The organism is Sphingobacterium sp. BIGb0165, from assembly GCF_024810095.1.
GTDB classification, from domain to species: Bacteria; Bacteroidota; Bacteroidia; order Sphingobacteriales; family Sphingobacteriaceae; genus Sphingobacterium; species Sphingobacterium detergens.
In genome coordinates this window covers 692,058-749,728 of record NZ_JANUEB010000001.1, presented here as the reverse complement: position 1 = coordinate 749,728, position 57,671 = coordinate 692,058, and the positions used below count along the sequence as shown (strand labels likewise).

General features: G+C 37.0%; 51 protein-coding genes (2 of these 51 cut by a window edge). 14 read left to right on the top strand and 37 right to left on the bottom strand.

Going from position 1 to position 57,671, the window contains the following annotated elements; all coding sequences use genetic code 11:
• The 14 genes from M2408_RS03225 to M2408_RS03160 form a co-directional block, all read right to left on the bottom strand.
• A protein-coding gene (locus M2408_RS03225) for a hypothetical protein (protein ID WP_259179200.1) crosses the window boundary here: on the bottom strand, positions 1 to 1,169 show its 5' portion. Its footprint begins 28 nt before the window's first position; the window shows 1,169 of its 1,197 coding nt (coding positions 1-1,169); it begins with the start codon at positions 1,167 to 1,169; its stop codon lies off the left edge, out of view.
• Positions 1,166 to 1,717 carry an RNA polymerase sigma-70 factor gene (locus tag M2408_RS03220; protein WP_259179198.1) on the bottom strand — a complete coding sequence of 184 codons (552 nt, stop codon included), beginning with the start codon at positions 1,715 to 1,717 and terminating at the stop codon, positions 1,166 to 1,168. The genes M2408_RS03225 and M2408_RS03220 overlap by 4 nt, the downstream gene beginning before the upstream one ends.
• Positions 1,718 to 3,052: 1,335 nt before the next feature.
• Positions 3,053 to 3,688, bottom strand: a complete 636-nt coding sequence (locus tag M2408_RS03215) for a peroxiredoxin-like family protein (RefSeq protein ID WP_259179197.1) — start codon at positions 3,686 to 3,688, stop codon at positions 3,053 to 3,055.
• A 26-nt stretch (positions 3,689 to 3,714) separates the two neighbouring features.
• Positions 3,715 to 4,548, bottom strand: coding sequence for a helix-turn-helix domain-containing protein (locus tag M2408_RS03210; protein ID WP_259179195.1), 834 nt, complete (start codon positions 4,546 to 4,548; stop codon positions 3,715 to 3,717).
• Positions 4,549 to 4,660: 112 nt separating this feature from the next.
• A complete protein-coding gene (locus tag M2408_RS03205; protein ID WP_259179194.1) occupies positions 4,661 to 5,965 on the bottom strand; it encodes a spondin domain-containing protein in 1,305 nt (434 codons plus the stop codon).
• Between the two features lie 141 nt (positions 5,966 to 6,106).
• Positions 6,107 to 7,132: a hypothetical protein gene (locus tag M2408_RS03200; protein WP_259179193.1), complete on the bottom strand. Its 1,026-nt coding sequence runs from the start codon at positions 7,130 to 7,132 to the stop codon at positions 6,107 to 6,109.
• A 19-nt stretch (positions 7,133 to 7,151) separates the two neighbouring features.
• Positions 7,152 to 9,302 (bottom strand): c-type cytochrome domain-containing protein, encoded by a 2,151-nt coding sequence (locus tag M2408_RS03195; protein ID WP_259179190.1) that lies wholly within the window; start codon positions 9,300 to 9,302, stop codon positions 7,152 to 7,154.
• A gap of 13 nt (positions 9,303 to 9,315) precedes the next feature.
• Positions 9,316 to 10,794: a DUF1501 domain-containing protein gene (locus M2408_RS03190; RefSeq protein ID WP_259179189.1), complete on the bottom strand. Its 1,479-nt coding sequence runs from the start codon at positions 10,792 to 10,794 to the stop codon at positions 9,316 to 9,318.
• A 35-nt stretch (positions 10,795 to 10,829) separates the two neighbouring features.
• Positions 10,830 to 13,202 carry a PSD1 and planctomycete cytochrome C domain-containing protein gene (locus M2408_RS03185; protein ID WP_259179188.1) on the bottom strand — a complete coding sequence of 791 codons (2,373 nt, stop codon included), beginning with the start codon at positions 13,200 to 13,202 and terminating at the stop codon, positions 10,830 to 10,832.
• 428 nt (positions 13,203 to 13,630) lie between these two features.
• Positions 13,631 to 13,861, bottom strand: coding sequence for a hypothetical protein (locus M2408_RS03180; RefSeq protein ID WP_259179186.1), 231 nt, complete (start codon positions 13,859 to 13,861; stop codon positions 13,631 to 13,633).
• A gap of 234 nt (positions 13,862 to 14,095) precedes the next feature.
• Positions 14,096 to 14,962 (bottom strand): hypothetical protein, encoded by an 867-nt coding sequence (locus tag M2408_RS03175; protein ID WP_259179183.1) that lies wholly within the window; start codon positions 14,960 to 14,962, stop codon positions 14,096 to 14,098.
• 49 nt (positions 14,963 to 15,011) lie between these two features.
• Positions 15,012 to 15,791, bottom strand: a complete 780-nt coding sequence (locus M2408_RS03170) for a toxin-antitoxin system YwqK family antitoxin (protein ID WP_259179182.1) — start codon at positions 15,789 to 15,791, stop codon at positions 15,012 to 15,014.
• 347 nt (positions 15,792 to 16,138) lie between these two features.
• Positions 16,139 to 17,536 carry a L,D-transpeptidase family protein gene (locus M2408_RS03165; protein WP_259179180.1) on the bottom strand — a complete coding sequence of 466 codons (1,398 nt, stop codon included), beginning with the start codon at positions 17,534 to 17,536 and terminating at the stop codon, positions 16,139 to 16,141.
• A 227-nt stretch (positions 17,537 to 17,763) separates the two neighbouring features.
• Positions 17,764 to 18,981: an enolase C-terminal domain-like protein gene (locus M2408_RS03160; protein WP_259179179.1), complete on the bottom strand. Its 1,218-nt coding sequence runs from the start codon at positions 18,979 to 18,981 to the stop codon at positions 17,764 to 17,766.
• 652 nt (positions 18,982 to 19,633) lie between these two features.
• On the opposite strand from M2408_RS03160, the gene M2408_RS03155 reads away from it, so the two are divergent.
• Together M2408_RS03155 and M2408_RS03150 are read left to right on the top strand one after the other, a co-directional pair.
• A complete protein-coding gene (locus tag M2408_RS03155; protein ID WP_259179176.1) occupies positions 19,634 to 20,815 on the top strand; it encodes a glycosyltransferase in 1,182 nt (393 codons plus the stop codon).
• A 158-nt stretch (positions 20,816 to 20,973) separates the two neighbouring features.
• Positions 20,974 to 21,126 (top strand): lmo0937 family membrane protein, encoded by a 153-nt coding sequence (locus M2408_RS03150; RefSeq protein WP_104381542.1) that lies wholly within the window; start codon positions 20,974 to 20,976, stop codon positions 21,124 to 21,126.
• 375 nt (positions 21,127 to 21,501) lie between these two features.
• Here the strand turns inward: M2408_RS03150 and M2408_RS03145 are convergent, their stop codons facing one another.
• Together M2408_RS03145 and M2408_RS03140 are read right to left on the bottom strand one after the other, a co-directional pair.
• The gene (locus M2408_RS03145; protein WP_259179172.1) at positions 21,502 to 22,209 is read right to left on the bottom strand and encodes a DUF6891 domain-containing protein; all 708 of its coding nucleotides are present in this window, start codon (positions 22,207 to 22,209) and stop codon (positions 21,502 to 21,504) included.
• Between the two features lie 618 nt (positions 22,210 to 22,827).
• On the bottom strand, positions 22,828 to 23,463 hold the full coding sequence (locus M2408_RS03140) for a hypothetical protein (RefSeq protein WP_259179170.1): 636 nt from the start codon (positions 23,461 to 23,463) through the stop codon (positions 22,828 to 22,830).
• A 709-nt stretch (positions 23,464 to 24,172) separates the two neighbouring features.
• Between M2408_RS03140 and M2408_RS03135 the strand changes: the two genes are divergently transcribed.
• A complete protein-coding gene (locus tag M2408_RS03135; RefSeq protein ID WP_259179169.1) occupies positions 24,173 to 24,886 on the top strand; it encodes a hypothetical protein in 714 nt (237 codons plus the stop codon).
• Positions 24,883 to 25,755 carry a hypothetical protein gene (locus M2408_RS03130; RefSeq protein ID WP_259179167.1) on the top strand — a complete coding sequence of 291 codons (873 nt, stop codon included), beginning with the start codon at positions 24,883 to 24,885 and terminating at the stop codon, positions 25,753 to 25,755. The genes M2408_RS03135 and M2408_RS03130 overlap by 4 nt, the downstream gene beginning before the upstream one ends.
• A gap of 489 nt (positions 25,756 to 26,244) precedes the next feature.
• Here M2408_RS03130 and ligD read toward each other — a convergent pair whose 3' ends face one another.
• Together ligD and M2408_RS03120 are read right to left on the bottom strand one after the other, a co-directional pair.
• On the bottom strand, positions 26,245 to 28,770 hold the full coding sequence (gene ligD / locus M2408_RS03125) for a DNA ligase D (protein WP_259179166.1): 2,526 nt from the start codon (positions 28,768 to 28,770) through the stop codon (positions 26,245 to 26,247).
• Positions 28,771 to 28,818: 48 nt separating this feature from the next.
• Positions 28,819 to 29,598, bottom strand: coding sequence for a Ku protein (locus tag M2408_RS03120; protein WP_259179164.1), 780 nt, complete (start codon positions 29,596 to 29,598; stop codon positions 28,819 to 28,821).
• Positions 29,599 to 30,116: 518 nt separating this feature from the next.
• Between M2408_RS03120 and M2408_RS03115 the strand changes: the two genes are divergently transcribed.
• Positions 30,117 to 30,653: a hypothetical protein gene (locus M2408_RS03115; RefSeq protein ID WP_259179163.1), complete on the top strand. Its 537-nt coding sequence runs from the start codon at positions 30,117 to 30,119 to the stop codon at positions 30,651 to 30,653.
• 308 nt (positions 30,654 to 30,961) lie between these two features.
• The gene (locus tag M2408_RS03110) at positions 30,962 to 31,309 is read left to right on the top strand and encodes a hypothetical protein (RefSeq protein ID WP_259179162.1); all 348 of its coding nucleotides are present in this window, start codon (positions 30,962 to 30,964) and stop codon (positions 31,307 to 31,309) included.
• 221 nt (positions 31,310 to 31,530) lie between these two features.
• Here the strand turns inward: M2408_RS03110 and M2408_RS03105 are convergent, their stop codons facing one another.
• Together M2408_RS03105 and M2408_RS03100 are read right to left on the bottom strand one after the other, a co-directional pair.
• Positions 31,531 to 32,469: an SPFH domain-containing protein gene (locus M2408_RS03105; RefSeq protein ID WP_223585317.1), complete on the bottom strand. Its 939-nt coding sequence runs from the start codon at positions 32,467 to 32,469 to the stop codon at positions 31,531 to 31,533.
• A 154-nt stretch (positions 32,470 to 32,623) separates the two neighbouring features.
• Positions 32,624 to 33,265: a hypothetical protein gene (locus M2408_RS03100; RefSeq protein ID WP_259179159.1), complete on the bottom strand. Its 642-nt coding sequence runs from the start codon at positions 33,263 to 33,265 to the stop codon at positions 32,624 to 32,626.
• A 486-nt stretch (positions 33,266 to 33,751) separates the two neighbouring features.
• Here M2408_RS03100 and M2408_RS03095 point away from each other — a divergent pair, with 486 nt between their 5' ends.
• On the top strand, positions 33,752 to 34,300 hold the full coding sequence (locus tag M2408_RS03095) for a GNAT family N-acetyltransferase (RefSeq protein ID WP_259179158.1): 549 nt from the start codon (positions 33,752 to 33,754) through the stop codon (positions 34,298 to 34,300).
• Between the two features lie 390 nt (positions 34,301 to 34,690).
• Here the strand turns inward: M2408_RS03095 and M2408_RS03090 are convergent, their stop codons facing one another.
• A complete protein-coding gene (locus M2408_RS03090) occupies positions 34,691 to 36,070 on the bottom strand; it encodes a beta-lactamase family protein (RefSeq protein ID WP_259179155.1) in 1,380 nt (459 codons plus the stop codon).
• Positions 36,071 to 36,270: 200 nt separating this feature from the next.
• Complete coding sequence (locus M2408_RS03085) at positions 36,271 to 36,909, bottom strand: lipopolysaccharide assembly protein LapB (protein WP_259179154.1); 639 nt, start codon at positions 36,907 to 36,909, stop codon at positions 36,271 to 36,273.
• Between the two features lie 334 nt (positions 36,910 to 37,243).
• Here M2408_RS03085 and M2408_RS03080 point away from each other — a divergent pair, with 334 nt between their 5' ends.
• Complete coding sequence (locus tag M2408_RS03080) at positions 37,244 to 37,909, top strand: hypothetical protein (RefSeq protein WP_259179152.1); 666 nt, start codon at positions 37,244 to 37,246, stop codon at positions 37,907 to 37,909.
• Positions 37,910 to 38,227: 318 nt separating this feature from the next.
• Here the strand turns inward: M2408_RS03080 and M2408_RS03075 are convergent, their stop codons facing one another.
• The 5 genes from M2408_RS03075 to M2408_RS03055 all read right to left on the bottom strand — a co-directional run bounded on the left by M2408_RS03075 (position 38,228) and on the right by M2408_RS03055 (position 40,726).
• Complete coding sequence (locus M2408_RS03075; protein WP_259179149.1) at positions 38,228 to 38,374, bottom strand: hypothetical protein; 147 nt, start codon at positions 38,372 to 38,374, stop codon at positions 38,228 to 38,230.
• Positions 38,375 to 38,445: 71 nt separating this feature from the next.
• A complete protein-coding gene (locus M2408_RS03070; protein ID WP_259179148.1) occupies positions 38,446 to 39,069 on the bottom strand; it encodes a hypothetical protein in 624 nt (207 codons plus the stop codon).
• Positions 39,062 to 39,307 carry a hypothetical protein gene (locus M2408_RS03065; RefSeq protein ID WP_259179147.1) on the bottom strand — a complete coding sequence of 82 codons (246 nt, stop codon included), beginning with the start codon at positions 39,305 to 39,307 and terminating at the stop codon, positions 39,062 to 39,064. The genes M2408_RS03070 and M2408_RS03065 overlap by 8 nt, the downstream gene beginning before the upstream one ends.
• A 308-nt stretch (positions 39,308 to 39,615) precedes the next feature.
• Positions 39,616 to 40,071 carry a hypothetical protein gene (locus tag M2408_RS03060; protein WP_259179146.1) on the bottom strand — a complete coding sequence of 152 codons (456 nt, stop codon included), beginning with the start codon at positions 40,069 to 40,071 and terminating at the stop codon, positions 39,616 to 39,618.
• A 19-nt stretch (positions 40,072 to 40,090) separates the two neighbouring features.
• Complete coding sequence (locus tag M2408_RS03055; RefSeq protein WP_259179142.1) at positions 40,091 to 40,726, bottom strand: DUF3267 domain-containing protein; 636 nt, start codon at positions 40,724 to 40,726, stop codon at positions 40,091 to 40,093.
• A gap of 114 nt (positions 40,727 to 40,840) precedes the next feature.
• Between M2408_RS03055 and M2408_RS03050 the strand changes: the two genes are divergently transcribed.
• The 4 genes from M2408_RS03050 (at position 40,841) to M2408_RS03035 (ending at position 43,470) form a co-directional block, all read left to right on the top strand.
• Positions 40,841 to 41,164 carry a hypothetical protein gene (locus tag M2408_RS03050; RefSeq protein ID WP_259179140.1) on the top strand — a complete coding sequence of 108 codons (324 nt, stop codon included), beginning with the start codon at positions 40,841 to 40,843 and terminating at the stop codon, positions 41,162 to 41,164.
• Positions 41,165 to 41,182: 18 nt separating this feature from the next.
• A complete protein-coding gene (locus tag M2408_RS03045) occupies positions 41,183 to 41,665 on the top strand; it encodes a helix-turn-helix domain-containing protein (protein WP_259179137.1) in 483 nt (160 codons plus the stop codon).
• A 76-nt stretch (positions 41,666 to 41,741) separates the two neighbouring features.
• Entirely contained in the window at positions 41,742 to 42,341 is a 600-nt protein-coding gene (locus M2408_RS03040; protein WP_259179135.1) for an NAD(P)H-dependent oxidoreductase, read from the top strand.
• Between the two features lie 409 nt (positions 42,342 to 42,750).
• On the top strand, positions 42,751 to 43,470 hold the full coding sequence (locus M2408_RS03035) for a phosphodiester glycosidase family protein (protein ID WP_259179133.1): 720 nt from the start codon (positions 42,751 to 42,753) through the stop codon (positions 43,468 to 43,470).
• A gap of 19 nt (positions 43,471 to 43,489) precedes the next feature.
• Here the strand turns inward: M2408_RS03035 and M2408_RS03030 are convergent, their stop codons facing one another.
• The 4 genes from M2408_RS03030 to M2408_RS03015 all read right to left on the bottom strand — a co-directional run bounded on the left by M2408_RS03030 (position 43,490) and on the right by M2408_RS03015 (position 47,085).
• Positions 43,490 to 44,563, bottom strand: a complete 1,074-nt coding sequence (locus M2408_RS03030; protein ID WP_259179132.1) for a nitronate monooxygenase family protein — start codon at positions 44,561 to 44,563, stop codon at positions 43,490 to 43,492.
• 96 nt (positions 44,564 to 44,659) lie between these two features.
• A complete protein-coding gene (locus tag M2408_RS03025; RefSeq protein ID WP_259179126.1) occupies positions 44,660 to 45,031 on the bottom strand; it encodes a Crp/Fnr family transcriptional regulator in 372 nt (123 codons plus the stop codon).
• 494 nt (positions 45,032 to 45,525) lie between these two features.
• Positions 45,526 to 46,017, bottom strand: coding sequence for a GNAT family N-acetyltransferase (locus M2408_RS03020; protein WP_259179125.1), 492 nt, complete (start codon positions 46,015 to 46,017; stop codon positions 45,526 to 45,528).
• 147 nt (positions 46,018 to 46,164) lie between these two features.
• Positions 46,165 to 47,085 carry an AraC family transcriptional regulator gene (locus tag M2408_RS03015; protein WP_259179123.1) on the bottom strand — a complete coding sequence of 307 codons (921 nt, stop codon included), beginning with the start codon at positions 47,083 to 47,085 and terminating at the stop codon, positions 46,165 to 46,167.
• Here M2408_RS03015 and M2408_RS03010 point away from each other — a divergent pair, their 5' ends adjacent.
• Positions 47,086 to 48,033 carry an NADP-dependent oxidoreductase gene (locus tag M2408_RS03010; RefSeq protein ID WP_259179122.1) on the top strand — a complete coding sequence of 316 codons (948 nt, stop codon included), beginning with the start codon at positions 47,086 to 47,088 and terminating at the stop codon, positions 48,031 to 48,033. It begins immediately after the preceding gene.
• Positions 48,034 to 48,081: 48 nt separating this feature from the next.
• Positions 48,082 to 48,663 carry an NAD(P)H-dependent oxidoreductase gene (locus M2408_RS03005; RefSeq protein WP_259179121.1) on the top strand — a complete coding sequence of 194 codons (582 nt, stop codon included), beginning with the start codon at positions 48,082 to 48,084 and terminating at the stop codon, positions 48,661 to 48,663.
• A gap of 49 nt (positions 48,664 to 48,712) precedes the next feature.
• Here M2408_RS03005 and M2408_RS03000 read toward each other — a convergent pair whose 3' ends face one another.
• The 6 genes from M2408_RS03000 to M2408_RS02975 form a co-directional block, all read right to left on the bottom strand.
• Positions 48,713 to 49,702 carry a hypothetical protein gene (locus tag M2408_RS03000; RefSeq protein ID WP_259179120.1) on the bottom strand — a complete coding sequence of 330 codons (990 nt, stop codon included), beginning with the start codon at positions 49,700 to 49,702 and terminating at the stop codon, positions 48,713 to 48,715.
• Positions 49,703 to 50,034: 332 nt separating this feature from the next.
• A complete protein-coding gene (locus tag M2408_RS02995; protein WP_259179118.1) occupies positions 50,035 to 51,273 on the bottom strand; it encodes a ComEC/Rec2 family competence protein in 1,239 nt (412 codons plus the stop codon).
• 2 nt (positions 51,274 to 51,275) lie between these two features.
• Positions 51,276 to 52,193 (bottom strand): glycerophosphodiester phosphodiesterase family protein, encoded by a 918-nt coding sequence (locus M2408_RS02990; protein WP_259179117.1) that lies wholly within the window; start codon positions 52,191 to 52,193, stop codon positions 51,276 to 51,278.
• A 25-nt stretch (positions 52,194 to 52,218) separates the two neighbouring features.
• Positions 52,219 to 53,616 carry a RagB/SusD family nutrient uptake outer membrane protein gene (locus tag M2408_RS02985; RefSeq protein WP_259179113.1) on the bottom strand — a complete coding sequence of 466 codons (1,398 nt, stop codon included), beginning with the start codon at positions 53,614 to 53,616 and terminating at the stop codon, positions 52,219 to 52,221.
• Between the two features lie 72 nt (positions 53,617 to 53,688).
• On the bottom strand, positions 53,689 to 57,159 hold the full coding sequence (locus M2408_RS02980) for a TonB-dependent receptor (RefSeq protein WP_259179111.1): 3,471 nt from the start codon (positions 57,157 to 57,159) through the stop codon (positions 53,689 to 53,691).
• Between the two features lie 79 nt (positions 57,160 to 57,238).
• Positions 57,239 to 57,671 carry the 3' portion of a FecR family protein gene (locus M2408_RS02975; RefSeq protein ID WP_259179109.1) on the bottom strand. It continues 383 nt past the right edge of the window, so only the last 433 of its 816 coding nucleotides appear in the window; its start codon lies off the right edge, out of view; its stop codon occupies positions 57,239 to 57,241.

Genomic DNA, 57,671 nt, shown 5'->3' with positions numbered 1-57,671 from the left:
GATTTCGGGGATATTTTCCCCTGAATCAATGCCCCCTTTTTCAGCTTATCGCTGTGCACATCATATAGGTATAGCTGCGCGGAGCCTTCATTGTTGTTTACTATAAAATAGGCCTGCCCCGCAAGATTTCCACCACTTGTTCCCCATACAAAGCTGGGCTGGTACTGATCTTTCAATAGAAGCCGAAGTGTCTGCTGTTTGACATCTGCGAGGTAGTAATCACTCTTCCCTGTACTGGGATAGGCTATAGTAGCAAGCACAACTTTGCCTGGGGCAGCCTGTGCAATACCAAGCAGGTGCATGCCCTTTAATTTTTCAGAAAGGTTGAAAAGATAATCTTTATCAAAATCAGTCTTCCCTTTTCCAATACGATAAAAAGCAGTTGGAGCTATAGGATGGTTGCCATGGTAGAATACAGGTGAGGTCAGTACATAGAGATCATGATCAGGGCCTTTAAAAAAACTGAACATACCGTTCACCCCCGCCCCCGGAAAAGCGGAACGGGTATCCCGAGATACCGATAATGGTTTCATCCCTTCAGGATCGAGTACAGCTAAATAAGCGGTATCGCTACATTGGTCGTAGTCGGCGCCGAAAGAACTGTAGCCTATATACAACTTTTTGTCTCCTAATACCCCAAAATTATCACTCAATGATTGCCCTTTGGCGACTGGCAGTTTAAAGATACCAGTTTTGAGCAATCTCATTGACTGCATATCAATGACGGCATAACGGGAAATATTTTGGTTATTGCGTCCGCTGATGAGCATTCTTCCACTATCCAGATCGGCTGCGTAGGATATATATTCAAAGCCTGCTAATTGAAGTGATGTTGTAGCAGTTAGCCCTTCTATTGTATAAATAAATTTCTGAAGAACACCCATTTTTTTATCCAAACTTAGCGCAAAGCTATCACGTAAGATTACTGCTGAGCCTAGTTTCCCACTGATATCAGCCCCATCACCAACATTGATTACTGCGCCAGAATCCAGGCTATCAAACCATACTGCTTGGTCTTTGTCTCTACTGCCTTTTTCACCGTTGATGATCAAGAGATATTTTCCCCGCTGTTGGTCTTTCGATTTCTCAGATCTGCAAGCAAAGGCAATAAGCGCGATAAAGGATAAAACACAATATTTTGTGTAGCTGTTAAAGCGTTTCAATTTCATTCATTTCTATATTTGTCAAGACCCAGTCGCAGGAATGAGAGTGCCTTTGTAATCTGGTTTTCTACCGTCTTTTCCGAAACTAACAAAGCCGATGCAATCTCCCGGTTATTGAGCCCGTTCTCCCTGCTGAGCTTATAAACTTCTCGGCAACGCTCGGGGAGCTTTTCAACGAGCAGATTTAGTTCGGTAGAAAGTAGGTTATAGGCAACCTGCTTTTCAGTTACCGATTCTGATTCAGTGACATAAAGCAGTGAGGCCTCCATATTTCGTTCCTGCTGGATCCGTTCACGAAAATAACCAGATATTTTGTATTTAATAGCCCTGACCAGGTATTTTTCGATGGAGTCGGAAATGACAAGCTCCTCACGTCGCTCCCATATAGATCGGAAAACGTCATGTACCATATCCTGAGCCAAATCGCTGTCAGCCACTTTTTGATAAGCTAAGTAATAGAGTTTTTTCCAGAATTGCTTGTACACCAATTCGAAACTGTCTTTGTCAATGCAAAGGCCGCCCGATTTGCCAATATCTTGTATCCTGGATAACATGAATGAATAAAGTAGAGGCAGCAAAGTTATAATTATTTATTCTAATTCCAAATAAGGGTCTGTATACGCAATTATCGAATCTATTTAATTTTTCTTTTTGATATTTCCGTGTAGAAAAGGCCTATGATGTGTGATCAAATAAAAAGCGACATACTTTTTTAAAAGCCATTGAACATCGAAATTCATGCCGAATGAAGGGATATCTAGATGTTATTAATTCCTTTTTGTTGGTGAAATATCAGATGCATCAGATTTTAATGTGTTTTCTAAATATTTTAATATATCAAGTTTAAAATTTTCAGACACATATATTTTTAGAATTTCGTAGTCGAAATAGTTATCTATCCCTTTTGAAAAATTGGAAATAAAATCTGGCTTATGAACTACATATGATATTGAAATTCGTTTTTTTATTCTTTGACTTTTTGCATATTAGCCATCGGAAAAGTAAACTATTTAAGCGAGCACAACCTGTTAAATACCAACGAACTATGGGAATGCCTTCTAGCGGCATCGCAACCCTTTACGAAAACCCAAGTGGTTATCATATCACCATCCCGGCAAAAAAACATTTACCTATTGTTATTATCTTTAGTTTGTGGCTGGTCGGTTGAATACTATCCATTATTTCTATTAGCTCGTTGCTCAAAGATTTTTACGATGCCATACATGGAAGTTTGAGCGTCGAGGGTATGTTTATTATGGTTTGGTTTGTCTTTTGGTTAGTAGGTTGCTTATTTGTGATGAAAACGTTAATGTGGTACTTAATTGGACAGGAGATCATAATAATAGATCACGAACAAATAAGTATTGCTAGAAAAATGATATACTTTTCAGACAGAAGATATACGATCTACGGGAAGCAAAGAGATTTCATGTCGAGGAAGAGATTTTGAGTTTGTTTTTTGGGGTTAAAGCAATAGTTTGGGCGTGTTTAGGGACAGGGGCACTATCCGATTTGAATATGGTTTGAAAACCATAAAATTTGCGAATGATATGGATGAAGCGGAAGCAAAACATATCCTGGAAAAACTAAGATCATCCGGATATCTAACGGTCGCTAATTTTGATTAAATAGATATTCGAACAAAATCAATTTAAAAATCTCATCATTAAATTATATGGACTTAAGGGCGCTCCGTCCAGAAGAGTATGGTAAATTAAATTTTCCAACAGGATAGTTATATCGCTATATTCCACATTCATTTTATAAAAAAATAAACCTTGTGGAAAGTATAAATCAATCCCCCAATTTTCGTATTTGTCTATCATAATTCTCCTTAAAGATGTAAAATAGATTTAAATGCCAACTAATCTGTAATTGTTGTGGATATTTCACAGCGAATCGTAAAGTGCGCCTGCTGCTGCTTGAAGTAAATTGGGACTGATCCTTCCCTTAAAGTCAGGCTCAATATATTCAAATCGTATCTCCCCTTTTTTGTTCAAGATAAATACTGACGGAACGGGAAGTAACATATCTGTATTTTTCCCACCACTTGTCTCGGGCAAAAATTTATGGTAGGCTATCGGCGCCTTAAATACTATGCCCATTTTTTTCGCCAAAGACAAATCAGCATCTGATAGCAAAGTATATGTCAAATGCCCTTTGTCAATACTCGATTGAAGATTCTCCGGTTTATCCGTACTGACTGCAATAACCTGATATCCAAATCCAATCAATTCCTTTTCGATCTCCTGTAGGCCTGAAAGCTGCAGGTTGCAATACGGACACCATCCACCTCGATAAAATACTAATATGGTCGGTTTTTGAGAAATTATTTTTCCTATGTCAATAGAGCCTCCCCTGACATCTTTTAATTCCTGCATGGGTATAATCTCTCCGATCAACAACGGACTGATATCTTCTGCTTTTGAAGGATAATACTGTAGACTTTGTCTACTTGGCTGCGCCTGTACGGAATTAATCATAAAAAAAGCTGTCCCAAGCAGGGTAATTATTATTTTTCGCATTGTTTGTTTATATTTTAATGTTGTTACTATCTATCCCTGAAGGCAGAAATCGTATCTCCAGCATGCTGTTTGAAAAAGCGGCTGAAATGCGCCGGACTGATAAACCCCAATTGATAGGCTATTTCCTTGGCTGACCTATCCGTATAATTCAGGTAACGTTTGGCTTCTAACATGATCCTCTTTTGTATAAGGCTTGAAGGAGAAGGGAATTTCAATAAAGAAAAGACATTAGCAAGTGTCTTGGGCGATTTATTGAGCTCCCCCGCGTAAAAACGAACTTCATGTTCGATTTTAAAATTACATTCCAAAAGAAGATTGAATTTTCGTATCAGATCCAATTTTTCATCGGTAAGCAGTGCATTACCAGCGGTCTGTTTTCTGGCTAGACGGGTGACACTGATAATAACCCGCTTGAGCAGCGTACGCAACATCTCGTTTTGCATCCGATCCCTCACCTGCATATCCGTTTCGCAAAACTGTCCTGTCAGCTGTATATCATCAATGTCCTGTTGCGAGAGCCCTATAAACATAGGATTGCTGATACTGTAAAACAGAAAGCCCACACAACCTACCTCCGCATCATGGTCAACAATACAGTAGAATTCCCGATTAAACTGCCAGGCTACCAGTTGTTCAGGATGTTCGAATCTAAAATTTTGGTTGGCCATCAATGGGAGTACAGTGTTCTTTGGAAAGGTATATTGTACCTCATCTATAAATGCCAGCTGATCTTCCTGAAAATTAAATACAATCGAATTTATCGTGCTGTCACGTAAAATTCCTGCATGGGTAAGTATTGACTTATCATTGCCAACCACAAAAGTTCCATTGGTCTTTTCGTTTACATATTCTAATTTCATCCTTTTCCTTTTGAACGTATCCAGTGGTATAAATTTAGTAAAGAATTATCCGGATTAAGCAATAAATGGACAGGCTTATCAATCTGAAAGAAACCCGTCCATTCAGTATATCTTAGTTAAGCGTAACTTTTACAATCTGCGGCAAAGTAGTAAATACATTTGGATTAGGAACCTCTTGAATGGATTTACTTTCCCAAAGGGACATACCTGAAAGATCAATCCGAATATTTGCCCCAGGATATTGGTCCCTTTTCGTCCCATTGTCATACAGAGATACCTCATCCGACACATCGCCCTTTCTTGTGGCATCGATACCATTACCCTTCGTAGCATAAAACCAGTCATTACTCAATCCGTACATGGTGGCGATCGCAATCCTATCCCCTTTTTCGATATCCAATTGCTGCATAACCTTACCTCCATTAGCATTGCCAATCTTTGGAAGAAGAACAGTACTCACTGACTCTTTTAGTACATAAACTTTCTTAACACCGGATTTGGACTGGAGTTTTGCTGCCAGTATGTCGGCATTGCCGGTCTGTGCCAGATCACTTAGCCCCTCCGCTCGGTCCTTCTCTCCTACTTTATAAAAGGGGTTTTCATTACCTTTATAAACAACAACGAGTACTGGAGAAAGTGGCGTAAAAATCCCGGTCATTCCACGAAGGTGTGCAGATATCATAGCATTGTCACCCATCTCGGCAATATTCGTAAGTCCATTTGCTGTGGGTTTACCTTTGGTATAAATCGGCATTTTTTCAAGGATATCTCCCCCTGGAGCATAGGAAACGGTCCACACTCCGGGACTAAAAGGTGTTTCATTAGCTGTACCACCACTCTTATTTTCGATCGTTAGCTTAAATTTAGAATCGCCCTGATAAGAAAGAGTCGCTTTCATCAATTGGGACGCTGGCAGGTACATATTTCCTTGGGCATCGGTTCCGTTTACTTCGGTTATATTGCCAGGACTTGGCTCAGCTGTTCCGGGGTGCACAACGTTTATGCCAGGCGCTTGATTGACCCGCGTTCCATTATCCCACAATTTGATCTGGGCGGATACATCTCCAGTCACAGGAGTTCCGTCTGCTTTATAGAGGGTTATGCCCGGATTTTCAGGCGCGAAGAAAAGGTCATTGCTCCAACCGTACATCGTTGCAAAAGAAAGTGCCTGCCCTGCGCCGGCATAAAACTCTATACTAATGGACTGTCCAGGGAAAATCACTGGAGGTGTCCCAGTTCCCATAAAAGTTCCCGACTCGACGAGTGGCTTCGCATCCAAAACATTTTCTATGGTAATCGTATTGGACTGTACCTGTGGTATCATATCATCGTCGCTGCATGAAGCAAGCATGGCAATACCACATCCAAAGCAAAGAGCGTACGTTGCTGTCTGTCTAATTTTTTTGATTGAGCTCATAATTGTTTTATTTAAGATCTACAACAACAAAATTAGCTTCAACAATAGATTCGGGAAATATCGTCATTTCCCGAAGGCTTGTCCAGACTTCCCGAATTATAGCTACTTTATGTCTATGACGAATGCACAGAACCTAGATCCCTAAACCCGATTCAATTTGTAAGGAAAGACTTTACCAGATGCCCATTGAGCAACATATAAATTTTCATCATCATCCACACATACATCGTGAGGATGAGCGAATATTTTATCTTGCTGTTGGATAAGCTGAAGTTTGCCATCTTTATAAATAGGTTCGGTTCCTCCAATATTACTAATTACTTTATTTTTCTTGTTCAGGATCGTTACGAAACCGGAATTCTCGACATTCATATTCGGAGAACGCAAAACAGCTGCATAAAGATTATCTCCTTTTATTACGGGTCTACAAACTCCTGCACCAGGTAAACTTATGATCTCGATTAGCTTACCCGTCGTATCAAACCGCTTAAAGCAATTTCTGGCCCTATCTGTGACTAAAAGCGATTTCTTGCCATTTCGTTGGTCAAAACAAATTCCGTGTGCATTATCCAAAAAGGAATCACCTTCACCTCTACCTCCAAAATGATTTTTTAATTTACCATTACTATCATAGTGTAAAATATGCTGGGCGCCATATCCGTCGGCAATAAAGATATCTCCGTTATTGTCAATTGCAGTTTCTGTTGGTATAAATTCTTCTTTTTTACTATATAAGCCAATGCCCAACGGCGCATCTATGGTCAAAAGTATCTTACCGTTAAGGTCAACCTTGTAAACCTGGTGTCTCTCATTGTCTGTAATATATAGAAATTCCGTCCCGTTTTCGTCATGAATGGTCAGGCCATGGCCACCTGGAAATTCATGGCCCCAGCTTTCAAGGACCCGGCCGTCCTTATTAAAAATAATGATATTATTTTTGGTTTCATTGGTCAATAATAACAACCGCCCTTTTTTATCTTGCACCATTTCATGACAGTCTTTTACGGTCAGATTGGGTGAATGTTTTGTTGCCCAGCTTTTATCCAAGGTATATTTCATGTTATTGTGGCCATACCGCATTTCTTTGGGTCTTGCAAAAAGATCTTTCATGATGATAAGCCCCCCTGCCAGCAAACTGGATCTCTGGATAAATGTTTTTCTATTCATGTTTAAATGAGACTATAAATTACTTTAATACTATTTCATCAACAAAAAGCCAAGGTGGGTTTCCTGTTCCAGCGAATCCTTCAGGAATTTTGGCATAATGCTTAGTTTTTAATCGGATAACACTTACTTTTAGATCTGGCAGATTAAAAGTAACCATTCTCTTCTTTCTCATTTTATCTGCCTTTTCCAAATCTACTGTTACCTTATTCAACAACTTCATATTTGAAGTGTCCGTTCCTCCCCAAACTTCTATGTACTGAGGCGGATAGATATGTTGGTTATACTCCTGTTTAATACTTAATGCAAGAAAATTCAATTTTATTGGAGTATCAAAGAACATACTCGCTGAAAGATCATTTCCCTGGAATCCGAGCCATTTGCCGTCAGCATGATTATTCCCTCCGCTCTCAAGATCGAAAAAACTTTGTTCTTTTCTAGCTTTATATAATCGGTTTGGTTTACTCTCTAAATTTACTTTGTTGGGTATGATAAACGCAGCATAAAAATCTTGGCTAACTTCATTACTGGGTAACCAGCCCTCTTTAATTGCTTTGACACGTAATCTCGCATCTTTCTGAATTCGAATGGGTGATTTGTAAATTGATGCTGTAGTGCTATCAGGGTTACTTCCATCCAACGTATACCGCAACTGTACACCACTCACTGGATGACTTAGCGACAGCAGCATTTCTTTTTGAAAAAAACTTCTTGCGGGACTAATTTTCGGGACTGTTAATGCTAATTTCTGATACTCATCAAATTTAATTCCTGCATCAACTCTCAACTTTGGAAAGGCTTTTCGGATTGCATCCAGTTCATCCAGTTTTACTGCGGTATTCCAAACATAGAGCTTTCGAAGGTTTGGCATTTTTGCAAGTTTCTCCAAACCGCTTTTATTTACCTGAGTACCAATTAAACTGATATTCTTTAAACTTGCAATAGCACTTAATGACTGAACATTCTCATTCGACAATTTTGTATTATTCAGATTCAAGGTGCCCAAGTTTTTAAATTTCCCTAAGGTTTGAATATCCTCTTTATTTATGGGCATTCCACTTAGGTTAAGGGAGACTACTTGTTCAGCAATCGGTAGAATTTCCGATAAAGATTGACTTTTAAAAAAATCCTTTCCATAAAAATTAACATCCAATGCCGGAGAGCCAGCGTCTAAAGGATGAATAATTCGATAAGGCGTTATTAATTTTTTGATTTCATCTTCGTCCGCTGCCGCAAATTCATAATTTTCAGTCCCTTGAAATCCGTAAACAGATTTTGCAGATTGAAATAATGTATCTTGTTCGCTAAATGCCGCTAGAGGCACATTAAATTTTCCTCCGCTTTTAACCCACGCTCTTAACAACGCTATTTCATCGATGGTCAGCTGTGGCTTACCTTTAGGAGGCATACGATGTTGGTTTTCGATATCCAACAACAAACGTTCAATCATCAAACTATTCATTGGGTTTCCGGCAATGAATAGCTTACCATTTTTCCCTCCCTTTAATATCGCTGTGGAATCAGACAAGATGAGACCGCCCTTAGGTTTGTTGGAGTTATGACAACCCATGCATTTGGCTTGGAAAATTGGCAGGACTGCATCTTCAAAAACCATTGCATTTTCGACATCAAGCGCTTTCGATTCCTTGCTAATTAAAGGACTGCTTATGAAATCTTCGCCATGAGTGAGTGCTGCACCAAAGTGTCCAACCATTAACAATAAAATCACGGTTATATTAATTCCAACAACAAAGACCGGGTGATAATCTTTATTTTTCCTGAACCTCAAGTAACCCAGAAGCCCAAGTGAAAGTATTGAAAGAAACACGCCACCATATTTATGCCAGTCATAACTGCTCCCCTCAAATCCGCCCTCTTTTGAGAGCATCAGCCCCATAATTACGGTAATTGCTGTCAATAAAGAACTGATGAAAAATAATGTGTTAATGATAGATTTAATCGTTGGAACTTCCTTTTCCAATCTATTTCTAAACAAAAATATTAGCCAGGAAATAATTAGCAATACGATTGGAAAATGCAATAACAAGGGATGCATCCTACCGATAACCTGAAGAAAAACAGGAGCTTCTATTTTTTCTTCAAAGATTAAGAAGAACACAATAAAGCTATTCAAGCCTAGTAGAATATTGAAATGCGAATTTTTTAAAGTCATCTAACGTTTCTATTTAGGCGAGAATATCTTTGACAACGTTTCCAGCAACATCGGTAAGACGATATCGTCGACCAAGGTGCTTATAGGTTAATTTTTCGTGATCTATGCCCAATGTGTGGAGTATAGTTGCATGGAAATCATGTACATGAACAGGATTCTTCACGATATTGTAGCCCAATTCGTCGGTTTCTCCATAGACTATGCCTGGTTTGATCCCACCTCCAGCCATCCAGATACTGAAACAGCGTGGATGGTGATCTCGCCCATAATTATCCACGGTAAGCCCACCTTGGCAATAATTTGTTCTTCCAAACTCACCCCCCCAAATCACGAGCGTTTCATCCAACAGACCTCGTTGTTTCAAATCGGTAATTAATGCCGCGGATGCTTGATCTACATCTTTTGCCTGTAGTGCCATTTCGCTTGGTAGTCCACCATGCTGGTCCCATCCCTGATGGTACAATTGTACAAATCGAACACCATTTTCAGATAACTTCCGAGCAAGCAAACAGTTGGCGGCATAGGTGCCTGGAACTAAACATTCTGACCCATACATTTTGATAATATGATCCGGTTCTTTTGAAAGATCAGTTACCTCCGGAACAGAGGTCTGCATTCGATAAGCCATTTCATATTGTTGTACTTTAGCTGTAATTTCAGGATCACCAAAGGTTTCATATTGCATGCTGTTGAGTTCAGCAAGCTTATCCAATAATTTTCTTCTGCTCATTTTATCTGTGCCTTCGGGATTATTCAAATAAAGAACAGGATCTGGCCCTCCCATAAATTGAACACCTTGATGAACCGAATCCAGGAATCCATTCGTCCATAGCTTGGAATATACGCCTTGACCATTTCCTTTTCCTTTGGAGACAAGCACGCAAAAGCCAGGTAGATTTTGATTTTCACTTCCTAATCCATAACTCAACCAGGCCCCCATACTCGCTCTACTGCCTTGCTGAGATCCGGTTTGAAAAAAAGTAATCGCCGGATCATGGTTAATAGCATCTGTATGCATTGATCTGATTATACATAAATCATCTACCACCTTGGCCATATATGGAAACAGACTACTCACCCATGCCCTACTCTGCCCGTATTGAGCAAAATCAAAATACGAACCGACAAGTGGAAATTTCGCCTGGCCAGCAGTCATCCCTGTAAGCCTTTGATTCCCACGAATAGAAGCGGGAAGGTCTTGTCCCATCATTTCTCTCAATCTTGGCTTATGATCGAATGACTCCAACTGAGAGACGCCTCCAGACTGAAAAAGGTAAATGACACGCTTTGCTTTGGGAGCAAAATGCGGCAAGGCCTTTTCAAATTCCTCCTGACTTCCGGGTTTCCCGAAGAAAAGATCAGGAATCAACAGCGCCCCCAATGCTACACTCCCAATACCAATACTTAAACTAGAAAGAAATTGCCTACGATTTTGAAATAACTGTGCTTCTCGCACTTCTTTTTCAAAATTGGAATCTAGCTTCTTTTTCATAACAATCAATTTAAAGTCTTCTTTACCTGTTTCATTTACCCTTTAGTCAATGTTTCTTCCAAATTATATATGGCATGCACCACTGACATTAATGCTGCTAGCTTTTCCTTTGGAATACGATCGTCGAGCGGAGCCTCTCCAACACGAAGAAATGCTTTTGCAGCATCTTTTCTTTTGCTGAAGCGATCTATTTCCTCGCTGTAATATTGGTTCAGCAGCTTCAGTTCATTTTCTGTTGCATCCCGACATAGTACACGTTTAAAAGCTGTTTTTATATAATCGGATTGCGTCTTATTTGGGGCACTATTAATTAAGTGTGTTGAATACACTCGTGCAGCCTCCAATACTGCTGGATCATTCATCATAACCAAAGCTTGCAAAGGGGTATTTGTCCTTGTTCGTTGCACCTGACATGCATCCCGATTACTCGCATCAAAAATCAACATATTAGGTGGCGGTAAAGTCAGCTTAAAAAACACATACAATCCTCTCCTGTATAAGTCTTTACCATGGTCCTGTACGTATTGGGCCAACGTGCCCCGCCCTGAGCTGCTAACCTCCCAGATGCCATCAGGCTGATAAGGTTTGATACTCGGCCCACCGATAGTCTTGTTTAACAGACCACTAGTCGCTAAGACTTGGTCTCTAATCATCTGGGCAGGTAATCGTAAGCGTTTAGCCCGTGCCAGATAAATGTTATCCGGATCTTTTTCCAGGTGCTTGGCTGTAATTTGAGATGACTGTTTATAAGTTGCCGTACTGACCAATTGTTTGATTAATCTTTTTACATTCCATCCGTTTTTCTGGAAATCCAGCGCTAACCAATCCAATAATTCGGGGTGACTGGGCAGATCACCCTGGTTACCAAAATCAGCGACAGAAGCGACCAATCCACGACCAAAAATCATCGCCCACATTTGATTGACAAACACACGCGAGGTAAGTGGATTTCTGTCACTAAATGTCCATTGTGCCAATCCTAAACGGTTTGAAACATATTTTTTGCTATCAAATGGTAGAATAGCTTCTGGTGTCTGCGGATATACCCGCTCTCCTGGGGCATCGTAAACACCTCTATCAAGAACATACGTTGGTCTGACAGTATCACGCTCGCCCATTACAGAGACAGACACCTCTGCGTCATCATCCAATTTGTTTATAAAGTTTAATATTCCTTTAACGTCTTCTTTTGTGACTGTCAGTCGTGGTGTTTTCGAAGGCCCAGAGTTTACAAGTCCTTCTAAACCTTTCTCCAAAGAGTTATTAAAAAAAGCATACATCCCATAATAATTTTTCTGGGTAAAGGGATCATATTTATGATCATGGCACTGCGCACACTCCATTGTAATTCCCAATATACCTTTTGCATAAGTGTTTGTTTTATCGAGTCCATAAGCAACTCGATATTCCTCATCAACAACACCACCTTCCTCAGTGATCTTATGATTTCGATTAAATGCTGTTGCTAAGAGTTGCTCTTTAGACGGATTAGGCAATAAATCTCCCGCCAATTGCCAGGTAACAAACTGGTCATAAGGCATGTTTTTATTGAAAGCATGAATAACCCAATCCCGCCATGGCCATTGTGTCCGGATATCATCATCTTGGTATCCATACGAGTCTGCGTACCGGGCAACATCCATCCAGTGAAGCGCCATTTGTTCTCCATATGCTTTAGACGACATTAAATCATCTATCAGCCGATCGTAAGCCTTATTCGATTTATCATTAAGAAATCGCTCCATGACCTTTTCCTCAGGAGGCAAACCTGTTAGATCGAGGCTCACTCGACGCAATAAACGGTTTTTATCTGCCTCAGGATTAGGCTTAAAACCAGCTTTAACCATCTTGTCCAATACAAATTTATCAATTTCGCTATTCCCCCACTCTATCTCACTCGCTTTTGGCATTTCGGGCTTTACTGGAACGGTAAATGCCCAGTGTGGTTTGTATACAGCACCTTGTTTAATCCATTGTTCAATAAGTTCTATTTCGAAATTAGTTAAGGGGAGATTAGCGGCAATTGGAGGCATACGAATAGACTCATCTTTTGTTGTAATTCTCAGAAAAGCTTCACTGATGTGTGGTTTACCTGGAACAATCGCATGCTTATCAGGACTTTCCGATAATGCTTTATATGCCCCTTCTTTAGTATCTAGCCGCAAACCTCCCTCCCTTGTATTGTTATCGGGACCGTGACATGCAAAACATTTGTCAGAAAGAATAGGCTTGATGTGGTAATTATAATCCACAAACTTTGGTAAAACATTGGCACCAGAACTTGAAGATGAAGATTCTGAATTCGGGCTACACATCGTTAACAAAGAAATTAAGATCGTTATACTACCCAAAACTGAGATGATTACCCATGAATTGTTTTTAGAAAAAAAAGATTTTCTAGTCATCATACTTTAGTTTAAATCTTAAGACACAAAACAAACAGTCGCTTGAATAATGTCTACTATGTGTTATCTATTTATATTGGTTATTATTAGTTTAATGGATTATTATGCACATCTGATATTCCATTACCCTAATTCGTGTTTTTTTCTTAATTACTACCTGTGAATGGCCGTATATCGGAAACTATCAGATTTAATTTTTAGAACTAGCTATATAAAAGTTACATTACTTAGGTATTGAAGATGTAATTAAAACCATCGAATAATGTAATGATATTGCTATAAAACCTCTCCAATGCCTAACAACAGTAAGAAATTGTACGTTTTTTATTTAAGTTTAGACTAATATAAACATCAACCGCTATATATCCAAACAAATAAGTCTATATGTGTACACATATAGACTTTATGATAAGCAAGGGGTTTGATTTTAACTAACTGAGACCCGCGCGGTCCTGTTGATCAGCCTCCTCAGCGATCTTGTCATTTAAAAGTGTTTGTTGTAGTTCTGGGGCATTTGGAGTAGATGTACCCTTGGGAGAGTTTCTAATGTGGTCTTTTGTCAATTGCATGTGATCGCACCGTTGACAATCTGTTTTACCTGGCTCGTTCCAATAGACGGCATCTTCTTTATCAATTGACATCAGTCCTCCCACTGATCTCATAAATACGATCAGGCAAAAAATAAAAAGTCCACATATTAGAAATATTAACCACATCATTGTCAGTTACTAAAATACAAAATAATTACAGCATAACATTGTTCTCTATCAACGTCCTCTCCGTATATAATATTTCAAGAACACCACATGCACATGCACGATATTAATTATTGTAAAAGCAAAACAATCATCGAAACCTTAAAAAAACGACGAGATACCCCCTTCTTAGTGGGAGTTTTATTCATAATATTCAATTTTTCTTTTTATTAGAAGTCCACCTTCAAATTCGTCTTTAGGATTTCTTTTAATAATTTCCTTTTGCTCAATCCAATTTCCATAATTATCATATATATAAGAATAGTGTGATGATTCAATTGTAGAACGTTTTTCAGACTTGGTTTTTTCTTCTTCTAAATCTCCGTGTGAATTGTATTTATAACTTATTGTTTCTTTAAAATAAGAAGACTCTAACGCTATGGGTTTATTTAAATTATCATACTTTATATTAACTACCCCCGATATATTACCATGAAAATTCTCTGTTTTTTCCTGAATCATATTTTTATGAAGGTCATATATTTTAGTGATGATAGAAGTTAACAGAAATTCTTGTTTTGTTTCGTCATATTCATAACGTTTTTCTGTTTCTTCATTTCCATTATAACAATAATCAGTGTATGCACTCAATTGATTCATCACTAGTTTATTGTCTTGGAATTGGTTTTCAATCTTTTTTATCAATTGCATTTTTTCATTATAGGAAAACAAAACCTCTTGGCATTTTTCTGATGTAGTTGTGCCAATTTCTTCTATTTTGTTGAGCTTCCCTTTTTCATAAACATATATTTCATTCAATTTATAGCTATTTTTACTCTTATTTTTATCAAACTCTACTATATATTTTTTTGAAACGGTACCATCTGCATTGTATTCTTTATATTCATCGAGACCTTTCTTATCCACTCTGTTAATATGCCGTCCATCTATTCCGTGATAGGTTATTTCTTCTGATTTTATCAGGGGTTTAGTTTTTTGTGTTCCTTGGCCAGAGGCAAGGGTGCACAATAAAAACATTGATGTAAATGCTATTACTTTTTTTCTCATTTAATACTATTTTATAAGTACCCCCATGTATGTTGCGAGATTGAGCACACTAGTGTTTCTCTGTTTTAATTAAATTGCCTTGTTCGTTGAAAAATTTCCAATCCCCAGTTTCCCTTCCATCCGAATAGATTTCTGTTTTTATCAAAGCGCCTTGTTCGTTATAAAATTTCCATTCGCCGTTATATCTTTTGTATTGGTTATAGATTTCTACATGCTCCAATCTTCCATTTTGATAATAATAATTCCAATCGCCAATTTTCATTCCATCATCATAACTGCCAATACTTTCCAATCGTCCATTTTCGTAGTATTCTTTCCATTCGCTTGTTGGCCGTCCGTTTTCGTCATATTGTTCTAATCCTTTTGTAGTTCCATCCTGGTGATACAATTTCCATTGATCAATATGACTCCCATTTTTCATATCTCCTAAAGCCGCTAATTGACCATTTTCATAATAATACTTCCAGACGTCTGTTTTTTCGCCATTTTTATAATTTCCACTATTTCCCAATTGTCCATTTTCATGGTATTCTTTCCATTCTCCATACATCTTTTCATTTTCACCGAATGATACACTACCTCTTAACTTTCCATTTTTCCAATACCATTTGCTGTCACCAATTTTCTTTCCACTTTTATATTTGTTGACCGTCGACAACTTTCCATTGTCAAAATATATTTTTGCTTCGCCAGTCAATTGTCGATTTTCATCTAAATAATATATTTCCTTAACCTGGCCGTTCTCGAAAAAGGTCTTTTGCTCCTTATATTGTCCATTACAAGAAAAAAACAGGTGTAAACTAGCAAGTAGAAATAGTATTTTTTTCATTCGTCTTTGTATTGTGTTTCAGTATCATTATTCAAATCTTGTTACTGAAGAGTAAAAGAAATCTATATAGTGTAGCTACATCGTCCAATGGCAGTGCTTTTTTCAGCTCACATCATAAATCATTGCTACATGATAAGTTTCCACATAATTTTATATAAATATACTGCTGGTTTTCTCGATATCTACGGATGATTTATAATTCGTTAGGCTGTATTTATTATCCGCTATGACTTTACAATTATCCGTGACTAAACCAGCCAACAAAAGATAGAATAAATCATTGAGATTATTCATGTGATTGTTTTCTGTCTCATTTAAGGCTTAGGGTTGAAAGATTATTTTATCTATCAAGGCGCAATCGTGCTTGGCATATTTTCATTAAATTTATCTGCCGGGGATTTGTCGAGTTGATATATATCGTTGTATATAGTTGGTTTCCCATCTTTTATTGACATAGTCAGATAAGTGATGATAATGGGCACAGGCTGCTTCAAAACAAAATCCATTTTACCATACGTTTTCACTGCGTCTTCCAACGTCGGAATTTTATCTTTTGAATTATCGAACGCCAACATTTTCGTTGCCAATAGTTTAGGATTTTGAACCCTTATGCAGCCATGACTAAGCGCCCTATTATCTCTATTGAAGAACTGCTTTTGTGGAGTATCATGGAGATAAACACCGTGTGAATTCTGAAATCTAAAAACGATTGTGCCCAATGCATTGTGATTACCCGAGGATTGCCGAACACGATATTGTTTTGGATTTTTACTGATTTCTTTTAATGCGGATGTATTCACAATGACTTTGCCCCCTGCTTCATCATAGATCGAATAATGGTTATTTCGGAGATAAGCTCTGTTTTTCAAAATTTCGGGCAAAATCTCATTCAGAAATATACTGTGTGGAACCCTCCAATCAGGAGCTGTTGAAAAATAATTTATTTCGCTTTCCAAAACCGGTGTTGCCGTTTTGGGTTTCCCAACAACGACTTTAAATTCCGACACATTACCGTTATAATGGAATTCTAAAGTGTAGGATGGGATGTTTATCAATATATAGTCTAAGCTTTGCGTATTGATCCACCTTAGCCGTTCCATGTTAATTAGAATTTTTTCCATTTCAGCTGGTGAGGTCATTACATTATTAGCTGCATATGCTTGATCCAAATAGTCCTGAAAATCCTCATAAGCTTTAAGCTTAGGCTGAGCCTCGCGTACCAGATTCAAAAAACTGACCTGCCACCCTGCATCAGATAATATCTCGTCGGCACAAAACCCATTAATTCTAACACTATCAATATAAGATGGATTATATAGTGGATTATATTTACCAAAATGGAGATCATTGATAAAAGAAAGGAGGCCATCTGTCATCAATATATCAAACAACGCTTTCTCTTTTTGCTGTTTTTCGGGAGAAGAACTTTTTAACTCTTTCAGTCTCTCAAACGAGAGGTTCTCTAGGTGATAATTCGATGGCAATAACCCAAAGCGATTAGGTTGTATGAGTAGGGATAAAGCAATTGATGCTTGATCTATCTTTTGTTTGTCATTTAGCCAGAGAAATTCATAATTGTTTGTGGCGTAGAACCGGATGACTGATTTTGGGTAATTTAAATTGGATAGATTTAGACTATCCTTAAGGAATGCCGTGATCTTGTTAGTTACATTTAAATCCTGCCCGTAGATCGCTGTAGTGATAATACTAAAAAAGATCGCTGTAAAATTCAGAAATGCTTTCATAATTTTGAATTTTAATATACTAAAATTACAAATTATTTCCATTCATACAGTTGAAAATTAATCATTAAAAAAATAACAATCTATTAACTGTATTAGGCTTTATCGATACAACGATCCGCTCTTTTCATTGTGGTCTTCCCCTCCGCAGCTTTTCGACTGTGGGTACAGGGGATTAAAAATCCGCCTCATAATTAATATGGGGCGGTTAAAGAAATTGGGATCATTTATCATATTTTCTTTAGTAGAGGCATTCCAAAACCTGCTGTAGATGATGGGATCAGTTTGCCGTCCTGGATCTTGTAGGCAGAAAGATCAACATCGTCCGATGTGCTCGTTACCCCCTCTATGGTAACCGTATTGCCAAGCCCTCCTGCCAGATGTGCTGTATAGTAGGACTTAAGTAGGGAGCCCCAAGCATGAGGAGAAGCCTGTGCGCCCATTTTCTTCAATTCCGGCATCAATCTTCTCCAATTCGTGAAGCCCAGGCCCTCGATATCTGTGAGATGTACGTCCAATAGTTTCTTTTCAAAGAGTTCCTTAAGCAGCGCTGGATTGGGATCTGCTTCACCATCTGCCAACAAAGTGCTTATTCCCGCTTCTTTTATATAATTTCTCAGTTTTTGGTAGTCGGTAACGGTTTCATGGAAGGGTTCTTCTATCCAGAATAAGTTGACCGATGGAGTACCTTTTAGATATTGGATGAATTGATCCACTGTAAAACCATTGTTCCCATCCACTAAAATGCCACAGTCGGGAAAGATTTTGGCCACGGCATTGGTTACGTCAATATCTCGCTGGAGTCCCTCCTTGAACGACATCCATTTATGCCCCCGTCCAATCTTTAGCTTAAATTGTCTATAACCTACTCCATAATCATATTGGCACTCTTCCAGAATCCGGTCTATACCTGCAGGCTTTTCAGATGGCTCCAAATCATCGAAATAAATCATCCCACTATAATAGTCCGTGGTATACGGCTTCTCGCGGCCAAGTAGTTCATAAACTGGTTTCTGCAAGATTACCCCTGCAAGGTCATGAAGGGCAATATCAAAAGCGATGTGTTTGTCGTTCAAAATGCCTACATTGGAAGCAAAAATTTCAGATACTTTTTTACCGATGAGTTCCTTTTCAATCTGCTCAGCATCTTTTCTGGATCCTCGTAAAGAAGCCCAACCCATAGCACCTTTGTCTGTTTTAATAACACAGATTTCCACATTGGGGCCATATCCATGCAGATCCAGTCGCGCATTTTTCCCCACGAGGCGGGGATATTTCATTTGAACGCTTGAATATTTTATTTTCTGTATCCGGTGATATGAAAGATCCTTTTCATAAACATTACTGTTCAGGATATCTGTTAATGACATGGCATTTCCTGTACCAGGATATAATGCTGTGGATGCAATGCCTAAATTTAAGGCCTGTAAGAATGTTCTTCTTTTCATTTTTGGTTTATTTTGATTTGATTTCAAATGATTTTTCCTTGCCTTTATCGCCAGGACTAGTCCATCTTGGCTCATCAAGCTTTCGCGAAAATTGTGCGCGAGCAATTAAAGATTGAATTGCCTGTTATAAATCTTCATTGGTTGTTCGATGTTTTCTCAAATATTATGAGGTATAATTTAAAGTTTTAAAGTAGTTCTTGAAAAGTACATTAAAAACAAAAATTTAAGTAGCATTTCTGTTTCAATTTGCTATCGAATTTTATCATTATGATACAAAGTGTTAGTTGGTTAGTTGGAAAAATACGTAATATATTTTCCTATGCGTCGGGGCAGTCAATTTAAGAAGTTGACATAAATTTTCTTTTGCACGGGAAAAATACCTGGTCAAGCAGTGTTTGTCCGGTAATAGCTGCATCACTATACGGAATACGCCTTTGTAAACTACGGATCTGTAAAAAATACGCCCTTTGGGTATAGCTTTTGATACATAAACCGAAACAACATACCACCTTAATTATAAAATGTCATATGGAAAATATAGATCAAAAAGCAAAGAAAATTGGCCTAGAAAAAGGATATTATTTACTACTAATGGCTATTTTAGATATTCCGGTAAATAACGAGGACAACAACGCGAAAGAGGACTAAGTGTATGAAAAGAATCGTTATTATAAGTACGTATCTACCGCAGGAATGCGGATTGGCGACTTTCACGAATGACCTTAGAAAAGGAATGGCATTGGATCAGACAGTCTCCATTGAGGTGATTGCAGTATCTAAATCCGGTTCCGAAGAGTTTGACCCTACAGTTCGCTTTGTTATCGACAAAGAGCGGCTTGATAGTTATATCCAGGCTGTACGTATCATCAATAAGGAATATGACTATTGTATTATCCAACACGAATATGGGATATTCGGTGGCGCTGATGGCATATTTATCAATCAGCTTGTCAATCATTTAAATATTCCTTTGGTAACGATATTTCATACCATATTGAAATCTCCGTCATTACGTCAAAAGGAAATCATGGAATTACTACTTACCAAATCTCAGGTGGTAGTTTCGCTATCGCTGAAAGGCAGTGAATTATTAAAAGATCTCTTTCCAACGGTGGACGGCCAGAAAATCCACGTAATAGCCCACGGTGTTCCTCATTTTGATTACAACCAAGGATTAGCTAAATACAGATTGGGCATACAAGATGATTTTGTGATGATGACTTTTGGTCTAATTGGACGAAGCAAGGGGTTAGAATATGCGATCCGTTCATTAGCTGGACTCAATCTACCGAATTTCAAATATTTAATTGTGGGCAAGACCCATCCGAATGTCTTGGCGCATGAGGGTGAATCCTATCGTTTTGAATTACAAAGTTTAGTAGCTCAGTTGCAATTGCAGGATAAGATTATTTTTATTGATGAGTTCATCAGCGATGACCAACTAAAAGAATACTTAACAGCCTGTGATATTTATTTATCCCCCTATCAACATGAGCAGCAGATCAGCAGTGGCACATTATCCTTTGCGGTAGGAGCTGGTGCCGCCGTTATTTCTACTCCCTATTGGCACGCTGCAGACCTATTGTCAGATGACCGGGGCATCCTTACTCCTTTCGATGATGTCCAAAGCATGAGCGATCATATCAAATTATTATATCGATCTAAACGTTTACTTGCATGGTATCGCTTCAAGGCACGTAGTTATGGGGAACAGACGACCTGGAAAATGATCGCGAAAATATATCTTGAACTGCTATCTGAACTCATTACACCTGTACGATCCTTGGGACACTATAAGAATTATCATACGTTTGATTTAAAGCAGGAAGCTTAATGAACATCTCGCGATTTGCAAGCTTTTTATTGTATGGATGTATGGTTGGAAAATTCTTCTTGACATGTGAACAGCAGTCGAGCATCGAAAATTTGATTTATTTATTATAAAACATTATCCAAACGGATATTGTTCTCAATAAAAAACACATTAATATTATGGGAAATTTATTATACATCATTGCCGTTATTTTAGTTATCATCTGGGCAATTAGTTTTTTCGGAGGCTATGCAACAGGAAATATAATCCACACGCTGTTAGTAATCGCAATTATTGTGGTGCTATTACGTGTGATTCGCGGTGCAGCCTAATGGGGCACTTATGGCCAATAACATAGATTGTCCTTCAAAGGAATTTTGATTGCCTCCGACAAAATTGGATGCTCCAAAAGTAGAGATTCCCGGTGTCATCGGGTATTTCGTATCCAATAAAAACCACTTTATATAAGTGGTTTTTATTGTTCAACTTAATTATCAATTCGACAGCCAATCTCTTCAAGATATGGTACTAAATAATTTCCCAGTAATCTTCTTCTGTATCTATTAGATCTCTTCTGTTCATTATTCTCTATTGCTAAACCGGTAAGTAGTTGAGCTGGCCACCTCCACTCTCAAAATATCTTTTTTTAATGCCAATGTTTTGGTTTTGCGTCAATTTCTTTGGCTTTCGGTACCTCAAATCCTTTTTCAGCTGTTCTTTTGTAGGTATTCCATGGCTCTCGTTATGCCCCAAGATTGATTATCGGGTACTTTTTGCCAGTTTATATTTTTAATTTCAATCCTTTGTTCAATGGTTCCGTTCCATTCCACAGCAAAACCATTTTCTTGAAGCTTTTTTACAATTTTTTGTCCAATTAAAATTGCATTTTCGGTATTTTGATGGATATCGTCAAAAGCTAAAAATAGATTTTTACTTGAGGGCGAGATGGCTCTTTCTAAATCTTGCATGTGATAAAAACAATATCCAAGGGGAGCTATGTTTTGCGTTTTTAATAAATGAACAACTTCACGTACATCGCTGTACCCATCTTGCTTTGTGTAACCAGCTTTATGTAACGCGATTATTTTATCTTGATTTAGTTCGTCAAATATCTTAGCTAATCTGTCAACATCGTTAGGCTTTTTCCACTCGATACTCTCCTCTTGATGTGCATTGTAAAGGAGGGTAATTATATGTTTCAGCCACGCTTCGTCCAACTGGTCTTCATCCTCAAAACCAGCAGTCCAAACAGCCTCCAGAATATCCCTTTTATGATCAAAACCAAATTTCACTTCCTGTTCTATAAATTCTAGAACATCTTTCTTTAATTGTTCATTTTCCGGTTCGGCAAATGTGATGAATTTCTCATTATCCGATTTCTGAGTGTTTTTTTTAAAAAAATTAAATAGTCCCATTGCCTTTTTTTATATGCTTTCTTGATTTTACTGATGATCGAAAACTAGTTTTAACTTAAATCTATGTTATTTTTTATTATCAATAGCGACAACTTTATATTCGAGCACTATCGCTTATGATTCGCTCTTGGCGTGAAGCCATTCGCAAAGTGTAGAATTCACCTTTTCTAGCTATTTCTTAAAAAATTTATAAGAAACCATTAGAATATTGTATCAATTGTTTTATTTTTAGTCTATGAGTGATTATAGTATTTCGCTGTGCGTATTTTAGATATAACCTATAGACCTGCATCAAAAAGTGATTTAAAGTTTCTGTTGGAACTTAGGATATTCACGATGAATCTACATCTAGTTGCAAGCTCATTGTCGATCTCAGATGAAGCCCACTTACAAAGAATTGATTATCAATTTGAACATGCTTAGAATAATATGATGCTTTCCCGATATCTATTTCCACAGAAGTGAATGATGCAATCACAAGCTCGTTACGCTCGGTTTGACGATCGTTCGTACCTAAAGTGTTCCCTCCATAGGTTTACAGTATCAAAAGGACGCAGGTATTAAAGTGATAGCAAATACTGCTGTAATATTAAACTTAGATTTTTATAAGAATTTTACTCAATGAATATTATGCGGATAACCTATTTCAATTAGGTCGCTTTTAAGTTGCTCCCAATCTTCAATATCCTCTACTATTGCTAGAACCATTTCCTCGGTAAGCGTTTGTCCCGCATAAATTTTCGATATCGTTTCTAATGGAATTCCGGTTTCTTTAAAACTTTCTTCAAAATAATCTGTAGCCCAATCAATATAAGTTTGAGGATCTCCGTCGAAAATCCTCAACATTTTGGCCGAATTATCTTCATAATTATCGATTTGTCCAACCTGCCACTTTTTTTCCTCAGTTGTCCAAATGCAAAATGTTGTCCCAATTGTCTTTACAGGTTCGTCAAAAATAAATCCGTCGAAAATCGAAGGAAGATCTTGTATTAGTCGTTCCTTTTCTTGTTGTTGAGATTCGTGACTAAATCCGTTGATAACGCAACCGTCTTGCCTGAATAAAATCAGAATTTGGTCGCCTGAACCATTTCTCATTTCGAAAAACTCTTCATTATCCGCCCATTTAGCGTTATAAGAATAATAACGATATTCCCAATCCTGCGAAAGAATGGCATCCAAGACAGAAATAGATTTACAAATTGCCTGCAATTTTCTTCTGTCCGGTAATAAATATATATTTTTTGTTGAGATCATTTTTTACATTATAATTAATCGTCTATTTCAAGATGTTTTTCAGACCATATATGAGATCAAACGCATATATTTTTTGAATCTTTTGTCTCAATTGATTAGCAACATCTTCATTCATGCATTTCAAAATTTCATCAATACATAATTCGATTTTTATGGTTTACTTATCAAGACACAATGCCAATATCAAGGGCTTTTTTGATTTTTAATACTCAAACCCTTTTTCAACTAAATAAGAATTCACAATTCCAATTATTCTTTCTGTTATCATTTTCAAATATAAATGCTTAAAAATTGTGATCTATTGTTCACGTCTTTTCCCAACTAACATTCTCAATTGCGGACTAGTTTTAACTTAAATCTATGGTATTTTTTATTATCAATAGCGACAACTTTATATTCGAGCACTGCCGCTTATGATTCGCTTTGAAACTGTAGTTATTCGCAAGGTGTAGATATCGCTTTCCATATTTTCCTTTTATTATATTATAACCTGTGTTTTCTAGAGATGGTTTAGCACGAATCCCAGCATATGTTGCAATCGAACAACTCTCGAAATATCGACCTTCTCCTGCGAAAAAAAGCCTACTTTAGTTCTATTTTTAGACATTCGATCTCATCATAAAATTTGTGTTTTTTTTTATTATTTTGCGCCAGTCAAAATTGAACCACCTCGAGGGATAGCAGATAAAAAAATCGACAAATTATAGACATGAGTATATTTTCATATCATCTTGTAAAATTACCTTTGATTACAGCGCTCAAAATGATGTTTTCCCCAATTAATCCAAACCAGATTGATGGCTTGATCCATGCAGAGACAATGTCAGCCATGATTTTGGGTTCTCCAATATTTTCAAAGTCTAGAATTTTTAATAGAGAAATTGTTGTTTTCGCTCAATGGAAAAATGAAAACGTTTTAGATGATTTTTTAAGATCAAATGCTATTGGAAAACAAATAGCTAAAGGTTGGCATATTCGATTAGAATTTTTAAGGCAATGGGGAAATATCTCTGGCTTCAAAATACCAAGCCCCAATACTGAAACCGCAAACGAAAATAATCCAGTTATCGCCATAACAATTGCCCGAATGAAGTACACACAGATACCAAGATTCCTGCGCTGGGGAAGACCGGTTGAAAAGCAAGTCCGGGATAATAATGGTTCGACTCTGTCCTTGGCATCAATTCGATATCCCAATACGATTTCTACTTTTTCCATTTGGAAGTCACAGAAAGAAATGACAGACATGGTCCATGGACACAGCAAAATGTCACAACCTAAGAGGCATCTCCATGCAATGAAAGAACGTGAAAGAAAAGACTTTCACTTTGAATTCACGACCTTAAGATTCAAACCGTTGACTGAATTTGGGCCATGGAATAATAAGCAAAACTATATCCCTATTAAAACCGAACTTATATGAATATCGCATCTTCAATGCAAAAATTCCAAGATTGGTTCACTCAACAATGGGTTATTATTTGGGGGAGAAAAATTAGTCCCTCAGAGTGTTTGTGGCTGATGGGGCCGTTTGGAGAATTGAATGGAATTGGTGAAGCTTTCATTCATCAGTTGGCTGAAAGAGAAAATCTGACTGTGCTAAGGAATACCAAATCAAAAGGTTTGTTGCATTCTATCTCAATGCTTAATCTAACAGAAAATGAAGTAAAAAATCTTTCCGAAAAAGTCATTCATTTTTATGAGAAAACCGCTGATTATAATTTGCTACTCAACGTAAAATGGAACACCATTTTTAAAGTATTTGGTTTCTTAGTCAATAGGTTATTTAGTCAACGTATCAATCAATTAAATATTCCAATCGAAAATACGCAAGAATTCAGAGACCTGAAAAGTGAAATAATAGAGCTGATTTCTAACGAAGATAACGAAGTAAAATATACTATTTGGTTAAGAAAGTTTGAGTCAACCGGAAAAATAATTTATTCAGGAATTTACTCTACCTGCGTGCTCCCTTCTGGAAAAACTTGCATTAAAGCAATATTTCCTTTACCAAAAGGAAATGCATCTGTGCTATTAAAACCATCTGTTGGACATAATGGTGAGCTTATTTTGGATTCATCTGGAAATCAATTCGGCGACGCAGGTTTTTATTTTCTATTAAACGATTCCAAAGGAAATTATTGGAGTCAATTTATCAAGTCTTTTACTGACAAATTGATCGTGCGTGAAGACGAGGGAAACCTTAAAGCAATACAAACACTTAAACTCTGGAATTTTAAAGTTGCTAACTTTGAGTATACTATCACAACTCAATTCGAAAATAATAATTGAAAATCTACATAGATATGTTCATAGAGCTTAAAATATCAACCAGGCGCATACAATATAGCGTATGAACACAAATAAAGGGACATATGGTTCCTGGTTTTTAATCCAATGACAGTTGATGTTACACTCCCCCGACGAAGAGTTATCATTAGCTCTAATATTTTAAGCCTTTTTTTCCGACTTCATTATGATAAGTTTTAACACTTAAATACTAGTCAAAAGCTCCTGAATAATCGCGAGTCCTCTTATCAAAATATTCTCTAGCGTATCTCTTAACTTCATCAGATATAAATCAATTATGCCCCATCAAGATACAAAATAGTTATAATAAAGTGGGGGCCTCTTCCGAACAAAGATAATGGAGAATACTCCCTTATTACTGGCCCCCTAAGGATAACAAAAAATTAACTTCTGGTAGAGAGACAACAAGCTTATCATCTCAGTAGCTTTTGATATAGTCATTACAAGTATATCATCAATTTATAAATATGATTAATTTTCAAATTTACTCAGAGCATTTAGAAGGTCAATTCCTTTCCCTATAACAGGTTTGAATAATTCTCCTTTTTCCTTCAGCCTTTCGGCTGTATTGAAGATATTAAAATCAGTAGGGCGAAGCCCCCTTTTTAATTCAATCCATTCCAGAGGAGTAGAAACAGGCGCGCCGGGTTTTGGGCGTATACTGTACACACTTGCCAAGGTCTGCGCTCTTCTATTCTGTAGATAATCCAAATAGATTTTCTTTTTGTCCCTTTTTTGAAGGCTTCTTTCTAATGTAGTAAGCTCAGGAAGTTTCTTCTGAACCAATTGCATGAGTATATGTCCAAAATCTTTTACCTGATCATAGGTATATTTCCCTCCCATAGGTATATATACATGAATACCGGAGCTTCCTGAAGTTTTTGGATACCCCACAATATCAGCTCTATCTAACACTTCTTTCACAGCTAGAGTCGTTTCTATGACGTCCTCAAATGTGTTTTTTTCGGAGGGATCAAGATCGAGTACCAGATAATCAGGAAATTCAGCTTTTTGTACACGACTACTCCACACATTAAACTCAATACAGCCTAAATTGTTGAGGTAAGCCAGTGTTTCTTTGTCATTACAAATAATATAATCGAGGTATTTATCATTACTTTCAGAAAATACTTTCTGTAATTTCACCCAATTAGGTGCATATTCATCCGCATCTTTCTGGTAAAAACTTAATCCTCCAATGCCATTTGGAAAACGATTGAGTGACTGGGGTCGGTTTCTAAGATGTGGCAGAATAAACTTAGAAATGTGCTGATAATATTCAATAATATCTCCCTTGGTTACTCCATCTTCGGGAAAATATAGCTTGTTCTGATTGGTAAGAGTAACCTGCTGCTTCCCTATCTTCTTCACTTCATCTTTTCTCGGTATTTTAGACTCCATTTTAGTTTTTTTATCAGGTAATTCTATCGTAAATTTTACATCTAGTGGATCAATGTCTTCTCTTAATCTTAAAAAAACAGGATGCCGGTAAATATGATCTTTTGTAAGTTCGGTAAACTTGATCTCAGCGACCAGCTCAGGACCGAGCCAGGTTGCTTTTGAATTGGTCTTAGGCGTTACTTTAAATGCCGATTCTTTCACCCTTAGGGGTTGCATTTTCCGGTATAACTCTCGGAGGAGTTTATCCGTAAATCCTGTTCCGGTATGTCCACAGAAAACCAGCTCATCCTCCAAATACTTTCCTAAAATAAGTGATCCGAATTGCTTTCTGGTACCCTTAGGTTCCGTAAATCCGCAGATCACCGCTTCATCGCTTTTATGAATTTTTATTTTCAGCCACTCCGAACTTCTAGTATTCTCTTTATATGGACTGTCCTGTTTTTTAGCAATAATACCCTCCAATCCCATATCTTCCGCAACTTGAAAAAAATCTTTCCCCTTTTGAAGAATATGGTCGTGATACTGGATAATTTCATTTTCTACTAAGGCTTCTTTTAATAATTCTTTCCGTTGCAAATAAGAAATATTTTCGGTCGAATGCCCGTTCAGCCATAACAGATCGAAAACCTGATATATCAGCACCAGATCTATATTTTGTTCCTCAATCCGCTGCAACCATTGGAAATTGGGCTGTCCTTTATCATCATACGCAACGATTTCACCATCGAGTACCATCTCATGTTTTTGAATTTTGAGTGCATCAGCAATTTTTTTAAAGGATTTTGAAAAATCTAGCCCGTTTCTGGAATATAGTTGAATATTATCATTTCGGAGATCTGCTATAGCCCTGTATCCATCCCATTTTATTTCAAAAGCCCAATCTTTGTCATCGAAAGGCATCTCGCTTGTTTTGCATAGCATAGGCTTGACGAAACCGGCCAGTTTCTTTTCCAAGGAAAGTCTTTGCGCATAATTTTTATAATGCTTCAAACTTTCGCCAATTTCTTTTTTTTTGCTGGTCTTATTCTGAAGATAGGCTGTGACTTTAGAATTTTTTGAGGTATGCTCTTCGGCATCGTAATTTTCGGAAACCGAATATCTGTCTTTATGTTTAATGAGTAGCCAAGCATTCTCTTCAGTTGCGTTTTTTATTTTTACCAGCGCAAACTCACCTTTCAGCTTCTTACCATGTAAAATAACTTTTAAAGATTGTTTATGCAGTTCAGCACGCATGATCAAATCGTCAGTTTTTCCTGCTATTTTTTCCAATGGTTCATAAGTTCCTTCGTCCCAAATTTCAACTTCTCCGGCACCGTAATTTCCTTGGGGAATGCTTCCTTCAAATGTTCTATATTCATAGGGATGATCTTCCACCATCATTGCCAATCTCTTGTCCGATGGATTAAGAGATGGACCTTTTGGAACGGCCCAGCTTTTAAGAACCCCTTTCATTTCCAACCGGAAATCGTAATGCAGACCTGTTGCAGCATGGCGTTGAACCACAAATTTTAATTTTGTGGCACTTTCATTCTGTTTACCTTCCGGTTCAGATGTAGCCTTAAAATCTCTCTTTTTATGATATTCTTCTAGTGGCATCTTGAACAAATTAAAGTTTTGATAAGGATTAATGTCCAGTCTTTTAATCTACCCCACTTTTCTTTTTCCAGACTCGAGACTAGCTTTCAGCATTGCCATAAGATCCGTCGCTTTTCCGGCTGGCTCTTTGGTTTCTTTAGGTTTTATGTTTTTACCTTTTGCTTTCTGTTTTATAATTTTCAGCAGGTCCTCATTGTAGGTGTCTCGGTATTTCGAAGGATCAAAAGTCTCAGCTAATGATTTAATTAAGGTTTCTGCCATCTTCAGTTCTTCCGCCTTTGGCACCTTTCCAGATGGAATTTTCAACTCATCATAACTTCTAATTTCTTCAGGATACCGCATTCTGTTCACCATCAGGACTTCTTTCTCGTAAGGACGAATCATACATAGGATTTCCCTTTCTCTTAGAATGAATGAACCTATTCCAGCCATTTTGGTTTTCAATAGCGCTTCCAATAATAGCCTATAGGCAGCTTCGCCATTTTTTTGAGGCTCTAGAAAATAAGGTGTTTCGAAAAGTGCAGGATCCACTTCATCTTCTTTTACAAACTGAATAATACTCAATATTTTAGATTTTTCAGGGCTTACAGCCTCAAAATCGGCATCCTCCAGTACAATATATTTATCTTCTATTTTGTAGCCTTTTACTATATTTTCCCAGGCTACTTCTTTATTGGTATTTTCATTTACCCTTTTGTACTTGATATTGCTGAAATCTTTTTTGTCCAGCATATCCAAATCCAAAGTACTCGATTCACTGGCCGAGTACAGCTTGATTGGTATATTCACCAATCCAAAACCTATTGCTCCATTCCAGATTGCTCTCATATGCTCTGTTTTTTAAGCTACACACCAATTCCTCTTTAAATTGATTTAAACATTATTTTGGTAAATTTCTTCTGATTTCATCAGCCTTTCTTATCTGTTAATTGACACCCTCTTCCTTTTACCATTTGATAACTAGATAGGGAACAACACCTTACAAGGAAAAGTTTTATTGAGATAGATTTATATATATCTTGCAGTGTTAATTGAATAATAAAACTGAAAAAAATAGTAATTTGGATTTAATCTAATAAAGACTTCATTTCAAGTAGGAATCTTTCAAAATCAAAATCCTTTACAGACTTGGAAAGCTTGTCTAAGGTTGATAGGGACTCCATTCTAGTTGCGGACGAACAAGTCCGACTTTCAAATCTGGTGGGCGAACAACTATATTAGAGAAATTATGAAAAATTTGAAGTTTACAAAAAAAAGTATCTATTAAAATGAAGACCTATCGATTTCGCTTTAATAACAGTCGTAAAACCTCAGCCATTCTGATTTGGTTTTTTACAACATTACTGATGTTTACTTTAACATGCACCACTTTACTTATACCTTCGGAACCCTATTTTCCGACCCAGCTGCTGTTGATCTTCCTTCCATTAATGTTAATTGCTATTTATAAGTTGTTTAGAACAGCGTCCGAAAGACAGTCGACAGACAGCGTTACACTAAATAAGGAAGGGTTTACTAGTGTATGCTTCGGTTCAGTCTTATTTTCCAATATAAGCGCTATCAATATTCCGGTGCGAAGTATATCATCGCTCGGAGGGAAAAAGTACGATTATTACAAACAAACCGACGTAAATATGCCCAATCTTGTAATTTCAATTAAAACTGATGATAGCAAAATATTCCGTTGGGTTTTGGGCGAATGGGGCAGTTTTTACAACTCTAAAGAAGACTTTTCGGTTTTTTTTGACTTTCTCACAGCATTAACCGATCAACTGTATCAATATTATCATGCTAACGAACCAACAACCAGCTATTTAAAAATTCTCGATGAAAATGGCTTTTGGGAAAGATCGGGTAAATTAGAATTGGTCAAGAAAAACTAAATAATATCCACTATGTTTCCTATTGATCATGAGTTCACAAAAGTATATGCATTATACGTGCTGCTATTTTCTTATATCACCTATCACATTTTAGTTGGTGGAAAGAGGGAAAAAATTCTACTGATATTTATTGTATCGATTAGCCTTATGCTTAATATTTTTCTCTATATAGATCCCTCAAATTTCGAAGGTGGAGCATCATTGGCTGTATTATTTTACTCATTGATCATTTGGGTATGGACAACGGTAATGACAATTATCAATCGTATCTTTTCAAATCGGAAAAAGAAAACTCAGACATTGTAGTTATGGAAAAAGAAAAACAAGATTACATCATAAACCATTATCTACATTTGATGTCTCCAAAAGAAAAGCTTGCATATAAACATGCGCATTCACTTTTAAAGATAGATCAAAATGACGATATTGATAAAATAAAAAGAGTCTACTTTAAAGCTGGATGGCTAACCAAAGACGAAAATGCTTTAAGTTTATTGAATAATGGCCTAGAGAAATTTAATGGGGATACGGTAGCGCGTATAATACGTGATCATGTTTCAGAAATTTTCTTTAATTACTGCCCCAATTGTGGGAAGTTGGCAAGGACTCCAACAGCAAAACAATGCCGTTTCTGTTTCCATGATTGGCATGGATGATGCCACTAAAAAATCAATGTTGAATTATCGCAATGCGATACACATAGCCGAATTTACAGGAAACCCCAATAATAATGGGCTATTATTATTACCTACCTATCTTAAAAAAGGAAGAGAATGTTCGCCAAATTGATAAAAGAATTTGGCGAGATGAACCTAAATCTACGAATCAATAATGACAACGAAAGGAGACAACAAACGGATACAGCTCCTTTAAGTTTCTATTCCTGATGACCTCTATTTTTGGGAAGTTCAGGTGATTGATCTTTATTGTATTCATCTATTTTTTGTGTTGCTGCCATGGAGACGACCAGATCATTTAGCATGGAGCTTGCAGCCGTCGGCGAGTTCGGAAGTAAAACCAAATTGCTTCTGCTGTTGGCTCCAATAGCATTCAGTGTGTCATAATGTTGAGTAACCACGATTAAAGCAGAAGCTTCCTGAGCGTTGATATTAGCTGCATTGAGCATTTTCACAGACTCTTCCAATCCTCTTGCAATCTCTCTTCTCTGGTCTGCAATACCTTGTCCTTGAAGCTTTTTAGATTCTGCTTCAGCTTTTGCAACAGCAACAATTCGGATTCTTTGGGCTTCGGATTCATATTCTGCAGCAGTTTTTTCACGTTCGGCAGCGTTGATTCTGTTCATGGCGTGTTTTACTTGTTCATCAGGATCGATATCTGTCACTAAAGCTTTGATAATATCGTAACCATAACTTTGCATCGCTTCCTGCAATTCACTTTTTACGGCAATGGCAATATCATCTTTTCTTACAAAGACGTCATCCAATTTTGTTTTTGGAACTTCAGCACGTACAACATCAAAAACATAAGACGTAATCTGATTTTCTGGATTTTCCAGACGATAATAAGCGTCTCTTACATTCTCTCTGATCACCTGATACTGAACAGAAACTTTCATCTTTACGAAAACATTATCCAACGTTTTGGTGTCGATGATGACATCCAATTGCTTTATTCTAAGATTCAGGCGTCTAGAGATTTGATCAAAAAACGGAATTTTTAAATGCAAACCGGCGTGGCTTACTTTTAAAAATTTACCTAACCTTTCTACCACAGCTGCAGATTCTTGTTTTACTGTATAAAAGGAAGCAAATAAGGTAATAAGTCCGAAAAAGATTAGAATTCCTAAATATATCATATTCTTAAATTTATTATTGGTGAAACACGAATTTACGTCTTTATATTGTCATTCTAGTAGCAATTCCTTTTATTTTATCTTCGTTACTTTTTTTTCAATTTTGTTCAGATTGACCGCACAATCATCTCCAAATGCAATATTCAATCGGCTATCATTAATATCGGTCTTTATCGGAAAATTTAAAATCCTGTATTTTGGGTAAAGGTCGTATTAAAACTCTTGTTTTCCTTACTTTCGGTGCTTCGACTGAACCTAATTTTTCATCGGATTCGGTTCGAACCCCCGTAATAAGGTTAAATTTTGTTTCTGTGAATATGGTGTTTTCGTCAATATAGCCCTTGGTTGTGTCGCTTGTGAGCTTATCAACATAAATCAATTCAAAATTGCCCTTGTTATATTTGAAATGGTAAGTAATGTTTCCTCCCTTAATTTCACTCCACATTTCTAAAACTCCTTTTTCTATAAAGAAATTCGGAATTTGAAAGCCATTAAATTTGCCATGGTTGTCAGTAGGAAATTGCGGTTCGATGATTTTATCGGACGATACCGCCAAAGTTAGCTTTCCATTAGGCTGAGACAGGAAAATTTGTAACCTCAACGGCCTTGTTTCATCAACAGTATCCATTTTCACAGTTATTTTGTCTATTTTACCATCGTGATTTAAGTCCCCCTTTTCTTCTCTAACCTGATAAGTATAATTGTTTCTATTTTTAACACTTTGAGAGAATACACCCATTGGGACTACAATTAAAATGAATATTAGGTAACGGTAAAAATTTTTATTAATTCTATTCATCTTGTTTGGTTTTGGCTTACTTTTCGAGTTCACCTTATATCCTGTCAAGAAAACCACACTACCTATCAATCAGTGATGAAACTCCCATGATTATGCATTTTCTTTTCATTAAATTTTCCTGGTGCGCCAATCGTTGCTTGTATTTTATGATTATTCAACGATTAAAAATCTTCCTGATTACACCTCTACTAATTTACTTTATTTGTATGACACATCACCACTTTATTTGAATGCAAAATTTGAATACAAAACCCCTTTAGTGCAAAGTCACATTTTTTCAACTCAATTTCTAATTCCTGCAACTTATTTTTTGATAAGATTAGTCTTTAATTGCTTGAGTTCATATTGGAAATTTTATTTAAAGAGTTAGATATTTTTTTCTTTATCAATTTGGTTTATTTAGTAACTTCAAAACCATTGCAGACAATGGGATCAAATTTATTTGAAAACAAGGCAATATTTTACCTGATATAAATATAAACTAAAATGTTAGATATAGATTTCTCAACGTTTCCGAAGTTGGAAACAGAAAGGTTGACACTCAGACGAGCAGATTTAAATGACATAAACGATCTATTTAGATTGCGTTCAGACAAAGAAATTATGAAATATATACCTCGACCTGTAGCCACTACACGAGATGAAATAGCAGATTTTCTCAAACTGACAGATGAAAAAATTGCTGCTAATGAAATGATTAATTGGATGATCACATTAAAAGATAATCCTAAAATGATTGGAACTATAGGTTATTATCATATTAAACCTGAGCACTATAGGGCAGAAATTGGCTATATGTTACTTCCAAACTTCCAGGGAAAGGGTTATGTCACTGAAGCTATCGCTGAGGTAGTCAAGTATGGCTTTAAGGGAATGAAACTCCATTCGATTGAAGCAGTAGTTGATCCGGTAAATTTAGCATCTTGTAAAGTATTGGAAAAATGTGGATTTATAAAAGAGGGATATTTTAAGGAGAGTGAATTTTATAACGGACAATTTATAGATTCTGTCGTTTATTCGAAATTAAACACATAATCATATTTTTAACTATTATAAATGGAATTCATAATCATATTATTCCACTGTTATACAAATAGCTCTTCGAAAGAAGGGCCATTTTAGCTTACCTTAAGAAGGTACCATTCTTGATTTTTCTCTCCCCAAAACGGATATATTGAACGTTATTTCAGCTTCCGTCCTGTATATAGATATAGCTATCATTTTTTGTCTAAACGATTTTTAGAGAAATAGACCTAATCTAATGATATCTAACTAGGCTACGCTAAAATAGTAATACCTCTTTATCGATTGAACGACAAATTCTATATTGTTCGTAAATTCCAATTTACGACAATCAATAAATTTAAAGCAATATGTGTTAAATTCAGCTATTTAAGCAATCACTTTATTAGAAATAAGATTAACTTAATGAGATACCTTCATACATTTTATAATATTACCTCCATCTTGAATGGAAACAGAATCTACAGAGCCATCATTATTTTTTGAGAAGAATACCTTGGCATCTAGATCCATCAAGAAAAATCGCTCGCTAGTTTGCGGTAGTAAGTTGAGTAGTGGTATCCCTGCCATCCTAAGCACCAACCCATGTTGTTTTAAAGTTACAATCACATCAGCACCATCTTCTCTTTTATAATGCCCTTCATAGTTTTTTAAAATACTGTCTGATAATTGAATTGTAGATGGAACCTCATCTAATTTAGTACTCTTGAAGGCTTTATGTATAATTTCAGCTCCTTCTGGAAAAGTGGACCGAACAATATTATTGCACATGATTAGCCCATTATCAGCGTTAGTCAGAACGATAACGCCTCTTTTTGATTTTGGTAATAAAACAATAATCGCTGCTACCCCAGGATCATTACCACCATGCTGAAGGGCATATTCTTTATTCGGTAAATCATTAATTACACGCCAGCCTAAGCCTTGTTTAAGGTTTGGGTTAATTACTGATTGTATCCTTACCATTTCATTATACAGGGGCTTCGATAAATGTGCGCCCTGTAAAACTTCAATTGCAAATTTTGATAGATCATCAATAGTAGTCGTTAAGCCTACTGCTGCACTGGTTTGAATAGAATAATCCGTTTTCCTAATTTCTACGCCATCGGCGTCATACATTTTGGCATATCGCTCAAAATTCGCTCTACCATCCCATTGATGTTTTGTATCAGCCATACCCAAGGGTCTGAAAAGAAGGGAATCTGCTAATGTCGACAAAGGTTTGTTAAACTTCTTTTCAATAGCAGACCGTAGATATTCCATCCCCTCTCCTGAATAATTAAATTTCGTTCCCGGTTCAAAATTAAACTTCAATTTCCCAGTCGAGTTCATCCAACGCCAGTTGTCAAAGCCAGATTGGTGACTTAAAATATCACGCGTGTTAATTTTTTTGGAATAAGGGTCTGATGCTACCTCAGGATCAATAAAATAATCAGCAAGCGGTTCATCCAATTTCCATTTTCCCTGATCGACCAATTTTAGTACAAGGGTCGAAAAAATTACCTTTGTTAGAGAAGCTACGTCAAATACCATATTATGTGGAGCGGGATCTCCGTTACTTAAGCTTCCATATACCTTTGTATCGATAACCTTATTGTTTTCAATAATGCTAATGGCAACATTGGGTATATTCAAATCTTTCTGCCACTGTGTGATTTTTCGATCAAGACTATCTAGGGCTAATTTGCTTTTCTTAGAATTCAATTGTTGACTAAAACTACTCTCCATATTAAAAAATGAGAAAAAGAATACTAACGCTATGCATCTAATTGAAAACTTCATGTTTAATTATGTAAAAACTATTGACTGAATAATACTCATAAAGGTAGTTTTTTTGCAATATACAGTGGAAAGAACTGATCTTATTACTAATAGTAGCGAATCTGGAGCTTTCTAAACATTGTATTTGGCTAAATTCACTTTCACGTAAGTACGGCGATCCCTCATACTTTAGCCGAATCGTTTCCCTTTGTTATCTTTAATCAGTACGCCCCTTCAAGCTCTTTATAATCTGCTTCTCTACCTTGTTCGCGGTAGAGTTCTAAGAGTTTGTTGTAAGAGTTAATCCCCCCTGATTTATGGTTGTATACGGCAGATTTCCAGTGTTTTTCGGCGTTTTCTAGATCGCCAAGCTCATAATAGGCTTCGCCCAATATAGCCTTAACATAGACATTGTCCTTATTTTTTAGCAAGACTTGGACTGCCTTGTTATATTGTTTCAATTTTACATAGGCACTTCCTAGTGCGTAAACCTGTGTAGTGTCCCCGGCTTCCAACATTGGTTTAAGATAGGTTATCACATCATTGTAAGATCCATCTCTTAGGCTGAAGTTAGCAAGAGTTTCTGTTGCTTTTTTATCCCCTTTCTCCGATGCCATTATATAGTATTTTTTAGCTTTTTCGGGTTGGTGGGTATTACTGTACAATAATGCGAGTTTGCTGATTGCTTCTAAATTACCCTCTTCGATGGCAAGTTGATAATGTTTGATTGCTTCCTCGGTTTTTCCATCATTATTGAGGCGATCAGCTTTGTCTTCATTAGAACTATTACATGAGGCAAATGCAATTAGTATTGCAACAGAAGTTAAGTTCCATATTCCAAAAATTGTATACTTATTCATAGCTGTAAATAATATATTGAATTAAAAATAAGGATAAAGCATTTAAATATGTAAAGTTTATTTTTTGTTTATAGCTCTTAGACTGTTTTAACTGGTTATTGACATAATGTAAACATAACTAAAAATCAAATAACATATAACTGTCCATAAATCTCTGTAAATGGTTGTCCATATCGTACTTCAATTCCCACATTATTACATCAGAAATAAAATTGCTTAGAATCTGATAATTCACTATTTTTCTCTCATTACCCGTTTGCATCAATCATAAGTCCCGCAAGAAATCTAAAAATATATCGTGATTATATCCTAGTTTAGTGAAAAATATAAACCCATGGAAGAAGCTAATTTTTACACAGATATTATTGAAAGCATCAAACTTATTTTTTCTTTCTTGCAAAAAAAACATGGTTTCTCGGATTTTGAAGAACGCCAAATTGCTTATGAAATGCATTATGAGGCTCATAAAGATGATATAATGATTGATATTTGGTTTGAAGCAATTGTATCTACCCCAATTTGGGCAAAAATAAACAACTATTACATTGATAATCTAGAGCTCGAAAACGAAAATATAAAAAGGTACAATAAAAGATTAGATGAAATATATGACACCATAGAGGAAAATTCTGATACAAAATGTTTTAAAAATGAATTCTCTCAATACCATAAATATGGCCAGGAGCTTAACACATTTTATCTGACGGAAATTGCAAACCTCCTAAAAAGGTATTATTCTGTATTAGATGGTAATTTTGAACTCTTGGAAGCCAATACGCAATTACTTATCGCTGATAATAAAAAAAAGACTGACACCCTTCGAATAGAAAAAGGCACTTACACAATTGAGTTTCAGTTATTTTCGAAAGATGACTACGATATGTATGTAGAATTTGACTCCTTAGAAGACGCAAAAAGATATATATCAGAAGATGATACTATAAAAGTTTACAGAATATTGGATTGCTATATGAATGAAATAAATTGGAATAGAAAGTAGTGAAACCACTTGGTTCAAATAACATGAGTCCCATCTTTTCTAAAATTCATTGCATAAGATCTTTCTATTCTTGTTGCATGTCAACTGGACGATTGTTAAGATAGTCTTTCCTTGGAAATGCATTCTAATTAACTAATGTTACGTTAGCTAACTGTACTTTTGTCAAGATGTGTTCAAATACCTAATGTTACTAACCCATTCTCATCAACATTGTTTTTAATCTTTTTTCCAGCCCAATATTTCCAACACAATCTACTGGACGAAGATGATCCAAAGCTGGTATTTTTCTTTCAACCCATGCTAATGCCGTATCCCCAATTATTCCACTATAACATAGGCTAAACACTCGTCAAGAAATCTATTTTTCAATTCCGTTAATCCCACTAACTGGGGCATAGACCTATACAGCGTGGAAAATGCCGTCCATTCTTCATCCCCAGGGTAGTATTGCTCCAATTTTATCATCTTTTAAAAAAGTCTAGATCACCCTTGCATGTTTTCTTGTAAAATACTATTATCATATTCATATATTGCAGTTACATTTTTTTAAACTTGCCATTGTTTTGTAAAACATATGTTTCTGTTTCAAAAATGGGCTCTTCATTCATCCAATTTGTACTTGTTATGACTATTTTTTCTTTTTCAACTTGGCTCCTTTTACCAAATGCAGATTCTGCAATTTCGTCATAAGCAATTTGAAGTTTATCGATGATTTTGTATTTTTTATCTACTGTAATCAATGTTGCGAAGAGCTCGTGTTCACCGCACTGATGGCTAACCACAATGGAAGTAAAACCTTCAGAGAAAGGTATTTTGTATTTTAACCTGAAATCTGTTGCATCGTTACATCCGGGATCAAACTTTATCCGTTTCAGAAAACCAGTGTCATATACTCCAGATTTTTCAACATTGTCGAAAGTAGTACTGTCTATTATCGGAAGATCCCGTAGAGGGAGCTGTGCCAATAAGTCTAGATCATAATTGAAAATTTCTTTGTCTTTTTCTATAAGGGCGTCATCATCTCCAATGCTTTTTGTTATTAGAGGTATTTTTGTAGTTTTCTTTTCCGTTTTGCTGTCGCAGCCCAAGAAAAAAAACACTGTTATCAACAGTAGTGTAAACAGCTTTTGCATGCTTATTCTATTTTCAGATCTATTCAATGATTAAACTCAATTTTCTATTTAAAAACTCCTTTTCTATAAATGCAATGAGTTCCTCCTCGTTCAAAGTTGGGTGGATATCATTACCGAGCCACTTCAATGAATCTTTGTAAAGAACATATACCGATAATTTTGTTGTCGATTTAGGCAGCATAGCTTCGCCCGATATTTTCAGCAGAGATCCGTCGAGTTCAACTACTACACTTCCTCGGTTAATTTTTAGCATTTTGATTTTCATCAACATTTTCGTGGGTTCTAACATCCGAAATAATGATATGGTCTTACAGTGTTATAATAACCACTCAAATCCTCCATTCTCTGTTTGACTTCTTCCAGAGAATGGAATCTGCTTACGTTCTGACATTCATCGTAAAAGCTTCATGTAATTGATTCAATATACGGATTATCTGTCGGTTTCCCTTCCGCTTGGCTTCGACGGCTCAAAATTTATTGAGCTTAGCCCCTGAAAAATTCGCTGCGATAGTCTCAATAGCAGCTGTCCCTGACTTATCTAATCTTGATCACTTAAAACATAAGGATATTTGGTTAATTCATGGGGAAAAAGACATAGGTATAATAATATGAACCGTTATTTATAGTTTGCCAATGCTGAAGCTCAATAGTTTCTTCAATACATCGGTAAGCAGACTTCGGTAAAAAGTTATCTGTACCCTCTTCTATTTCCTCAATAGTATAATTTTCCCCTCGTAACAAATCTTCGGATCTAGCGAGTAACAATCGAATGTATACCTTTTTCTTATTAATTTCCAACGGAATCACTATTACATATTTTGACGGAATATGCAATGTATCCATATATTTTTGCACACCTTGTTTCCTGAGAGACTTAGGGTTAGGTATTAGACCATCGATCCCTGTAGAATCAATTTTAGCTAAATTGATATCTTCATCGTTTGACGTACTTTTAGATTGATTTCTCCCACAGGAAATCAACAGCATCAATATGAAAACATGTTTTAATATTATAATCGCCGATTTCATACGTCTGAACTATTTACAGTTACTCCCCTATTTTTCTAAAAATGTAGCATCCTGCTTCCGAAGGATGATCCTGGACCAAATCATTGCTCTTTTCTACTCGAATTATATTTATAATCAGAAAATCTCCGCTTGCCGCCATTGTGAAAAACATACCAAAGATCAATAAACCAAAACTGCCCGTGAAAATTGCAATAATAGCAGGAACAATACCCAATAGGATTGCTGGTGCAATGGCTCCAATGATATACTCCCTCACTTTCAAAGGCTCATTACAATGACAGTATGGCGTAAACATTTTCCATAGGATACCAAATTTTATGGATCTGAAACCATTTTTTGCAAAAATCGACCAAGAAATTCCATGTATTAATTCGTGAACAACAATTCCAAAAAAGACAATACCAAAAATGTAAAGGCTATCCAAAAGCTGTAAATTTTCGAATATACTTTTCAAGTTTATCTCGGATTTCCATAGCAAATAATATGGTAGGCCAAATACGAGGAGAATAGGAATTAGTAGCAGTAAACTAATTTTATTCGCCCAGATCAAATCAATCGTTAACTTTTCCTTTTCGTATTGTTCAGTTTCACACATAAGTTTATTAAGAACATCATAATTTTCGTCTATACACCTTACTAAATTAACATTTTTCAAATAGTTTATCACCAAAAAAACAATGTTTTAGTGTTGTAAACCAGAACAATCGCAATAAAGAAATAATCTTATTACGAGCTTATTAATGTTTTTCTTAAATTGTAAACTATAAAAATGAAATCCAGTAAACTAACATATTATGATTACAGAATTCCCTCTCCTCAAGAGTTTGAAACTGTATTCTCTCATTTTTATTTTGCGGAAAATAGGACTGAAACAACTATAATCAAAACTCTTTTACCATCTTTCCAAACCATCATGGTTTTTAATTTCGGAGCGCCTGCATTTTTGGTTTCCAAGCAAAAAACGAAAATTAAAGTTGGAAAATGTATTGTTTTGGGACCTATTAAGTCCGCATTAGAATACGGTATCCCTCTAAACTCCAACATATTGGTTATCAATTTCAAAGATGATTCATTCTACCGTTTTTTTGGCTAAGCATTTTTATCTAATCATTTGCCTATTCATCCCGATGAAGCAATAGAAGAAAATTGCTTTACTCGTCTATGGGCACAATTGAATAGTATAGATGGTGTAAAGGAAAAGGTGGCTCATATTCTCAATTTCTGCCGGCCTTATCTCAACTTTCAAAATGTAACTTCTAATCTATTAGCTAATTTCAGATCAGATACAATAAATCCAATAAAGTCAATTGCTGAAAAAGCGCGGCAAAGTGAAAGAAACATTCAATTGATACATAAAAAGCACTTTGGTTTCAGTGCCAAGGAGATCATCCGTTATCGTCGTTTCTTTAAAGCGATTGAATTGATTCAACAGATAGATTTTTCCGATGAAAAGATAAACTGGTTTGAAATTATCGATCAATGCGGCTATTATGATCAAAGCCAGCTTATTCACGACTTTAAACATTATATTAATCTTTCGCCTAAGAACTACCTAAAGTTCCAGCAGGATATCTGTCAGGCTACCAACAAATAGCTATTTTCGTTTTCTTACAATTTTCTTGATTTGCCCGATTTTAAATTTGTACTGTTCAATCAAATAAAGTAACACTATGAAACATCTTATTATTTATGCCCATCCAAATCAGGAAAGTCTGAATGGTCAGTTTAAACAAGCTATTGAAAAAATTCTAGAACAACAAAAACAGGATGTAATCGTCAGAGATCTTTACACGCTCGGATTTGACCCTGTGCTGTCTCTGGAAGATATGACAGGACAGCGAAAAGGCATTGTCAATGAACTTATTAAAAAAGAACAGGAATATATTTCTTGGGCAGATATACTCACCTTTATCTACCCAATCTGGTGGACCGGTATGCCGGCTATTATGAAAGGATACATTGACAGGGTATTTAGCTATGGATTTGCCTATCGTTATGATAAGGGTATACAAAAAGGACTATTAACTGGAAAACAAGCGATAATTCTCAATACCCATGGAAAGTCCAATGAAGAGTATAACGCTATCGGTATGGATAAGGCATTATTGTTGACATCCGATAAAGGTATCTACACCTATTGTGGATTTCAGGTCAAAGAGCATTTCTTTTTTGATAAAGCCGATCGTGCAGCTCCTGAGGTTATTGAAAGATGGCTTTCTAGAATCAGAGATGTATATACTATAATGAATCCGCACCTTCCTATTCATTAAAGCCAATCGTACGAGAAAAATCATCATCGAGCTCACTCTGTTGTTTTATTTCGCTAGACCAGCAATGGTCTGATTGGAACTTTTCAATACCTATTAAAACAATTGTCGGCTTGGATCATCGGTAATGGGATTTATAAAAACTTAGGGATAAAAGGCAGGATATTAAAATTCTGCCTTCCATTCTTTTACTTCAAAGTCTGGAACATTAGTACTAATCAATGCAACAACCTATATTTCAAATAGTGGAACTTTATCAATATGAAAATCTGTTTTAAAAGCTTTGATATCTAATAGATTCTTTTGATAAAATGGTAAATAATTTCCCATCAAACATTTATAGAAAGTACTATTTTTGTTATATAATCTTTCGAATCTTAATTCAGTCAATAGAATGTTCAGAGCGAAGCCCATGAAAATTATAACCACTTTTATCCTCTCACTCCTTCTCTGCGCGTTATCCTGTAAAGAAAAAATAAAAGATGAGGATCAGTTTGTGATTTATCAGGTAAGCCCTCATAAAAGAACTGTAAGATTATATTGGAAAAACAAAGATCATTCTATCCTGAGAAGTATTGCTCGGCTGAAGAAAGATGTTGAAGGCAGGAACGAAACATTATTGTTTGCCATAAATGGCGGTATGTTTGAGCCCGATAATTCGCCGAAAGGTCTTTATATCGAAAATTTCAAAATACTGAAATCAATTGATACACTAAAAGGCAACGGAAACTTCTATCTTCCTCCTAACGGAATATTTTACCTAACCAGAAATAATCAGGCGAAAATTCTCGAAACCCGAAAATTCAGACAAAGTCCGGAAATCGAGTATGCTACTCAATCTGGGCCAATGCTGCTCATGAATGGAAAAATAAATCCAATTTTCCAAAAAAAATCTAGAAATCTGAATATAAGAAACGGTGTGGGCATTTTGGAAAACGGAGATCTCCTCTTTGTCTTATCTAAAAGAGAGGTCAGTTTTTATAACCTTGCGCAATTTTTCAAAGAATCAGGATGCAAAAACGCGCTATACCTAGATGGTTTTGTTTCCAGGGCCTATCTTCCGGAAAAAAACTGGATACAAAGTGATGGAGACTTTGGAGTCATGATTGGTATATCTGCACCTATGCGGTAATTTTGGATAATTTCCTTTTTTATTCGAATGTTGCCATTTCATCAATAATGTTTTCAATTAAATCTTTGGCCCGATGGAACTTTAAGATTGATGCTGCCTGTCCTGACCAAAATGATTTCAATTCGGGATCAGACTCTGTATTTGCGGGATATGCACCAAGTTTTCCCACGATCTTGCCCTGAAACGGGTACGGAGCCAATTGTTCCTGATAATCCTTCAATTCTTCTGTCAATCTGTTCTTGATTGCTCGAGATAATCTTCCAGTAAATATTTTGGTTAGTGTCGTGTATCGCGCCTCAATGGAGAATAATTTCTGCCGATATGTTTGACTTGCACCTGATTCTTGAGTAGCCAAAAATGCTGTCCCAATCTGTACTGCATCTGCACCCAGTGACAAAGCGGCTTTTACGCCTCGTGAGTCAGCGATACCACCTGCAGCTATAACTGGAATCTTGATTTGATCGGCGATCTGAGGGATCAAGGAAAATGTACCTATGAGACTTTCCTCAGCTTTACCTAGAAATGAGAATCGATGTCCACCGGCGTCAAAGCCTGTAGCGACTACGGCATCAATTCCCGAACTTTCAATCGCAATAGCTTCATCCAGTGTGGTAGCTGCACCTACAGTTTTGATATTTAATTGGCGGCATTTTTCTAAAATATCTACTGAGGGTATGCCATAAACGAAACTAAATACAGCTGGTCTTATTGCGAAAATAGCTTCAATTTGATTCTCAAAAGATGGACTATCAGGGAATGGAAACAGGGGTGGCTCTATTCCTGCTTCATTAAAATAGGGTTTAAATAGTTGAATTACTTCCCGAAGGGTAAGTTCATTAAAATCCTCAATCCTATCATCCTGACTTTTTACCCAAAGATTGAGATTGAAAGGCTTGTTGGTCTTTTCCCTAATTTCTTCTGAAATTGCAATAATTTCATTTGCATAAAAAGGTTGACAACCATAAGAGCCTAATCCTCCACTGTTGGAAACGATAGCAGCAAGATCTGTAGATGATATTTTTCCCCCGAAAGGTCCTTGAACAATAGGCAAATCAATGCCTAGTAACCGAGTAAGTTTTGTGTCATTCCACATTGTTTACATTTTTAATATTTTACAATGTAAAATTCACTCTATTTCTACCACTATAGAAGGATCTACCACACAAAAAAAATGTGATATAGATCAAAATTATTTTGTGGAATAAAGTCGGCTAAGGGTTTCCCGGCTAACGCCAAGATAAGATGCTAAGATGTGCTTTGGTAGTTTCTGTACAAGCGATGGATACTCTAATAGAAATTTTTCATAACGCTGTTTTGCACTACTACTCAGCAAAGAAAGGATCCGATTCTGTAAGGCAACATTCCTACGATTGGTTTTCTTTCTAAAGAAATGTTCGATTTGATGGAACTCACGACATAATTTTTCTCTATTATCGTTACTCAGACACAGTACTTCGGTATCTTCTAGGCAATCAATATTGACAATCGCATTTTTCTGGTAGTAATAGGCTTCATAATCGGTAATCCACCAATCTTTTAATGCAAAAAGTAAAATATGCATCTTTCCATTTTCATCACTATAGTAAGATTTCACGCAACCTGAAAGCAAAAAAAATCAAAAGTAACATGTTGGCCATCTTGTACTAAAAACTGATGTTTTTTAAATTTTTTATATGTAAAGTGACCTAATATGTAATCAAATTCTTCAGGCTGGATAGCAATAATTTTCTGAAACTGATCTCTTAGAATTTCGCTCATGTTAATAACGCATATTTCAACTTATAGAAAGTTTAAGTGGATTTTAATATTCACCCCCTAAAATTACGAAATTAAAATGCTTAGCATAGTAGATTTCAAGGATTAACTTAAATAAATTGACATACATGACCATTGATACATTTTGGAAGGTTTCTTATACTTTGCCTTTCTACAACTGGAAAAACAAAGTGTGAACGATTGTAAGGCCAGGGAGTACGATCACAGCATAAAACACTGTTATATCGATGGGATTTCAGATAAGATGAGCACGGGTCGTTTCATCACACGATTAAAACGCTACAAAACTGCCTTTTCATAGCAATTAAATAGGCCTTTCCGAAAAGTGACAGTACCTACAAATTTATATCCCTTTTTTATATATACAGCATTTGCCTGATTATTCAACGAAAAAGCATCTAAACGGATGGATTTGTATTGATTTTCTAAAGCATATTGTTCTGCATAACGAATCATTTGACTTGAGATCCCCTTTCCTTGAGCAGAGGGTTTTACGTATAGACGATGAATAACAATAAATGGAATTGATGTCTCCCAGCTCAAATCATTATATTCTTCATCATAACGTTCGTTAATTACCATATAAGCCAATACTTTACCCTGTTCTACATAAACAAAACCTTCTCCCCTCTCGATATCCACTGTAAGCGTGTCTTTATTCGGATATTCCTGATCCCACTGGTCAATCCCTTGTTCGTGCATATGTGTTTTAACTTCCCCAAGAATCTTAACCGCTTGGATTAAATCTGTCGAAATAGCTTTCAAAATCATATTTTATAAAAGTACCATTCTCTAGCTACATTTATCCAAAAATTTCCCTAAAAGTAGCTTTATTGGTTGTCTAGAGTACATGGAAAAGGTGCTCAGCGAATTTCAGTAAGATGATATCTGGCTGTTTCTCAAATACTTACTAGTGATTCAAGCACTTTGGGTAGTACGATAAGCTTTAAGGCTTAGACCTTTATGTCTTTTGAAAAACTTGTTGATATGGCTTTCGTCTGCAAACCCAAATTCGTCGGCTATCTCATGAACCCTTCTGTCGCTGAAACGTAGGCGATGTTCAATCTGGCGAATGCGATAGGAAGAAATATAGTGCTGTATTGACTCATTGCACTGCTTTCGGAAATAGTTACCGAGATAGGTTGGAGCTAAGCCGAATTTTTTGGCTATGGCGACAATTTTCAGGCGGTCGGGGTACCGTATGTTTTCCTGTATGTAATCCAGAATATTCAAAATGCGAATATCAGCATTGGGTGAAAGATTATCCGGTTTGATAGCCGAAATATTTCTCGCAGCGATAACTATAATGCCGTTGACAAAATGCCTTAACAGATCTTCTTGGTATACATTATCTTGGTCAACCATACGCTTCATAACATCCATTAAGGACGCGACTGTTTGTTTGTCATCTTTGTCAAGCAAAATCGAGCTTGAAAGATGCGATGCATAGTGTAATAGGCATTCAATATGATCAACCCTTTGCCCGCCATATGTTTTTACATAATTTGGTGCAAATCGGATCACCATAAATTCGCAGGTATTTTGCAGATCAAACGCGTGGTAATCTGTTGGCGTGATCAGAAAAAGATCCCCAGCATCAAAAGCAAGACAATTACCATTGATCGTATGAATTCCATTACCTGATAATACATATACAAATTCAAAAAAATTGAACTGACGATCCCGTAAAGGGCAACAGTCCACTTTTTCATAATAAACCTCCAATGACTTATACAAATTCTCTCTGGCCATGATCGCAAAGATACCCAAATAGACTTGAAATGTACCTGTTTTAATATCATTTATCGGTCTATTTTTGTTCCAATCAAATAGGAACATATGAAAGCAATTGTATTGAAAAAGTTCGGCGGAATTGAAAATTTACACTACAAAGAAATCGAAAAGCCTGATATAAAAGCCAATGAGGTATTGGTGAAAGTGAAAGCAATCAGCATCAATCCGGTCGATGTCAAAGTACGTAGCCGACAGGCACCCCTGGCCGACGCTCTGGTAAAATACGATCCCTTGATCCTAGGATGGGATCTTTCAGGAGAAATAACTGAGTTAGGTAAAGAAGTAACTCAATTCAGTATAGGAAATGAAGTATTTGGGATGATCAATTTCGTTGGGCATGGTAGTGCTTATGCGGAATATGTAGCGGCGCCAGCTGACCAGCTTGCACTGAAACCCCAAAATATAAGCCACACTGAAGCGGCCGCCAGCACATTAGCGGCATTGACGGCCTGGCAGGCCTTTAATAGCTATGGTAAACTGAGACCAACAGACCGAATTCTTATCCATGCAGCCGCGGGTGGTGTCGGACATTTTGCTGTTCAGCTCGCTAAGCATGCCGGTGCCTACGTAATTGCAACGGGATCGGCAACAAACAAAGATTTTGTATTAGGATTAGGTGCAGATGAATACATTGATTATAAAACTATGGACTTTGAGGAGATACTGCAGCCTGTTGACTTTGTCCTCGATGCAATAGGTGGTATCAACTTTCAGAAATCTGTACAAGTCCTAAAATCATTCGGAACAATTGTGGCCTTACCCTCCGGCCATACCAAAAAAGATGAGTTAAAAGCACAGGAGAAAAAGCTCCATGCTTGTTATTTTATGTCCGTTTATTCATGCGGACAAGATATGTCTTACATCGCATCTTTATTGGAGAATGGTATACTGAAGCCCCATATATCCCATATGTTCGAATTTGACGAAATAGCAAAGGCACATATGCAGATTGAAACGGGTCATACAGTAGGCAAAATAGTTGTCAAATTTTAGCAAAAATTAGTTTAGGGGATAAAGATTTACAAATACAGAATTAAAAAAATGAAAAAGATTGTAGTAATTAATGGTCATCCATATAAAGAAAGCTTTAATAGCGTAATCGCGCAAACTTATATGGAATCCGCTCTAACTTCAGGTGCAGAGGTAAGATATATCGCTATTGGTGAGTTGGATTTTAATCCCAATTTACAATTTGGTTATCGCCAACGAATGGAACTTGAACCGGATTTATTAAAGGCTTTGGCAGATATACAATGGAGTGAACATCAGGTATGGATACATCCGTTGTGGTGGCTGGGCATGCCCGCTATTATGAAAGGATTTTTTGATCGGGCTTTTCTACCAGGAATCACATTTAAAACTGTTAAAGGTGAAGTCACTAAGGGCTTATTGGAAGGAAAGACCGCGAGAATAATAACAACTGCAGGAGATTTATCCTTAGACATCTATGAGCAAACTTACAAATCTAGTGGACTTGTTCAGCTGCAAAGTGGAATTTTGGAATACTGTGGTGTAACTTCTTTACAAAGTTGTTTTATAGGACCTCTATACGAACTGGGCGAAGAGGAAAGAAAGGAATTTATTGAAAAGGTAAAAAAAATGGCCGCAATAGATACTGTATAAGAAGAGAAAAAGAAATCAAGGGAAAAGGCTCATCTATTAAATTGGCCTCTTACAAAGGAAACTCTCGTTTTTCCAATATTCCTTCTTTATATATTTCGGTATAAATTAATCGTCCTTTTTTTCTGGTATTTAATATAGGTTCTCCTGTTTCTTCATTGTATTTTTGCAGTAATTTATAAAACTTCCGTGTTCCAACAGGAGAACCATTTTTATACTCCGCTTCCAGATAGGTATAAGGGTCTGTGAATTCCGAATACCGTTGTAAATCAATATGGCGGTTTGATTTAAATTCCATCCATTTACCGTCCTTCTGATGGTTTTTCACCATCCCTTGCTCCTCATCATTTTTATAGAAGCCATCATTATCATAGTATCTGGAAAATTTCCCAGATGGAAGAATCTGGTATTTATGTAAAGGTCTTAATGTTAAGGGGGCTTCGCTAAATTCATAATCCTGTATGGAAATTATATAATTTTCAGCGATGTTAAATAACGTATAGTGCGCAAATCCCATTTCCCCCTCATGATGAAGATATATTCTCTTCATATCAATAGGCTTACTGTCCTTCGTTGAAATTAAGTACACTTTTTCAATAAACGGTTCAGCATAACGGACAGTATTATATACAGCTACAAAGTACAATGAATGCGCTCCATAACTCAGAAAATTAGATGCAATTTTAATAATATCATATTTATCATTTACATTCTCACTAAATGGCAGAAAAACATCATATTCTTCGGGAAGTGATATCAGATCCTTTTTGATTACTTTTTCAAAGTTTAATGCATGGAGTTCTTTCAATTTCTTTTCATTCTGTATGGTAGACAGAATGGCGTCAATACTTCCTTGTTTCGAAATATTTGAATATCCAAATGGTAACGTTATACGGTCAGTTTTATTTTTGTTAAAGAACAATGCTCCCTTATCGGTCGAATGTACTTCTGTGTCTATTGCCTTATTTTCTGTCTGAGCATTACAGTAGCTAGAAAAAAAGGAAAATAAAGTAGTAAAACAAATGATATTAATTTTATACATAAATAGCTAATATAGAAGGGAAAACATCATATACTAATATTCTTCCAAAGAAGAATGACTTCGGATGGTACCCCATACATACAACACAAATATCAATATCTGGTTTCTCAACTTAGTATAAATACTAATATTCGTCTGCTACAATTTAATATTCGTAAATCTATACTTGTAATTATCGATATTCCTTTTATTATTTACCATTTTCAATATGCGAGATACCACCAACGAAAAGAAAGGCCACTTTGAGGTTATCCAAAGTGGCCTAATTATCAATGAATTCTTATTGGTTACCTAAATTGTACCGATGGTTCTGATACAATCGGCAAGGTTCTCTAGTCATCAGCAGTTAGAAGTCCGCTTTCCCATTTAATAGCACGATTGAATTCGTCCAATACATATACTTTGTAACTTTGGCCACCTTCAAATACGCGAAGAATAACGTGTCCACGAAATGACTGATATCCCTTTTGGAACCATGGACCATAAGTAACCAAAATTTCATCATGCATATTGGTTGAAAATAACAACCTATCTTTTCGCTTCCCCAAATTCCGCAGCCTATAGTAAACTTCTTGTCCGGGCTGATCTGAACTATAGACTTGTTGAATAGCAATTTTCGGATCCAGTGTCGCTATAAGGTTTGCGTTGTTGGCATCGCGATTTCCATGATGATCCAATACCATCGCATCTACTCGTCCAACGGCTTTGGCAATAGACGTTTCTACGTCAAACCAAGATGGTACTGAGTCGTCGTGCAAACCGGTATTGTCAGCACCAGCATAGTAGTCAAACTTGCCATAACGGAACTTTAAAGCCATACTCAAAGGATTTTCATTATACTCTCCTTTGTAGAAGTCGAGCATATCTTTAGCTGAAAAAAGTTCAGTCGTTTCATTACTTTGTGGATTCCATACCTGCGCATTATTTTTGATATTCAGAATATGTACCATTGGAAAAGCTTTAGGATCTTTTTTCAACACGATCTGATCTTGGCCTCCAACTTGCAAAGATTGAATGATATACAAACGACTATCAACCAATTGGAGATATCGCTGAAATAGCTTATCATTCTTCAATTTAACTCTTAGATCCAAAGGAAAGTCGTAATTTGGATAATTGCGGTCAATGATAGTTTTAACATCCAGTCTGGGCAGCAGATCCATTACAGCACCATAGTGGTCACTATGGAAATGACTGATAATAGCATAATCCAACACTAGTGGACCTCGCTGACTCCCAGTGGCCCACTCTATATACTCTATAAGCGCATCTTGAATGGCATCAGTCGATGCGTAGCGGGAACCGATCGCTTTCAATGGCGCATTATTTTTCTCAAAACCCTTTTTATCCACTGTTCCAGCATCCAATAAGATACGTGTTCCATCAGGCAACATAATAAAGGTGCAATTTCCCTCTCCTGTATTAATGTGATGTATATCCATGTACCCTTTTTTCCAAAACGGAAGTTTCTGCTGTGCTGAAGTTCCATGCTCGACTGGGGATAGCTGTGCCAACAGTAATGGGGCTTCTAATGCGAAGAATAGCGCTAACATTCCTAGTTTTCTAATCATCTTCATGGGTTCTGTTTTTTGCTCTTTAAATACTTTATCAAAAGTGCCGGACGGTCGGTCTGGATCATGTTAATATGGTTCTCCAGAAACCAATCATAAATAGACGGATCATTTACAGCTATTTCGTCATCATGCCCTGCATTCTGCTTGGGCCAGAGTGAATTAACCCAAACATTGATCCCCTGTTCCCGCAATTCTTGAAATCTTTTCAATACGTCCTCCTGGCCCTTGTTTATCGTGAACTCTACCGCGATGGGTTTATAATTTCGAAGATGGTTATCCAATAAAACCTTCGCATTGGAACTGTTCATATTAATAATTGGCATGAAACTTACCTCTTCAAAACCTTTACCCAGTTTTTCTTTGATTTCCTCATACGATTTATTGGCTTTAAGCACAATCTGATCCAACGTCCCTGTAGATTTAGCTGTCGCATAACAGATAGGGAACAGCTCAAAGCCCTTGTCAATATTAACAAGAATGTGCCCTTTGCAGCTTAACAATGCTTCTTCTAAGGTTGGGATACGATGTGACGTGGCTATACCTAGTCCGTCTTTGAGAAATAGGTTCTTTAAACCGTCCAACGTCCAGTCTCCCACCCTTCCTTTTCCCGTAGTTGTACGGTCAATAGTGGAGTCGTGCATTAATACTGCCTTTCCGTCTTTGGTCAGTTGTACATCGATCTCCACCATATCTACCCCCATTGAAATACAATTTTTGATTGCCTGAACAGAGTTTTCGGGTGCATTGCGCCAATCGCCCCGATGGGCAATGACCCAAACTTTTTCGCTGGGTGAATTCCGTAGTTGCGCTGTCGTCCGCTCGATATTCGTAGTGCTGGCAGCCCTCTCCTGCGCTGGTAACTGCTGTACAAAAAATAACAGCATATAGAAATAAAATAGCTTGATATTTATATTCATGGATTTAAAAGCCTCAATTTTTTTATTATTTAGTATAACCTGGGTTTTGTACGATACTCTGGTCAGTCGCGGTCTGACTTGCAGGAATAGGAAGCAACAACTTATTGTTGTCTGTCAATCCCAAAACTAGCGCAGCACGTCCCCGACGGATAATATCAAACCAGCGGTGGCCTTCAAAAACGAGTTCTTTGCGACGCTGCATATCAATTTCCTCAAAAATATCTTGCTTTGTCAACGCTCCTTTATAAGGGCCTATACCTGCGCGCATCCGGATTTGATCAAGGTACTTCAAGGCTGATGTGGTACTGCCCAACTCATTTTCAATTTCAGCAAGCATCAGCAGTACGTCCGCATAACGCAAGACAACAAAATCACTGCCGGCATCTTCAACGACAGTAACCGGAACGGCAATTTTATTGCTATAGGCTAAACCTGAAACTAAGCTTTTGACATAGCTTCCTTTCCGTTTGTCCTGATCTGTAAATAGACCATAGAACTTGCTACTCAGCACACCATGACCTTTGGTTCCAGTCATCTTTCCTTCCACACGTCCAGTCGGATTAAACATCCGATAAGCGTCAGTCCCTTCGCTGTTGGAATTAACACCTGAAGCATACTGAACAGCAAAAATAATTTCCTTATTTAATTCATTGGCCACTGGAAAGACCTGTGTGATATCATCAAGCAACCCTTGTCCTGAGGCAGGACTAATCACTTCATCCAAAAAGGTTTTGGCATTCTGAAAATTACCTAAGGTTAGTTCGACTTTCCCCATTAATGTTTGCGCAGCCGATTTTGTCGCACGGCCTTTATTGGACTCTGTACGTGTTGGCAGCAAAGCAATAGCCTCTTTAAGATCTGTTTTTATCTGGTCGTAAACCTTTGCCTTTTCTGTACGGCCCTGACCAAATAGCTCCTGTGGATCTTTAATCTCATCAACCACAAGTGGCACATCCCCAAAACAGCGTACCAAATTAAAATAAAGCAAGGCGCGGATAAACTTCATTTCACCGATCCTATTTGATTTCAATTCTTCTTTGTTGAACGAAATGTCCTTAATTCTGTTGAGTACAATATTTGCATTCTGAATAGCCATATAGTGATCTCTCCAAACTGCCTCAATGAGGCCGCTTTGTGGTATATTGGTAAAATTGTCCAACATGCCATACTCGCCATTATCATTGGCTGGAGTTTCATCATAAGCGTCCTCACCGGGGATTTCACCAATGGCCAGCATGCCCAAGTTATAGATTCCTTTAAACTGTAATGAACCATAGGTTGCATTTATCGCTTCTTCGATTTCCTTTTCATTTCGGTAAAATCGTTGCGCAACCTTCTCTGTTTCAGGATAGATCTTAAGTTCCTTTGTACAGCTCAGCATAGTAGCCGAACCAATCAAAAATATGTAGATTATTTTTTTCATCTCAATAAACTCCGTTCGTATAATTAATTTCTCTATTGACATTTCGTCTAAACGATGTTGTCATGGTTATCTTTAATAAGTTGCTTTGAGTCCAAAAGTTATTGTCCTCGCAATTGGATAGTTTCCTCCTGTATTGTATCCCGATGTTAGAATATTTCCCATGGTGGTACCATCGGGATTCCAGCCCCTAAACTTGGTCTTTGTAAATAAATTGGTACCTGAAACATAAAGCTGCAGGTCACTTAACTTTATCTTTTTCAAAAAGCTTGAATCAAAGGTATAGGCGAGGCGCACATTTCGTAACCGAAAGTAGTCGCCATTATTACGTTGCACGACAACAGAGCTGCGCACCAGCTTTCGGCTATTGGAAAAGTTACCAAAATTAGGCTGTCCCAGAAACCCTCCGGGATTGTTTTCGGGATGATATCTGTTTTCAAAATAGTACTGCGAGGGAACAGCGAAGCCTTCGCCAGATTCAGTCAGTGAAGACATATCTCCGTCCAGCAATGTCCGTCCATAAATACCGGCGAAATCAAAACTAAAGTTAAATCGCTTATATGTAATATCTGAGCCAAAACCATAAGTCCACTTTGGTGCGTATGAACCTTTTGAGGTTTTATCCTCCTCATTGATCTTGCCATCGTTGTTGACATCGATTACGCGATAATCCCCTGTCAGCGTTCCGTCAAGATGTGGCGAATTATCTATCTCCGCCTGCGTTTTATATACACCATCAACTGTATAGGCGTAGATCTCCGCAATAGAACCACCTACTTTAGTCACGAAATTTTGATCGACACCAGTGGCTATCTTGTTTTGACCCGGCCCTAGCGCCAACACTTTGTTGCTATTACGCGTAGCATTGGCATTAAAACCAATAGCGACCTTACCAATCATAAAATTATTACCGGATAATTGAGCTTCAAAACCTTTGTTCTCCATTTCTCCAACATTTGCAAGCGCCTCGCTATAACCTGATTGAGCCGGGACAGGTACTTTGAGCAATAATCCTTTGGTATTCGTTTTGTAATAAGCCAATGAGATATTTAACCTATTTTTTAAAAATCCTAGATCCAAGCCTATATTTTGCGCATTGGCAATTTCCCAACCAAGGTTGGGATTGGAAGATGTACTCGTAATATACCCTGGTGCAACCGTTGATCCATTGAGATAATCATAGTTGTATTTAGTATAGTCATTCACATTGGTAACCAACGCATAAGAACTATAGTTGCCAATTTGGTTATTTCCTGTCTTTCCCCAACTTAAAGCTAATTTGGCAAAATTTAGAAAATCATTTTCAGGAAAGAAATTCTCTTTGCTCATAACCCATCCAACGGATGCTGATGGAAAGTTTCCCCATCGGTTGTTTTCACCAAATCGAGAAGAACCATCACGGCGTAGCGCTAGCGAGACGAGATACTTCGCATCATAATCATATTGAATACGAGAAAGAAAGGATTCTAATGTCCACATATCAATCTTAGGAACTGATCTTGTTGCGCTCGCACCCGCAATGTTCTGAATATTGTCATCTGCATATCCTGTCCCCGTAGTTTTATTTAAATTGATCCGTTCTTTCTGAAAAGTATGACCTATCAACACGTTAAATGAGTGCTTTCGAATCCGGTAGTCATAATTCAAGGTATTCTCTACGAGATAATTATAAGTTGATATCCGAGTTTGTGTACCATCTGCGTCTGGTCTGGGTGCCGGAATACGATATGCCCCTACACTTAAAGGATAATAGAAATCGGCTAAGTAGGAATCGTAATCACCACCTAGGCTAAAACGGTATTTTAACCCTTTAATAATCTCATAATTGAGAAAGATATTACCAAATGTTTTGAACCGCTGGTTGAGGTTTTTGACCAATGTTGACGTCGCTAGCAAATTCTCCACGGGTGTACCATTAATCGCTACCCCTTCCAGAATACGTTGCTCTTGTACCAATTGGTCACTGATATTCAAACTACCATCTGCCTTGTAAGGACTATAAAATGGGAAAGACAGTGGTATTAATCCCAGAGCGCCATCGCTTCTGCTAGATTGATCTCGTGCATTTTGGTGAGTATAACTTGGTTTGAGATGAATCCCGAAATCAAGTTTACTTGATATTTTGGTTTCCAAATTAACGGCAGCAGAATAGCGTTGCATATCAGACCCAATAACGACTCCTTTTTGGTTAAAATACCCGAGTGAGGTGTAGAACTTTGACTGTGCTCCGCCGCCGCTGATATTAACATTGTAGTTGGACATTGGTGCTGTTCGAAACGCTAAATCCATCCAGTCTGTATTTGTTAAACCTTGCTGATCGTCGAGATAAGGTCTTAGATAATCCAGTGAAAGCTCTCTCCCATCAATGTTCTTGCCATTGATTTTTTTCGTAACACGTACCAAATTTAGGTCAGAAGCATTGCGATTCCTTGGATCTTTGGATACATAACCCCAATCTCGAGCTTCAGACAGGAATTGAGCCGACTGATAACCGTCCACAAGTTTTACGCCCGATGTCTGCTGCTGGAAGCCGTAATAGGTATCAAAGCCTACTTTGGTCTTTTCTGCCCCCATCTTGCCCTCTTTGGTTGTCACCAGGATAACACCATTGGCAGCGCGTGAACCGTAAATTGCGGCGGATGCAGCATCTTTTAGAATATTAATACTTGCTATATCCGAAGGATTGATCGAGTTTAATGTATTTCCTTCGGATAGAGGGAAACCGTCAACTACAATCAAAGGACTTGCCCCAGCAGTCAATGTACCTCGTCCCCGAATGACAATTTGAGCGCTCGCTCCCGGTTGGCCGTCGGCCTGATTGATGACAACACCGGAAACCTTCCCTGCCAATTGCTGCTCAAAACTGGCCGCCGCAGTCTTCTCTAGGCTTTTGGCGTCAATCTTACTGACAGCACCTACGACTTTCGCCCGAGATTGCTCGCCATACCCAATCACCACGATTTCATCCAACAATCTATTTTTGGTATTTAATTTAATGTCAAGCTGATCTTGGCTCTCTATTGTTGTACGGAAGGTATCATAGCCCACATGAGAAACCATCAAAACTTTTTCTGACACGTTGGGCACAGCTAGTCGATAACTCCCATCTGCTTGAGACAATGTTTTAACGCTGCTATTCAGAAATTCTACCGTAACACCACTAACAGGTTTGTTGTCTTGATCACGGATAACACCAACTAGGATCTGTTGTTGTTTCGCTATCTTTATCAAACGTTTTACCGTAAGAACCTTATCCTTAACAAAGAAATCCAGCGGAAAATTCTTTTTGAGGAAACTTATTGATTCGTTCATCGTTTTAAACTGAAGAGCTGTTTCCTCCACATAAAGTCCCTGCAGGTCACTTTCTACATAGTACACTTGGTAACCAAACTGCTTTCCCAAGTTGTTGATCGCTGAGCGTAAGGACAGTGATTTTAGATTGGCCTGCTGACCAAGAGTGTAAGGGGCCGCATTTGTCGATTCAGGAAAAGCGGCCCAAAACAATGAAAAAAGTATAGCAGAGGCTATAAAACTATTTTTTTTCATAAATTTGAAATGATTTGAAAATTGATTCTAGTTATTTGAATTGATTTATTCACCGGTAATGGCTGTTACCGGTGTTTTTTTATTTTAAGCTATATTGTTGTTCATTAATTCGCGTCGGTTTTAGGTTTAATGGGAAAGATATAATCTGTAGGATATCCTCAAAATTACCACTGAAAGCACCACTCACAACTTTGTCCTTTAAGCTAGCTGGATAAGCTATTTTGATCTGGTAAGATTCTTCCAGTTGTTGTAATACGACAGCTAGCTCAGTGTGGTCAAACTTAAAAGTTTTTCTAGCGGATGGTAGCATATAATGCTTTTGTGTCGATCCCGCTTTAAAACACCAGGCCTCTTCGGGCATTAAATAGGTTGTATTCCCATCTTTATTAATCTTAACTTTTCCCTCAAATAACTGCACACGATGGTCGGTATCCGTTTGAATAAGGTCAAACTTTGTGCCCAGCACTTCAACATCAAAATCCATTGCATCAATCTGAAAAGGTTTATTTTTG

Bases quoted from the DNA above. Each gene is read 5' to 3' on its own strand.
- M2408_RS03145 (WP_259179172.1), bottom strand. From the start codon at position 22,209: ATGGGACTATTTAATTTTTTTAAAAAAAACACTCAGAAATCGGATAAT.
- M2408_RS03025 (WP_259179126.1), bottom strand. From the start codon at position 45,031: ATGCATATTTTACTTTTTGCATTAAAAGATTGGTGGATTACCGATTAT.
- M2408_RS03010 (WP_259179122.1), top strand. From the start codon at position 47,086: ATGAAAGCAATTGTATTGAAAAAGTTCGGCGGAATTGAAAATTTACAC.
- M2408_RS03005 (WP_259179121.1), top strand. From the start codon at position 48,082: ATGAAAAAGATTGTAGTAATTAATGGTCATCCATATAAAGAAAGCTTT.
- M2408_RS02980 (WP_259179111.1), bottom strand. From the start codon at position 57,159: ATGAAAAAAAATAGTTTTATAGCCTCTGCTATACTTTTTTCATTGTTT.
- M2408_RS03015 (WP_259179123.1), bottom strand. From the start codon at position 47,085: ATGTTCCTATTTGATTGGAACAAAAATAGACCGATAAATGATATTAAA.
- M2408_RS03000 (WP_259179120.1), bottom strand. From the start codon at position 49,702: ATGTATAAAATTAATATCATTTGTTTTACTACTTTATTTTCCTTTTTT.
- M2408_RS03110 (WP_259179162.1), top strand. From the start codon at position 30,962: ATGGAAAAAGAAAAACAAGATTACATCATAAACCATTATCTACATTTG.
- M2408_RS03175 (WP_259179183.1), bottom strand. From the start codon at position 14,962: ATGAGAAAAAAAGTAATAGCATTTACATCAATGTTTTTATTGTGCACC.
- M2408_RS03220 (WP_259179198.1), bottom strand. From the start codon at position 1,717: ATGTTATCCAGGATACAAGATATTGGCAAATCGGGCGGCCTTTGCATT.
- M2408_RS03090 (WP_259179155.1), bottom strand. From the start codon at position 36,070: ATGAAGTTTTCAATTAGATGCATAGCGTTAGTATTCTTTTTCTCATTT.
- M2408_RS03180 (WP_259179186.1), bottom strand. From the start codon at position 13,861: ATGAGATCAGTGGGAGGACTGATGTCAATTGATAAAGAAGATGCCGTC.
- M2408_RS03065 (WP_259179147.1), bottom strand. From the start codon at position 39,307: ATGAAAATCAAAATGCTAAAAATTAACCGAGGAAGTGTAGTAGTTGAA.
- M2408_RS03085 (WP_259179154.1), bottom strand. From the start codon at position 36,909: ATGAATAAGTATACAATTTTTGGAATATGGAACTTAACTTCTGTTGCA.
- M2408_RS03160 (WP_259179179.1), bottom strand. From the start codon at position 18,981: ATGAAAAGAAGAACATTCTTACAGGCCTTAAATTTAGGCATTGCATCC.
- M2408_RS02995 (WP_259179118.1), bottom strand. From the start codon at position 51,273: ATGATTAGAAAACTAGGAATGTTAGCGCTATTCTTCGCATTAGAAGCC.
- M2408_RS03100 (WP_259179159.1), bottom strand. From the start codon at position 33,265: ATGAATAGAATTAATAAAAATTTTTACCGTTACCTAATATTCATTTTA.
- M2408_RS03170 (WP_259179182.1), bottom strand. From the start codon at position 15,791: ATGAAAAAAATACTATTTCTACTTGCTAGTTTACACCTGTTTTTTTCT.
- M2408_RS03075 (WP_259179149.1), bottom strand. From the start codon at position 38,374: ATGATAAAATTGGAGCAATACTACCCTGGGGATGAAGAATGGACGGCA.
- M2408_RS03115 (WP_259179163.1), top strand. From the start codon at position 30,117: ATGTTTACTTTAACATGCACCACTTTACTTATACCTTCGGAACCCTAT.
- M2408_RS03185 (WP_259179188.1), bottom strand. From the start codon at position 13,202: ATGATGACTAGAAAATCTTTTTTTTCTAAAAACAATTCATGGGTAATC.
- M2408_RS02985 (WP_259179113.1), bottom strand. From the start codon at position 53,616: ATGAAAAAAATAATCTACATATTTTTGATTGGTTCGGCTACTATGCTG.
- M2408_RS03205 (WP_259179194.1), bottom strand. From the start codon at position 5,965: ATGAGCTCAATCAAAAAAATTAGACAGACAGCAACGTACGCTCTTTGC.
- M2408_RS03040 (WP_259179135.1), top strand. From the start codon at position 41,742: ATGAAACATCTTATTATTTATGCCCATCCAAATCAGGAAAGTCTGAAT.
- M2408_RS03030 (WP_259179132.1), bottom strand. From the start codon at position 44,563: ATGTGGAATGACACAAAACTTACTCGGTTACTAGGCATTGATTTGCCT.
- M2408_RS03095 (WP_259179158.1), top strand. From the start codon at position 33,752: ATGTTAGATATAGATTTCTCAACGTTTCCGAAGTTGGAAACAGAAAGG.
- M2408_RS02990 (WP_259179117.1), bottom strand. From the start codon at position 52,193: ATGAATATAAATATCAAGCTATTTTATTTCTATATGCTGTTATTTTTT.
- M2408_RS03035 (WP_259179133.1), top strand. From the start codon at position 42,751: ATGAAAATTATAACCACTTTTATCCTCTCACTCCTTCTCTGCGCGTTA.
- M2408_RS03190 (WP_259179189.1), bottom strand. From the start codon at position 10,794: ATGAAAAAGAAGCTAGATTCCAATTTTGAAAAAGAAGTGCGAGAAGCA.
- M2408_RS03105 (WP_223585317.1), bottom strand. From the start codon at position 32,469: ATGATATATTTAGGAATTCTAATCTTTTTCGGACTTATTACCTTATTT.
- M2408_RS03140 (WP_259179170.1), bottom strand. From the start codon at position 23,463: ATGATCTCAACAAAAAATATATATTTATTACCGGACAGAAGAAAATTG.
- M2408_RS03150 (WP_104381542.1), top strand. From the start codon at position 20,974: ATGGGAAATTTATTATACATCATTGCCGTTATTTTAGTTATCATCTGG.
- M2408_RS03135 (WP_259179169.1), top strand. From the start codon at position 24,173: ATGAGTATATTTTCATATCATCTTGTAAAATTACCTTTGATTACAGCG.
- M2408_RS03215 (WP_259179197.1), bottom strand. From the start codon at position 3,688: ATGCGAAAAATAATAATTACCCTGCTTGGGACAGCTTTTTTTATGATT.
- M2408_RS03050 (WP_259179140.1), top strand. From the start codon at position 40,841: ATGAAATCCAGTAAACTAACATATTATGATTACAGAATTCCCTCTCCT.
- M2408_RS03155 (WP_259179176.1), top strand. From the start codon at position 19,634: ATGAAAAGAATCGTTATTATAAGTACGTATCTACCGCAGGAATGCGGA.
- M2408_RS03200 (WP_259179193.1), bottom strand. From the start codon at position 7,132: ATGAATAGAAAAACATTTATCCAGAGATCCAGTTTGCTGGCAGGGGGG.
- M2408_RS03210 (WP_259179195.1), bottom strand. From the start codon at position 4,548: ATGAAATTAGAATATGTAAACGAAAAGACCAATGGAACTTTTGTGGTT.
- M2408_RS03165 (WP_259179180.1), bottom strand. From the start codon at position 17,536: ATGAAAGCATTTCTGAATTTTACAGCGATCTTTTTTAGTATTATCACT.
- M2408_RS03195 (WP_259179190.1), bottom strand. From the start codon at position 9,302: ATGACTTTAAAAAATTCGCATTTCAATATTCTACTAGGCTTGAATAGC.
- M2408_RS03130 (WP_259179167.1), top strand. From the start codon at position 24,883: ATGAATATCGCATCTTCAATGCAAAAATTCCAAGATTGGTTCACTCAA.
- M2408_RS03020 (WP_259179125.1), bottom strand. From the start codon at position 46,017: ATGATTTTGAAAGCTATTTCGACAGATTTAATCCAAGCGGTTAAGATT.
- M2408_RS03120 (WP_259179164.1), bottom strand. From the start codon at position 29,598: ATGAGAGCAATCTGGAATGGAGCAATAGGTTTTGGATTGGTGAATATA.
- M2408_RS03080 (WP_259179152.1), top strand. From the start codon at position 37,244: ATGGAAGAAGCTAATTTTTACACAGATATTATTGAAAGCATCAAACTT.
- ligD (WP_259179166.1), bottom strand. From the start codon at position 28,770: ATGCCACTAGAAGAATATCATAAAAAGAGAGATTTTAAGGCTACATCT.
- M2408_RS03060 (WP_259179146.1), bottom strand. From the start codon at position 40,071: ATGAAATCGGCGATTATAATATTAAAACATGTTTTCATATTGATGCTG.